Here is a 56137-nt window from a genome sequence, read left to right as displayed (position 1 = left end):
CGGGGGAGCCGCGTCCCGGCTCCTTCGGCTGGGCGAACCTCACCGCGCCGCCGGGGCCCCTCCGCAACCTCCCCACCCGGGGGGACATCGAGGCCAGGCCCGGGGTGGTGGAGGCGCAGTTGTGGGCGAAGGAGGGTGACGTGGTCGACGACATGCGCCAGGCCTCCCACCTCCTGGCCGCCAAGGCCCTCGTCCACGCGCCCACCGAGGAGGCCGCCCGGGCCCGCCTCGTCGAGGTGGCGTCCTGGTTCACCGGCACCCTGCGCGGTGAGGACCAGGGGCGCGGCGATGCGTGAGCCCCGGATCCTGGACCTCGCGCGGGCCGCCGCCCTGCCTTCCTGGGCGGCCCTGTGCGGCCCGGCCGACCTGTTCTGCACGCCCCGGTGGCTGGCGGTGGAACAGGACCGGGTGGGGCCCTGGGTGCCCGCCGCCCACGGGTGCCTCGTCGCCGGCGAGGACGACGACCTCACCGCGGGCCTCACGGTGCTGGCGTTCGACCGCGCGGTCGACGACGACACCTGCCGCCTGGACAAGATGGTGCGGGAACTGCCCGGCGCCCGTCACCTGCCGGCCGGCGAGCTCGAGGACGCCCTCCTGCCCTCCCTGATGTGCGGCGGATGGTTCAACTCCACCGTCCTCACCCGCCCCGGTGCCACCGCCCGGGAGGCCGCCACGGCCCGCCGCGGCCTGATCGACGAGGCCGTGGCCACCGGCCGGCGATGGGGCGGCCGGGCGGTCTTCTTCCCCTTCCTCGACGCCGGCGACACCGCTCTGCGCGCCGACCTGGAGCGGGCGGGCTTCCGCGAACTGCCCGCGCCCGCACGGCACGTCCTCGACTCCGACCACCGGGACCACGGGGCGTACCTCGCCGCGCTCCCGTCCCGCCGGCGCGTCCGGATCCGCAAGGAACTGCGGCTGTTCGCCGAGGCGGGCGTCGTCACCGGCCACACCGCCCTGGACGGCTCCAACGTCGAGCGGATCGCCGCGCTCGCGCACAACCTGGAGCGGAAGTACGAGCAGTCGTCCACGCTCGACCAGATGACCGACTGGTTCGCGGCCATCGCGAAGCACGTGCCCGCCTCGGTGTTCACCGCGGAACTGGAGGGCCGGCTGTTCGCCATGACGCTGTGGCTCCACCACGAGGACCGGCTGTACGGCTTCCACGCCGGGTTCGACTATGAGATCGGCCGCGGGCTGCCCATGTACTCGGTGGTCGGTTACCACCTGCCGATCGCCCACGCCTGCTCCGACCCGGACGTCAAGGTGCTGGAGTACGGCACCAGCGCGGACCACGCCAAGCTGATCAGGGGTACGCGCGCCATGCCGCAGGTCCTCGCCGTGAAGCCGCTGACGCCACGGGCCGAGGCCGTGCTCGACGCGCTGGCGGCCTGGCCCGCCGGGTGAGCGCCCGCGCACCGTTCCGGCCGCCGTCGCGGCCGCCCGCCGACCGTCCCTCCACCGCTCCGGTCTCAGGTGGAGGCGGCGGCGCGGGCGGGCGCGGCGGGCACGTACGCCAGCCCGTGGGCGCCCGGTTCACCGGTCCTGGCCACGGTCAGCGTCGTCACGACGGACTCCGAGACCAGGTCCACCACGGTCACCGTGCTGGACACCACGGCGGAGACGTACGCGTACCGCCCGTCCGGTGAGGACGTGATCGTCAGCGGGAAGGCACCGACGGGGATCCGGGCGTGCCGGCCCGCGTCACCGTGCACGTGCAGCACGCCGGGGGCCTGCGCGCCCAGCGCCGCCCCACCCGGTTCCGACCCGCCCGGCGCCATGCGCAGTTCGCCGGCCAGCAGCAGCCCGGTGGAGGTCATGTGCACCGGGAAGACGACGCCGTCCGTGGGCAGGGTCCGCACGACCTCGCCGGTCGCCGTGTCGATGACCCGCACCCCCGCGTCGCGGACCGGGACGCCGTCGAGCGACCCCTTGGGCGAGGCCGCGTACACGTGCCGCCCGTCCCCGGAGACCGTGATGCCCTCGGTGCCGCCCGGCATGTCCACCCGGCCGGCGAGCGTTCCCCGCCGTACGTCGACGACGGACACGAACGGCGCCTCCTTGTTCGCCGTGTAGGCGTGGCTCCCGTCGGGCGTGAGGGTGAACCAGTGGGGACCGGGCGCGCCCACCGCCACGCGCCGCACCGGGCGCAGTGTGTCCGCGTCCAGTGCCACGAGCGCCCCCTCCTCGTCCCCGTGCGCCTCGACGCTCACCCACAGCAGGGCCCCGGCCGGGTCGAGGGCGATGCCGTGCGGCGCCCATTCCGGCGCGAGGCCGACGACTCCGGTCACCCGCCGTTCATCGGGGTCGATGACGACGATCTCGCGCGCCGGCCCGCTGTTGGCGTGGTAGTAGCCGGAGCGGTAGGTGATCGTGCAGTACAACCGCCGCCGGGCGGTGTCGAAGCACAGTTCGTGCGGTTCGGCGGGGACGGCGACCTCGCCCAGCCGGTCGTACGTCAGGGTGTCGAAGAAGGTCACCGTGGGGCCGCTCTGGCTCACCACGGCCAGGACGTCGTTGTGTGTCGGGTTCATGCGCCCAGCTTCCGGCGGGTCGCGGATTGACTCCAGTGCACTGATGTCAATGAGTATGTGCGTGCGGATCAATCGGGGTGGCCGGGCCGGACGGGCGCGGTCGTCCGTGTGGGGGGAGTCACACCGTTGGAGTCGCTCGACCTGAACCTTCTGGTCGCCCTGGACGCCCTGTTGGAGGAGGAGAGCGTCACCGGCGCCGCCGCCCGGTTGCATGTGTCGGCTCCCGCGATGAGCCGCACGCTGGGCCGCATCCGTACCGCGCTCGGCGACCCCGTCCTCGTACGGGCCGGACGTCATCTGGTGCCCACGCCCCGTGCCGTCGCGCTGCGGCCCCGGGTGCGCGCGGTCGTGCGCCAGGCGCGCGGGCTGCTCGCGCCCGAGCCGGTCAGCGATCCCGCGGCCCTCGTGCGCGAGTTCACCGTCCAGGCGAACGACCTGCTCCTCGCGGGGTTCGCGGCCCGGCTCATCCGTGCCGTCGCACGGGAGGCCCCGGGCGTCACGCTCCGGTTCCTGCCGGAGAGCCTGGAGGGCACCCCCGCGCTGCGCGAGGGGCGGGTCGACCTCGAGGTCGGCGTCATCGGGCACCCGGACCCCGAGACCCGCACCGAACTCCTGGGCGAGGCGCGGCTGCTCGGGGTCGTCCGGCCCGAACATCCCCTGGCCGCCCGGAAACGGGTCACGGTGCGCGGTTTCGCCGCCGCCGAGCACATCGGGGTGTCCCGGCGGGGCCGGGTGCGGGGCCCGGTGGACGAGGCGCTCGCCGCCCTCGGTCTGCGACGCCGGGTCGCCGCCGTCGTCCCGAGCTGGTCCGCCGCGCTGCATCTGTGCCGTCAGGCCGACTTCGTCTGCCTCGCCACCGAGCCGGTCGCCCGGGCATTCGGGCTGTACGGCTTCGAGGTGCCGCTGGACCTGCCCCCGCTGACGCTCGAGATGGCCTGGCACCCGCGCAACGACGCCGATCCGGCGCACGCGTGGCTGCGCGACAGGGTGCTCACGGCCTGGCGGACATGACGGCCGCCCGGGCGCCGGACCGCGGCCTCGTGGTCCGGTGCTCCTGTCGTTCCGTACCTCCGACGGAGCCCCGGCATGGGGATCGAGACAAATGCAGCCGGTCTTTCGGCCGTCTTGGGCGACCAACGTGCTTGGCGCACATGCCAGTTGCGAAAACGCAGGTGGAAATTAAACCGGTTGGTATGTATCTTCGGGGCTGGAGAGCAGCGGACGTCTCGGCCCGCTGTACACCGAGTGCGTCCTGGGGGGAAACATGACTACGAGCACGTTCCGGACGGAGCACTCCCCGAGCGCCCCGCCGCTCGCGGAGGACCGGGGGGCGGGCCCGGCCCACTGCCCGCCGGCCTTCCGCTTCCCCTCCCTGACCACCACCGTGCCCAAGGAGTTCGTGCACCGGGCCGCCGTCGCCGAGGTCATGCTCACCGACTGGCGGCGCCTGGACGACACCCATTTCCATGTGACCGGCCAGTGGCCGCGGGGGCACAGTTTCTTCAGCGCGATAGACGGTCACCACGACCCGCTGCTGGCGGCGGAAACGATCCGTCAGATCGGATCGCTCCTCGCCCACGCGGAGTTCGGCGTCCCGTTCGGCCACCATTTCCTGATGTGGGACCTGGAATACACCGTCGTCCCGGAGCACGTGCTGGTCGGTGACGCCCCGGCCGCGCTGGACATCGACGTGGTGTGCACGGAGGTCAAGCGGCGCGGCGACAACCTGACCGGTCTGCGCTACACGGCGGTGATCAGGCGGGGCGGCCAGGTGGCCGTGACCGGGAGCGCGTCGTACACCTGCACCTCCCCGGCGGTCTACCGACGGCTGCGGGCCGGCCGCGGGGCGGCCGACGGGCGGCCGCCGATCCCCCTGACCGCTCCCGCGTCGCCGCAGAGCGTCGGCCGGACGTCGCCCATGGACGTGGTCCTCTCCCCCATCGGCGAGGAGAGCCGCTGGCAATTGCGCGCGGACAGCCGTCACCATGTGCTGTTCGACCACCCGGTCGACCACGTCCCGGGGATGGTCCTGCTGGAGGCGGCCAGGCAGGCGGCGGCCGCGGCGCTCGGCGACGGCGGTACGTTCCCGCTGGCCATGACCGGCCGTTTCACCCGGTACGCCGAGCTGGACACGCCCTGCATGGTCGGGGCGGAGGTCCTGCCGGAGCCCACCGCGGCGGGGCACCGGCTGGTGCGGGTGACCGGCCACCAGGAGGGCGAGGACGTCTTCTCCGCCACGGTGACGGCGGCCTCCCGACCGCTCTGACCCCGTGGGCGCCGCGTCCCCACCGCCCCCGGCGCGCCCGGCACCCGCCCGCCCCACCCGTCCGGCCACTCCGACGCCCCCCCGGCGGCGACCCCCTCACGGGGACGTACCGCCCGAAGGGGGCTGCGCGCCGTGCGGCTCGGCGGTACCGTGCCGGTCACTCGGTGAGCGCGGGAACGATCAGCGCCGGCCGCCCCTTCGCCCGCGGCCGTCGCGGGACGCCCCCGGTCACCGGGGGACACCGTGATCGTGATCGCGGCGCGAAGAAACCTGTAATATACAGACCCAGCGGTTTGTTATTGGGGAAGAGCCCCAGGCGATGAGCTGGTGGAGGAGGCGAGAGTGGCGAAGCAGGACCGTGCCATCCGTACGCGTCAGACGATTCTGTCCGCGGCGGCCAAGGTGTTCGAGCAGCGTGGTTACCAAGCGGCCACGATCTCCGAGATCCTCACCGAGGCCGGGGTCACCAAGGGTGCCCTGTACTTCCACTTCCAGTCCAAGGACGATCTGGCCCAGGGGGTGCTGGCGGAGCAGGACCAGCGGCTGGTGGCGCCCCGGCGGGCCTGCCGGACGCAGGAGTTGGTGGACGTGGTCATGCTGCACGCCCACCGACTCCAGACCGATCCCATGGTCCGCGCCGGGGTCCGCCTCTCGCTGGACCAGCAGGCGCACGAACTGGACCGCTCGGGGCCGTTCCTGCGCTGGGTCCGCGTGATGGACCAACTGCTCCACGACGCACGGGACCAGGGCGAGCTGCTCCCCCACGTCGTCCCGACCGAGACCGCCGAGGTGCTGGTCGGCAGCTTCGCCGGCATCCAGGCGATGTCCCAGGCCATCAGCGACTACCAGGACCTGCCGGACCGGGTCTGCGCGCTGCTGCGGCACCTGCTGCCCACGGTGGTGCTCTCCTCGGTGCTCGCCTCGATCGACATCACGCGGACCCGGGGGGCCGTGGTCCTGGGCGAGCTGGACGCCTCCCCCGAGGCCGCTCCCGGCGCCTCCTCCGGCCCGGGCCCGTCCTCCGGGGTGCTGGAGCGTCAGCCCGTCGGCTGACCCCGCCCGGCCCGCGCCGCCGGGGCGTCCGCCCGGGCGGTCCGCCCCGCCCCGCCGCCGAAGTACCGGGCGAGCACCTCCCCGAGCGGGCCACCGTCCGGCGCCCACCCGACGTACCCGTCGGGGCGTACGAGCAGGGCCTCGTCCGCCAGGTCCCGTACCGGCGCGCAGCGGACCACGCGGAGCCGGTCCTCGTAGGGACGCGCCGGACCGGCGTGCCGCTCGCCCGCCTCGCCGAAGAGCAGCAACAGTGGCTCGCCGCCGCGCAGCAGGCGGATCACGTCCGTCGGGCCGTCCGCCGTGTCCAGGGCGGTGTTACGGAGGAAGGTGCCCTCCCGGGCGGAGCGCGATCGCGCCGGGAGCACGGTGTCCTGGGCGCTGATCATCGCACCGAAGCAGTCGTCGCCCCCGCCGGCCGCGAACATGCCGGTGAACAAGTCCCGCAGCGGGTCGAGTGCCGGGTCGGTGCGCATCAGGGCCACCTGCGCGCGGGTGTTGTCGATGACGCGCCGGGCGGCGGGACGGCGCTCCGCGTCGTAGCCGTCGAGCAGGTCGTCCCCGGCGTCGCCGGCGGCCGCGAGGGCGAGCATCCACCCGAGGGTGAGGGCGTCGAGGAGCCCGGTGCTCAATCCCTGGCCGCCGACGGGGAAGTGCACGTGCGCCGCGTCACCGGCGAGGAACACCGGACCGGACCGGTAGGCGCGGACCAGCCGGGTGAAGTCGCTGAAGCTGCTGAACCACCGGCCCTCGGTCATGAGGATCTCCCGGCCGGCGATGCGCGACGCCTCCCGGCCCAGCTCCTCCAGGGACGGCGGCCGTCCCCGGTCGGCGAGGGGACCGGCGCCGCTGAGGGTGCGCAGGTGGGTGGTGCCGTCGGGCATCGTCTTGGAGACGAGCCAGCCGCGCGGGGTGCGCTGCCAGCCCGGGGCCAGCGCCTCCGGGTCGGCCAGCCGGACCTGTCCCATGAGTGCGGTGACGGTCGCCGGCCATGTGTCGGCCTCGAACCCCGCCAGGCGCCGTACGGTGCTGCGCGCGCCGTCCGCGCCCACCGCGTACCGCCCGTGGAGGACCACGTCCCCGCGCGGCCCCCGGGCGTCGATCCGCACACCCTCCGGGGTGCGTTCGAGGCCCACCACCTCGTGGCCGCGCAGCACGCGGGCGCCGGCGGCGCGCGCCCGGGACTCGAAGAGGCGCTCCAGTTCGGCCTGCGGCGTCTTGAGGACGGGGACGGGTTCGGTGGGTGGCGCGGTGATGGTGAGGCCGTGGATGCCGGCGAAGTGGAAGGGCATGGCGTTCGGTCCGCCGGTCTCGCCGCCGTCGTCAACGGGCCGTCCGGCGTGGGGAGTTCCCCCTGCCGGCAGGTAGCCCCGTCGGGCCAGGCACTGCACGGTCCGGGCGTGGAGCGTGGTCGCCTTGGGCCGCTCGGACACGGTCGTGCGCTGTTCGAGAAGGACGACATCGGTTCCCCGGAGGGCCAGTTCGGCGGCGACCAGCATGCCGACCGGGCCGCCTCCGGCCACCAGTACCCGCGCCTTCGTCTGAGGGGCCATCGTGGAGCTCTCTCTTCCCGCTTCCCGGCGGGGCCGCCGCAGCGCCCCCGCATACGCCCGTTCGCGTGAGGAATATAGCGACCGGTCGGTTCTCGATGCCCGGCGGCCCCCTCTCGGTGAGTGGCCGGTTCCGCCGTCCGCCCCGCGCCCTGCGGAACCGTCACGCCGGCCCGGAGCGTGATGACCGACGTCATGACGATCACCCGGAGAGGGAAGTGACCTTGCACGACTCCCCCGCACACCGCACACGCCGTACGGCCCTCGGCCTGGGAGCCGGGATCGCCGCCGCCACGGCGGTGTCCGTGGCCACCGGCGGCACCGCCCACGCCACCGCCTTACCCATGGGGCACCACGTCTCCCGGCGGCTGCGCGAGCTCGAACGGCTGCACTCCGCGCGGATCGGCGTGTTCGCCGGCAACGTCCGGACCGGTTCGACGGTCGCGTACCGGGCCGCCGAGCGCTTCCCCCTGTGCTCGCTGTTCAAGACGCTCGCCGCCGCCGCGGTGCTGCGCGACCTCGACCACGACGGCGCGTTCCTGGCCAAGCGCGTCCACTACACCGCCCGGTACGCGAAGGACTCCGGCTACGACGCGATCACCGGAAAGCCGGAGAACGTGGCCCGGGGCATGACCGTCGAGGAACTGTGCTCCGCCGCCGTGTCCCACAGCGACAACGCGGCCGCCAACCTGCTCCTGGAGGAACTCGGCGGTCCCACCGCCATCACCCGGTTCTGCCGCTCCACCGGTGACCGCACCACCCGCCTCGACCGGTGGGAACCGCACCTCAACTCCGCCGAGCCGCACCGGCGAACCGACACCACCACCCCCCTCGCCATCGCCCGGACCTACTCCCGGCTGACCCTCGGTGACGCACTCGACCCCGGGGACCGGCGAAGGCTCACGCGCTGGATGCTGGCCACCAGCACCAGCACCCACCGCTTCCGGGCGGGCCTGCCCGACGGGTGGACCGTCGCGGACAAGACCGGTACCGGTTCCTACGGGACCGCCAACGACGCCGGGACCGCCTGGACGCCCGACGGGACGCCCGTCGTGCTGTCCGTCCTGACGACCAAGCGGGACCGCGAGGCGCCCGCCGACGACGCGCTCGTCGCCGCCGTGGCCCGCCTCGTCTCCGGGGCGCTGGTCGAGAACGTCTGACCGGCGACCGCGCCGGGTGCTCCCGTCCCGCCGTGCGGCGGCCCCGTCCCGTGCCGTCGGGCGGCGGCCCCGGCGCGGGCAGGGGCCCCGGCCCCGCGGCGGGTCCGCCCCGCCCGGCTGGCAGGATGGTGGGCCCCGATCGAGGAGCACGACCATGCCCGCCCGCCCGAGCCTCCTGTACGTGACCGACCTGGCCTACCCGGCCCGCGGGCGGCGCTACTGCGACGAGGACATCCTCCTGTCCTCCCGGCTGCGCGCGGACTTCGACATCGCGTTGTGTCATCCGCTCGACGCGACGGCGCTGATGGACCGCTTCGACGCCGTCGTGGTCCGCAACAGCGGCCCCGTGCTGCACTACCGCGACGCGTACGACGCCTTCCGGGCCCGCGCCCTGGAGCAGCGCACCCTGGTCTACAACCCGCTCACCGGCCGGGCCGACATGGCCGGCAAGCAGTACCTGCTGGACCTGACCGGCGCCGGGTACCCGGTCATCCCGACCGTCGACCGGCCCGAGGATCTCGGCCGCCTGCCCGGCAGCGGCCCGTACGCGGTCAAGCCGAAGGCCGGGGCGGACTCCCTCGGCCTCGCCTTCGTGTCCCGGGAGGAGCTGGACGGCCTCGCCTTCGACGGGATCCTGGTCCAGCCGCGCGTGGACTTCCGCTACGAGGTGTCGTTCTACTACGTCGACGACGCCTTCCAGTACGCCCTGCACGCCCCCGACCCGGCCCGTCGCTGGGTGCTGGAACCGTACGCCCCCACGGAGGCCGACCTCGCCTTCGCCCGGCGCTTCGTCGAGTGGAACGGCCTGGCGCACGGCATCCAGCGGGTGGACGCCTGCCGCACCCGGGAGGGGGACCTCCTGCTGGTCGAGCTGGAGGACCTCAATCCGTACCTCTCGCTCGACCTGGTCGACGACCGGACCCGCGACGCCTTCGTCGCCGCGATGACGGCCTCACTGCACCGGTTCCTGGCGGCGGGGCGGCAGCGGCGGTCCTGAGGTGGCGGAGCGGGCCGTGGCCTACAGCTCGAAGTCGACGTGGTCGATGTCGGTGAACTCCACGAGCAGCCCGGGCGCGCGGCGCCCGTGGTCCGTGAAGTAGACCTCCTGGAGTCCCTCCGCCGCGATGTCGCGGAGCTCCCGCTCGGAGGCGCCCCGCTCCGTGGCCTCGAAGAGGCGGGCGGCGTACCGCGGGGGCAGGGGCTGGGTGAGGTGGCGCAGCCGGGCGTCGTCGGTGGAGCCGGGCGCCGCGGTGTAGCCGAAGCGGGCGCGGGTGTCGATGACGATGCCGTCGGTGGTGGCGGCCCGCCTCTTCGCCCTGGCGCGGACCTGCGGCTGCCACCGCCGCCGCACCTCGCGTTCCAGGCGTACGGCGAGGTCCTGGCGGGGGCGTTTGATCTGGTTCCTGACGTACCGCTCGACGGTGCGCTGCGAGACCCCCAGGAGGTCGGCGACGGCCCTGGTGCCCTTGAGCTGCCGGACGAGGTAGCGCACCTGCGCCCCGGCGGACCGGGGGACGGGACGGGTGAACGCCGCCTCCACCGCCCTGTCGAGGCTCTCGCCGAACCTGTCCATCGTCCTTCTCTCCCTCCCCGTCCGTCCCGGGCGGCGTCCGTCCGCCGCCGCGGACGGCGTTCGGGCCGGCTGGTGCCACACCGTCCCCGACCAGCAGGATAGGCCAGCGCGGCGACGGTCCGGCGGCCGTGGGCACGACGTGCGGGGGACGCGGGGGTCCCAGGGGGCGGGAGGGCCGCGCGGGGGCCGGGTACGCCGTGCACGTGCCCCGGGCGCGGCTCGCGCGCCGTCACCCGTGACGGTGGTTGCCTCGCGCGCCCCGTGTGCGCCACCCCGTGCCCCGGGCACCGTGGAGGGATGCGTCTTCGCCGGATCACCCCGCTCGCCCTCGCCGCGCTCCTGTCCGTGCCATTGCCCCTGTCCGGCTGCACGACCGTGTCGAGCTCGCCGTCGGCCGCGCGCCCGGGCCTCGCGCCCGCCGGTGAGCGCCGCACCGCCCCCGTACCGGAGGCACCGCCGCCGCTCCCGGCGCCCGCCCGCGAGGAACTGGCCGTCGTCGGGCCGGCGTCCGGGCCGCCCGCGCACCGGGCACCGGGCGGGCCGGCGGACAGCGCCAGGGCCGGGGCCGGAGCCGGAGCCGGAGCCGGGGCGCCGGACGGGACAGCGCCCCGGGGCCGGGCGTCGCAGCGGTGGGCGGAGCACCGGCCGGGCGGCGCGCCCCCGACGAACCGGCGGCCCGCGCCCCGCGCGCACCGCCCGGCCGCCCGCGCCGAACGGCCCGTCGAGGCGCCCCGGAAGACCCGCCCCGAGCCCGCCCGCAAGGCGCCCCTCCCCCGCCGTTCGGTCGGGATGCGGGACCTGTGCCGGGCGTCCCACGGCGTCGCGGACCCCTCCATCGTGAGCCTCTGCCATCGGGCGTACGGCTGAGCCCCCGGCGGCCGGGATCAATTCCGTGGCCCCCGCGTCGCCGGTGCCGTACCGTCTGCTCCCCCGGCCGGACACGCCGGTGGCCCACCACGTACGGAGAGCGATTCCCATGACCGGCCGACCGGAGACGACGACCCTGTGGCGCCCGACCGGCCCCGAGGAACTCGATCTGGTCCGCGCGTCGGGGTGGCGGGCCTGGCCGCCCCGGCTGCCCGAGCAGCCGATCTTCTACCCGGTCCTGAACGAGGACTACGCGGTGCGTATCGCGCGCGACTGGAACGTCCCGCACAGTGGCGCGGGCTTCGTCACGCGCTTCGAGGTGGACTCCGTATTCCTCCGCCGTTACCCCGTCCAGCAGGCCGGTGGCAGGACGATCCTGGAGTTGTGGGTCCCGGCCGAGGAGCTCGACGCGTTCAACGCCCATATCGTCGGCCGGATCGAGCTGGTCCACGAGTTCCGCTGACGACGGGCCCCGCCGGCCGTGGGGCGGTGGAGCGTGGTGTCAGGGACGGGACGGCCCCTCGCCCAGCAGGCGGTGGGTCAGTGCCATCAGGCGCCGGCGGGCGTCGGGGTCGTAGGCCTGGTCGTGGGCCCGGGTGTCGGTGAACCGGTCGAAGTAGCGGCCCGTGGTGGACGCCAGGTCCGGGTCGAGCACCAGCCGTACGGTGGGGCGCACGCCCTCGTCGATGCCGACGGCCGGGGTCAGGCCGTACTCCCGCACCCCGTTGGTGTCCATCAGATGGGCCGGGTGCAGGGTGTTGACCGTGACGCCGGTGTCCCGGAGCTCGTCGGCCAGCTCGAAGGTCGCCATGATCATCGCCAGTTTGCTGCGGCAGTAGGCACGCAGGCCCTCGTAGTCGCGCTCCAGCATCACGTCGTCGAAGTCGATGGTCTCCTGGCCGATCGAGGCGACGTTGACCACCCGGGCGGGCGCGGAGGCGGTGAGCAGCGGCAGCAGGCCGCGGACGAGGGCGTAGGGGGCCAGGTGGTTCACGGCGAAGCGCAGCTCGTGCCCCTGGGCGCTGAACTCCCGCCGCAGCGGCTCGGCGCCGCCGCCGGCGACGGCGTTGTTCACCAGGGCGTCGAGCCGGGGTTCGGCGGCCCGGACGTGCTCGGCCAGGGCCCTCACCTGGTCGAGATCGGCCAGATCGGCGAGGTAGGTGCGCGCCACGGCGCCCGGGGCGGCGCGCGTGACCTCGGCGGCCACCGCGTCGAGCCGGCCGCGGTCGCGGCCGTGCAGCAGGACGGTGTGCCCCCGCGCGGCGAGGTCGAGTGCGATGCCACGGCCCAGGCCCTGGGTCGCTCCGGTGATCAGTACGGTACGTCGGCTCATGCGGGCAACCCTGCTGGGGCCGGACGCCGGTACGGGAGAGTGCGGCGCACCTGGTGTCAGCACCACCAGGCTCGGCGGCCACCCCACCGTGGGTCCTCCCCCTGCCGGCGGCCGCACCCGCCACCGTGGTTCCTCCCCCCGCCGGGTCTGCTGTCGGCAGATCCCTCTGGGCTCCGCCGGAGCACGGTGGTTGGGTGGGCGGATGGAGATTCTGGTTCTGGGCGGTACGGCGTGGCTGGGCCGCGAGCTGTCGCGGCAGGCGGTCGCGCGTGGCCACCGGGTGACGTGCCTGGCACGCGGGGAGAGCGGTCAGGTGGCGGACGGGGCACGGCTGGTGGCCGCCGACCGGCAGGACCCGGCGGCGTACGGTCCGCTGCTGGACCGCGCCTGGGACGCGGTGTTCGAGGTGTCGTGGCAGCCGGGTTTCGTCCGGGGCGCGTTGCGTGCCCTCGGGGACCGGGCCCGGCACTGGACGTACGTCTCGTCGGTCAGCGTCTACGCGTCGCACGCCACGCCGGGCGCCGACGAGTCGGCGGGCCTCCTGGCGCCGATCGGGGAGGACGAGGCGGACCGCTCGGTGTACGGGGAGGCGAAGGTCGCGTGCGAGCAGGCCTCGGCCGCCGCCGTGGGCGACCGCCTCCTGGTCGCGCGCGCCGGACTCATCGGCGGTCCGGGCGACCTCAGCGGCCGTTCCGGCTACTGGGTCGCGCGGGCCGCGCGTGCGCCGCGGGAGCCCCTGCTGGTGCCCGACGAGCCCGGCATGCCGACGCAGGTGGTGGACGTCCGCGACCTGAGCGCCTGGTTGCTCGACTCGGCCGTGGCCGGGGGCGTCGGTACGTACGACGCGGTGGGGCCGGTCGTTCCGTTCCGGGAGTGGATCGACCTGTCCCGCGCCGCCGGGGAGCACACCGGGCCAGTGGTCGCGGCCGGCTCGGCGTGGCTGACGGCGAAGGGCGTGGCCCCGTACATGGGGGACGAGTCGCTGCCGTTGTGGGTGCCCGTGCCGGGCTGGGAAGGCTGGTCGGCCCGGAGCGGGGCGGCGGCGCGCCGCGCGGGGCTCGGCCACCGGCCGCGGGCCGGACTGCTGGCCGACACACTGCGCTGGGAACGGGAGCAGGGGCTGGACCGCCCCCGCCGCGCCGGCCTCAGCGCGGCGCGCGAGCGGGCGTTGCTGGACGCGCTCGGCTGAGGGGCCGGGCCCGTCCGGTGCGCCCGTTCCGGCCGCCGGGGCGCCGCCGGGCGTGGCGCACGTCTCGTCCCGCCGGGGCCGGTCCGGCTTGCGTGCACCGGTGGGGGCCGTGATGGGATGAGGTGATGCGACCCCCCACACGCATAGCGACGCATCCCCACAATCCCTACGAGGAGTTGGCCCTGCTCGCCGACCCGGAACCGGCCCCCGGGCAGGCGCCGGCGGCGGTACGCGCGACGACCGGACCGCGTGGTCTCGGCATCCCCTCGGACGACGACGAGGAGGACTGGTCGCCGCCCGACCACCGGGGCAAAAGCCGTTTCGCGGCCGTCCCCGTCGTGGTGAAGCTGACGGTGACCGCCGTCGTCGGCGCCCTGCTGTTCGCCACCGGTGACCGGGTGGCGGTGGCGTACGCGGAGGAGAAGGCGGAGGACAGGATCCAGCGGTCCCTGGGGCTCGCCACCCGGCCACAGGTCGAGATCGGCGGCTTCCCCTTCCTCACCCAGGTCGTGGACAAGCGGATCGGCTCGGTGGACGTCACCGTGCCGGACGTCGCCGCCGACAAGGTGTCGCTGGCCGAGGTGCACGCGACGGCCGGCGACATCCGTATCGTCGGCGACCTGCCCTCGTCGGTGGAGGGCGCGGTCGTCGGCCGGATGGACGGGGACGTCCTGCTCACCTTCGACGACCTGAACCGCGAACTCGGCGCCTCGCACGTCCGGTTCAGCAGTGCCGGGCGTGACGGCATCCACGTCGTGGGCGCGCTCCCGGTCGCCGGCCGTGAGGTGACCCTGCGGGCCGAGGCGCACGTCCGGCAGAACGGTGACCGGGCGGTGTCGACGACCGTCGAGGACATGCGTCTGGACGTGCCCGGCCTGTTCACCTACCGGCCGGGGGACGAGCCGGGCGTCTCCGGCCTGCGGCTGCACCCCGAGGCGGCCCGGCGGCTCGGCCGTGAGGCGGCCGACCTCAAGGCACTGCTCGCCGTGCCGGCCGTCGTCCAGCGGCTGGGGCTGCCCCGGTCGCGGATCGACGACGCCCTGCGCGGTGAGCGGGAACTTCGCCGGCTGACCGGTTCACCCCTGTTCCTCCAGCGGCTGACCCGCGTCAATCTGGTCGATCTGGTGGCCGAGAACCCCTGGTTGCTGGAGAAGGCGGGCATCGATCCCGGTCTGATCGGCGCCCTGCTGGCGCTGCGACCCCCTCAGCTCACCGACCGCTTCTCCCTCTCCTTCGCCCTGCCCGACGCGGCCGGGGACGTACGGCTCCGTCGTGTCGCCGTGGACGGGTCGGGCATCCGGATCGGCCTGACGGGGACCGGCATCGCCCTGGGCGGGGCCGGGAAGGCGTCGGCGTTCCCCGTCCTCCGGCCCACCTCCGCCGTCCCGCGCGCGGCCGGTCCCGCGACCGGCACCGGCCCCCGTCCCGGCGCCTGACGCCCGCCCCACCGCCCGGCCCGTCGCGGCGCCTGACGCCCGGTCCGCGGCCCTCCCCCGGGCGCCGAGGGGCCCGCCCGTACCGCCGGGAGGTGAGGCACCGGGCTCCGTGGCGCTGTCCTACCGGCCTGTTATCTTTACGTGACATCGCGGGAGTCACGCTCCGTCAGGTTCTGGCGTGCACTCGCGCACTGCTTCATCGCGCCGGTAATCGGATGCCGGCCCGGCCCCCACGGCTCGCCGTGGGGGCCGGGCCACGAATCACGGCTGGACGGGGATGACCGAGCACACCGACGACACACGAGTGGCGGACGCCCTGCGTACCGCGGCGAGGTCCCTGACCAGGGCCCGGGGCAGGCGGAGGAAGGCGAAGTCCCGTACGCGGCGCGGATTCCGGCGGCCCGACTACCCGCGGTCCGGCAGGAGCGGCTGGCGCCGCTGGGTGCCGTCCTGGCGGCAGACGCTGTCCTCGATACTGCTGGCGGTGGGGACCCTCGTGGGAGTCGTGGCCATCGCCTACGCCCGCACCGAGATACCGGACGACCTGAACGGCTTCGCCACCCAGCAGGACAACGTCTACTACTGGGCCGACGGTTCGCCGATGGCCCGCACGGGCTGGGTCAGACGCCAGGAGATGCCCCTGGAGAAGATCCCGGAGCACGTCCGGTGGGCCGTACTCGCCGCCGAGAACGCCGGCTTCTACACCGACCCCGGCGTCTCCCCCAGCGGCGTGACCCGCGCGCTGTGGCGGACGGTCGGCGACGGCGACACCCAGGGCGGGTCGACCATCACGCAGCAGTACGTCAAGAACGTCTACCTCAGCCAGGACCAGTCGTTCTCGCGCAAGTTCACCGAGGTGCTCCTCGCCGTCAAACTGGACCGTTCGCACACCAAGGACCAGATACTCGAGGACTACCTCAACACCAGTTGGTTCGGGCGCGGCACGTACGGTCTCCAGCGCGCCGCCCAGGCGTACTACGGCAAGGACGTCACCCAGCTCAACGCCAGCGAGGGGGCGTTCCTCGCGGCCCTGCTCAAGGGCGCCTCGCTGTACGACCCCGCCCTGTCCCGCGCCAACCACGACCGCGCCGTGGAGCGGTGGTCGTGGACGCTGGACCGCATGGTCGAGATCGGCAGGCTCTCCGCCGCCGAACGTGCCCGCTACACCACGTTCCCCGAGCCCAAGGCACCGACCACGCCCAGCACCGTCGGCGGCCAGAACGGCTACCTGGTGGAACTGGCGGAGACGTACGCCAAGCGGGCGGGACGCATCACCGACGCGAAGTTCGACCTGGGCGGCTACCAGGTGTACACGACCTTCGAGAAACCCCGCACGACCGCGCTCACCAAGGCCGTCGACGACGCCCGCGCCGGCCTGGACCCCGAGGGGCGCCCGGCGGACCGGTACGCCCGGTTCGGAGCCGCCTCGGTCGCCCCCGACGGGCGGATACTCGCCGTCCACGGCGGACCCGACTACCAGAAGCAGGCCTTCAACGAGTCCAACGCCGCCACCGTCCCGGCCGGCACCGTCTTCACGCCCTTCGTCTACGCCGCCGCGCTGGAGCACGGAGTGCAGCGCGAGCGCGGCGGTCCCCGCACCCCGGTCACGCCGTCGACCGTGTACGACGCGAACGACGGCGTCCCCCTGAGGACGCCCGAAGGCCCGTACTGGGACCGCGCCGGCAAGATGGCCAGGGCCACCAACCTCGACGGCCGCTCCCACGGCCGCATCGGCCTGGGGCAGGCCATGACGGAGTCGGCCGACGCGCCCTTCCTCCAGCTCGGCATGGACGTCGGCCTGGAGTACGTGCGCCGTACCGCGCAGTCCGCCGGGCTGCTCGCCTCCAGCCTCGGCCCCCCGGTGCCCGAGTTCTCCCTCGGCAACTCCACGCCGAGCGCCATCCGCATGGCGAGCGCCTACAGCATGTTCCCGGGCCGCGGCACGCACACCGAGCCGTACTCGGTGCTCCGCCTCACCCACAAGGGAGAGCCCGTCCCGCTCACCGCACCGCGCAAGAAGCGCGCTGTGAGCCCCACCGTGGCCGGACAGGTCACCGACGCCCTCACCCGCGCCGCCGACGGCGCGGCCGGCACGACCGGCACGGCCCCGGACGGACACGCGGGCAAGGCCGGGGCCACCCGGGACGACACGGCACGCTGGTACGCCGGGTACACGGCCACGGAGGCCACGGCCGTCGTGGTCTACCGCATGGACCTCACCAAGAGCCTGGCCCCGCTGCCCCTCAAGGGTCTCGGCGGCGACTCCGCGGCCTGGTCCGACCGCCCGGCCGGGATCTGGAACCAGTACACGGACGCGGTGCGGGACGCAGCCGGCCGCGCCGCGAACGATCGGGAAAAGACACGATGATCCGGAACAACCCGGCCCTACGGCGCCTGCGGGAGCGCACCACCAGGCGCGGTGTCGCCCTCGGCGGCGCCGCCGTCCTCCTCGCCACCGGCGCGAGCCTGCTCCCCCTGCTGACGGACGGCGGACCGGACGGCGACCCCACGACGGCCGCCGACCGCACCTCCGCACCGGCGCCCCGCCCCCCGGCCGGGCAGCGGGCCACCGGCGGCAAGGGCACCGACGAGACGTGGGACGGCCGGGTGCGCGTCCTGGGCGACGGCTCGACCTCCTACACCGGCCCGCAGCCCGGTCAGTTGAAGCCGCAACGGCTCAAACCGGGGCAGCGGCCGCCCCAGTTCGTGGTCTTCTCCTGGGACGGCGCCCTGGAGGGCGACGACCGGCTCTTCTCCCGCTTCCGCCGTGTGGCGAAGGACAGCGGCGCCCACATGACGTTCTTCCTCACCGGCATATACCTGCTGCCGGAGGAGAAGAAGGGGCTCTACCGGCCGCCCCAGCACGGCCCGGGAGCCGCGGCCATCTCGTACCCCACCCGCGAACACATCCGCACCACCCTCGACCAGCTCGGCAAGGCGTGGAAGGAGGGCCACGAGATCGGCTCGCACTTCAACGGCCACTTCTGCGGGGCCAAGGGCGGCGCCGACTGGAGCGCGAAGGAGTGGACCAGCGAGATCGACCAGTTCTACTCCTTCGTGCAGAACTGGAAGACCAACACGGGCTTCGACGACCTCGACCCGCTGCCGTTCGACCCCACCCGCGAGGTCGTCGGCGGACGCGCGCCCTGCCTGGAGGGGCAGAAGACCCTCATACCGGCGTCCAAGCCCTTCGGATGGCGGTACGACGCCAGTTCGTCCGGCGACTTCCAGATCTGGCCGTCGAAGAAGAACGGCGTGTGGGACCTGCCGCTCCAGATGCTGCCGTTCCCCGGCAAGGACTTCCAAGTCCTGTCCATGGACTTCAACTACCTCTACAACCAGTCCCGGGGACGTACGGACGGGGACCCGGCGATGCACGCCACCTGGCGGGCCCAGACGCGTGACTCCTACCTCGCCGGCTTCGAGCGCGTCTTCCACGGCAGCCGCGCGCCCATGTTCGTGGGCAACCACTTCGAGGAGTGGAACGGCGGCATCTACATGGACGCGGTGGAGGACGTCATGCGGAGCGTCTGCCCGCGCAAGGAGGTCCGCTGCGTCTCCTTCCGCGAGCTCACGGACTGGCTCGACGCCCAGGACCCCGCCGTCCTGGCCCAGTGGCGCACGCTCGACCCGGCCCAGCCCCCCGGGTGGTCGTCGCCGGGCGAGTGACCCGGCCGCACCGCGCCGCCGCCCGGCGGCCCCGGCCTCCTACGATGTCCGCGGACGAGGGGAGGACCCATGGCGGTCGGGTGGCACGCGAGCGAGCGGGCCCATCGGAAGCAGCGGTGGTCGGCCAGGGCGTCGCTGACGTCGGTGACGCTGGCCGCGCTGCTGCCGCTGCTGTACGGGGGCATCGGCGGCGTCCTGCTGCTCCTGGTGGGGGCGGCGGGCGCGGCCGTGACGGTGTCCGGCCTGTGGTGGACGCTGACGCGGCGCGGTCCCGCCCGCGTGGCGGCCACCGTGCTGACGGCCGCCGCGCCGGTCGCGGTCGTGGCGATGTTCGCGGCGGCCAATCTGCTGTGGGTGGTCGGCCTCTCCCTGCTGCTGTGGGGGCTGGCCGTCTGGACCGGACGGTACGCGCTGCGCAGCACGGGGCTGCGGCCGGTACGGATCAAGGAGTACCGCACCCCGCCGCCGCGGCGGCCGTTCCTCGTGATGAACCCGCGCTCCGGCGGTGCCAAGGTGGCACGGTTCGGCCTGGTGGAGAAGGCCGAACGGCTGGGGGCGCGGGTGGTGCTGCTCGACCCGGAGCGGCCCCAGGACGTCTCGGAGCTGGCCCGGCGGGCGGTCGCCGACGGTGCCGACCTGCTGGGTGTGGCCGGCGGCGACGGCACGCAGGCACTGGTGGCCGCGGTCGCCGCCGAGCACGGCCTGCCGTTCCTGGTCGTGTCCGCCGGCACCCGCAACCACTTCGCGATGGACCTGGGGCTCGACCGGGACGACCCGGCCGCCTGTCTGGACGCGCTCACCGACGGCGTCGAGGTGCGTGTGGACCTGGGCTTCGCCGGCGGCCACCCCTTCGTGAACAACGTGTCCTTCGGTGTCTACGGGACGGTCGTGCAGAGCCCCGCCTACCGGGACGACAAGGTCGGCACGGCGCTGGAGCTGCTGCCCGATCTGCTGACCCGGCAGAGCGGTCCGAGGCTCACCGCCCGCGCCGGGGACACCACGCTCACCGACCCGCAGGCGGTGCTGGTGAGCAACAACCCCTACCGGCGGGGCGATGCGACCGGGCTGGGCCGCCGTGAGCGGCTGGACTCCGGTGTCCTCGGCGTCCTGGGCCTCCGGGTGGACAGCGCGGCGGAGGCCGCCGGTCTGCTGCTCGACCCGGAGGCGAGCGGGCTGACGGTGCTGACAGCCCGTGAGGTGGTCGTCGACGCCGACCACCCGGCCGTCGACGCGGGCATCGACGGGGAGGCCTTCGTCCTGCCCGCCCCGGTCCACTGCCGCGTCGCGCCCAGGGCACTGCGGGTCCGGGTACCGCGGGTGCGGCCCGGTGTGCCGCAGGCCCCGCCCCCGCTCGACTGGCGCAGGCTGCGCAAGCTGGCCGCCGCGGTGGGCCGCACCGCGGTCACCCGCCGCCCCACCGCCGGACCCGGCCGCCCCGCCTAGCCGCCCCGCCTAGCCCTCCCACCGCGGGGCTCTGGCAGCGGGCCCCGGGCGACGGTCCGGGGCGCGGGTCCCGGGCGTGGGTCCGGGGCGCGGGTCCCGGTCCGGGCACGGGCCCCGGTCCGGGCACGGGTCCCGGTCCGGGCACGGGCCCCGGTCCGGGCACGGGCCCCGGTCCGGGCACGGGCCCCGGTCCGGGCACGGGTTTCTGGCGAGGGAGGCGCCGGGCGGGGTGGTGCCGGTGGTGAATCGGTTCCTCTGGTCCCGCGCGGGCGGGGTCCCCCGTATCGGGCCACGCGGAGCGGGCGCTGCCGGTAGCGTCGGTGGCGTGCGGACGCGGGAAGGGGCGGAGATGCTCACGGTGGTGGGTTTTCGGCTGGGGAACGGCACCCGGCACGCGACGGTGGTGGTGACGGAGTCGGGGCGGCTGCACCGGGCCCACGGCCCGTACGGCGCCGTCGGCCGGGCCTCCCGCCCGGACCGGCCGGTCGGCCAGAACGCCGTCCACCGGCAGATGGGCCAGCTACGGAGCCTGCGCACCCGCTACATGGCCAGGGGGTACGTACACGAGCTGGTCCCCGGCGCGTGCGTACGGCTCGATCTGGAGGAACCGGCGTCGCAGCCCGCCCCCGGCAAGCGCCACGACCGGGAACCTCCCTGGCCGGCGCTGTTCCGGGCGTTCGACGGCGCCGCGCCCGCCGCGTCGCGCGACGGCCTGGAGCGGGCCATCGACGACTTCTACACCACCATCGGCGCGCCGTTCCTGCCCCGGCGCCCCGACCGCCCGGCCATCGCCCGCCCCGCGGCGCGGCTGCCGCTGCGGGTGGCGGCCCTGCGGCGCGTCCTGGCCGGCGGCTCGGCCGTCAGCTCCTCGCCCCGCCTGGCCGTCGGCTACACCGTCACCGCCGACCACGTCCGACTGCACGTGGGCCGGGCCGGCGAGAGCCTTCCCCGCCAGGACGTGGTGGAACTGCACGCGGCGCTCAGCGCCTGGCTGCATCTGAACACCGCCAACTGACGCCCCGCGCGTCACCTTTCCCCCATGTCGTGTTCGCCGAGGTACGCGTGCAGTGCGGCGGCCCCCGCCAGCATGGCGCGCCCACGGGCGGACAGCCGGGCGCGCCAGTCGCCCAGCGCGGCCTCCAGCGGCTCCAGTCCGCCGGCCGTCCGCACCTGGGCGATCAAGGGGGCGATCCGCTCCAGCGGGTGACCGCCCCGCCGGAGCTGGTGGGCCAGCCGGGCGTCCCGTACGTCGGCCTCGTCGTAGACGCGGTAGCCGGTCACGGGGTCGCGGCGCGGGCGCACCAGCCCCGCCCGCTCCCATTTCCGCAGCGTCGCCGGGCGGATGCCGAGCTCGGCGGCCAGCGGGCCGATGAAGGTGCCACCCGGCACCCGCGCCACCGGGCGGCGCGCGGGCGTCCCGGGGGACGCCAGGTCACGGAGGGCCTGCTCCACGGCCTGGAGGGTGCGCCGGTCCTCCAGCAGCAGCGCGTGGCTCTCGTCGATCAGGCGCAACGCCTCCTCGTCGGCGCCCTCGTTGACCGCCCGCATGACGGCCGCCGCCGTCCGGTGGCCGTGGCCGGGCACCAGGGCGAGGAACGCGCGCAGGGCCCGCGCGTGCAGCGCGGTGTAGGTGCGGTAGCCGTTCGGGGTCCGGTCGGCGGGCGGAAGGATGCCGGCCTCCTCGTAGTTGCGCACCGCCTGGGTGGACAGACCGTGCCGACGTGCCAGGTCTACCGGCCTGAGCCGACCCTCTGTTTGAGACTTTTCCCCCATGCCCGCCCCGCTTTTCCGCCCTCGTACGGCCAAAGTTTCCACCGAAGGTTCAACGATACCGTTGAAGGCATGGCTACCGACCTCACGAACGCCGTCCATGCCGTCGACGCCGCGTCCGTCATGAAGCTGCTCCCCGCCCGGCCACGGCTGCTGGCCTTGGGAGAACCCACCCACGGAGAGGAGACCCTGCTGGAGGTGCGCAACGAACTCTTCCTGCAACTGGTCGAGGAGGAGGGCTACCGGACCGTCGCGATCGAGACCGACTGTCTGCGGGGGCTGGTCGTGGACGACCACCTCACCCGGGGCACGGGCACCCTCGACGACGTCATGGAGCACGGATTCAGCCACGGCTGGGGCGCCTACGCGGGCAACCGCGAGCTGGTACGCCGCCTGCGGGCCCACAACGAGGGCCGGCCCCCGTCCGAGCGGGTCCGCTTCGCCGGCTTCGACGGCCCCCTGGAGATCGCCGCCGCCGCCGGCCCCCGCCGCGCGCTCACCGCGCTGCACCACTATCTGGCGGCATGGGTGGAGCCGGACCTGCTGCCCTGCACCATGCCGACGCTGGACCGGCTGCTCGGCCCCGACGACCGGTGGACCGAGCCGGCCGCGATGAGGGACCCGGCCCGGTCGGTGGGACGGTCGGCCGAGGCCGGGGAACTGCGCCTCCTCGCCGACGACCTGGTGGCGCTGCTCGACGCGCAGACGCCGCACCTGATCGCGGCGACCTCGCGGGACGACTGGGACCGGGCACGTCTGCACGGTCGCACCGCCACCGGGCTGCTGGGCTACCACCACTGGATGGCCGACCCCTCGCCGAGCCGTCCGACCCGGCTGGTCGCCCAGCGGGACCGGATGATGGCCCACAATCTCCTCGCCCTCGCGGAACGCGGGCCCACCCTGGTGCACGCCCACAACTCCCACCTCCAGCGCCGGAAGAGCTCGATGCGGATGGGCGGCGCGCCCCTGGAGTGGTGGGGCGCCGGCGCCCTGGCCGGCGCGCGGCTCGGCGCGGAGTACGCCTTCGTGGCAACGGCCCTCGGCACGATCCGGCACCAGGGTGTGGACGCTCCGCCGCCGGACACCGTCGAGGGACTGCTGTACGGGCTGCCGGGCGACCGTTGCGTCGTCGACACCGCACAACTAACCACCGCCCTCGGGGACACGCCTCCCGCGCCCCGCGTGTCACCGTGGTTCGGTTACGCCCCCCTCGACCCGGCACACGTGTCCGACCCGGACGCGCTCGTGTTCGTGAAGGACATGGCACGGAGGTAGGACGAGCACCGCGCACGCGTCGTGAGCCCGGCATGATCGGCCGGACACGACCTAGGCCAGCAGGACGATCGCCACCGCGCCCAGCACGTCGACCACACAGCACCATTCCGACCAGGCGCGGGGGACGACCCGGCCGGTCCGGTGGTGCGCGAAGTCCCAGACGCCGTGGGCCAGCCAGCCGGCGGCGACGACGTACAGACCGAGGGTGCCGTCGACGGCGAGCGCGGCCGCGCTCACGGCCGTGAAGCCGGCCAGGCCGGTGAGCTGGAGGGCCAGGACGCCCGACGGCCGGCGCAACTCCCCACGCACCACGCCGAAGACCAGGTAGCACGGGACCATGACGGCGAGGAGGCCCGCCAGCACTTCCCGGGGCGGTACACCGTCGCCGAAGGTGGCCACCACCACGGCGACCGCCAGGAGGGTGGGCCACCGGTGGCCGAGGGCCCGCAGCGCACCGGACGCACCGCCCCCACGCCGGACGCCCGTCGTGCCCGGCGTGTCCGTGGCGCGCCGGGAGATCGGCGCCGGGCCGGCGCGTCCGGCCGGCGTGGGGCCCGTGCCGTGGTCACGGCCGGGCCGCGTGGAGCGGATCGTCATGGCGTCTCCCGGGAGCGAAGGGGCGGTCCGTCCACTGTCCGGCACGCTCCGGCCGGATCGCACCGCGCGGCGGCACCGATGTCCGTGGCCTTGGGGTACCGGTCCTTCCGGCATAGGGTCGGCCCATGGGGGAACGGCTCACGGGGCGCCGCCCCGCGACGGAACGGCTGATGGTGGTCGTCGGCTACGAGGCGACCGAGCTGCTGGACATCGCGTGCGTGACCACCGGGCTGGCCATGGCCAACCGGGTCGGTGCGCCGGACCCGCCGTACCGGGTGCGGGTGGCCGGCCCGGGCGGCGGGCCGGTCGTCTGCGACTCGGGGCTGAGCCTCAGTTGCCAGGAGTCGCTCGAACGGCTCGTGGGACCGCTGGACACCCTGATCGTGTCGGGCGGTTCGGGTTTCGAGCGGGCGGCCGCCGATCCCCGGCTCGTGGGGCACGTCCGCCGGCTGGCGGAGGTGAGCCGGCGGGTGGCGTCGGTGTGCACCGGAGCGGGCGTCCTGGCCGCGGCCGGGCTGCTGGACGGCCGGCGCGCCACCACCCACTGGCGGTTCGCGTCCCGGATCGCCGCCCGGCACCCCGAGGTCACGGTGGACCCCACGCCCATCTACGTACGCGACGGGAACGTGTACACCGCGGCGGGCGTCACCAGCGCGCTGGACCTGACGCTGGCCTTCATCGAGGAGGACCACGGCCCCGAACTGGCCCGCCAGGTCGCCCGCGATCTGGTGGTGTATCTGCAACGGCCCGGCAACCAGGCGCAGATGAGCCTGTTCACCGCCGCTCCCCCGCCCCGCAACGCGCTGGTGCGCACCCTCGTCGAGTACGTCACCGCCCACCCGGGCGGCGACCTGCGCACGGTGACACTGGCCCGCCGCGCCGGGGTGACGCCACGTCACCTCACGCGGCTGTTCACGGACCACCTCGGGCAGGCACCAGGGCGGTACGTCCGGCTGGCCCGCGTCGAGGCCGCCGCCCATCTGCTGGCGTCGACCACCCTGCCGATGGCGGGCGTGGCGGCCCGGTGCGGCTTCGGCACCGCCGAAGCGCTCCGCCAGGCGTTCACCGGCCGGTACGGGATCTCGCCCTCGCGCTACCGGGCCACCCGGAACCCGCGCTCGTCCGCCCCGTAGGATCGTCCGGTCATCACCGCGACGGGAGACAGGAAGCCGGTGCGAATCCGGCACGGTCCCGCCACTGTGACCGGGGAGTGGACCCCTCGAGGAGGCCACGCACACCGCGCGGGAAGGCCGGGGGAACGTCGATCCGGGAGTCAGGACACTGGCCTGTCGCGGGCCCGATCCAAAGGAGCGCGGACTCCTCAGGAGGCTTCACGTGGACGACGGCACGCACCGTCCCTTTTCTCCCTTCCCGTCCCTGCCGCCCACCCGTCGGCCCGTGCCGCGGCCCCGCGTCCCGGAGCCCCGCCGCGCCCCGCGGTGGCGGGCGGCGGCCGTGGCCCTCTCCACCGTCCTGACCGCCGCCCTGCTGAACGGGTGCGGCGCCGGCGCACAGGGCGGCGACGGCGGCCGGCGCACCACGGCCACCTCCGTGCGGGGCTTCCCCGTCACGGTCGACAACTGCGGCGTCAGCACCACGTACGACGAACCACCCTCCCGGGTGGTCACCATCCACCAGCACCCCGCCGAACTGATGCTCGCCCTCGGGCTGAAGGACCGGATGGCCGGCACCGCCTTCCCCGACTCGGCCGTCCTGCCCGCGTACCGGAAGGACTTCGAGGCCGTCCCGCGACTGGCCGACAAGGAGCCGTCCTTCGAGACCGTCCTGGAGGCCGAGCCCGACTTCGTGTACGGCGGCTACGGCAGCGCGTTCGCCGAGAACGAGGGGCGGTCCCGCAAGGCGTTCGCCGACGCCGGCATCGACACGTACCTCAACCGCGAGTACTGCGGCAAGGACCGGGTGTCGATGGACGACACCTACGACGAGATCCGCACCATCGGCACCATCTTCGGAGTGCCGGAACGGGCCGACGCCCTGATCGCGGGGCTGAAGCGGCGCATCCGTGCCACCGGCGAGGCGGTCGAGGGCGCGCCGGCGGTGCCGGTGTTCGTCTACGACAGCGGGGACAAGTCCGCGTTCACCGCGGGCGGCAAGGGCCTGGGCAGCGAGATCATCCGCCTGGCCGGCGGACGCAACGTGTTCGCGGATCTGGACGCCGTGTTCGGTGACGTGTCCTGGGAGCAGGTGGTCGCCCGCCGGCCCGAGGTGATCGCGATCTACGACTACCGCGGCTCGGGGAGCGTGGAGCAGAAGAAGCGGTACCTGCTCTCGCAGCCGGCGCTGGCCGATGTGCCCGCCGTCAAGAACCGGCGGTTCGTGGTCCTGCCGCTCACCGCGACCCTCGTCGGTGTGCGTCCTCCGTACGCCGTCGAGGACCTGGCCCGCGCCCTGCACCCCGAGCGCTTCCGGTGACGGCCGCCGCGCCGGCCCGTGCCGTGACGGGCGCGCCGGCCCGCGCGCCGAGGGGACGGAGGGCGTTCGCGAGTTCGCTGGTGGTGCTCGGTGTGCTCCTGCTGCTGTCGGTGACGGCGGGGCTGGCCATCGGTTCGGTGCGCGTACCGCCCGGGGAGGTGTGGGGCATCGTGGCGCACGCCCTGGGGGCCGGACCCGAGGAGCCGGCGTGGTCCCGTGCGCGCGAGACGATCGTGCTGGACGTACGGGCACCCCGCGTCCTCCTCGGGGCGGTGACCGGCGCCGGGCTGTCGGTGGTGGGCACGGCCATGCAGGCCCTGGTGCGCAATCCGCTGGCGGAGCCGTACCTGCTGGGCGTGTCCTCCGGGGCGTCCCTCGGCGCGGTGGCCGTGATCGTGTCGGGCGCCGGTCTCTTCGGGGCGGTGTCGCTGTCGGTGTCGGCGTTCGCCGGGGCCCTGGTGACCTTGCTGCTCGTGTACACCACGGCCCGCGCCGGGGGGCGGATCACATCGGTCCGGCTGGTGCTGGCGGGCGTGGCGGTCGCCTCGGTCCTCACCGCGGTGACGGATCTGCTGCTGCTGACCGCCGACCGGGGCAACCAGGCGCGGGAGGTCCTCGCCTGGACGCTCGGGGGGCTCGGTGGGGTCCGCTGGGCGACGTTGTGGTTGCCGGCGGCGGCGTTGCTGCTGGGTATCGGGGTGCTGCTGGTGCAGGCGCGTTCGCTGAACCTGCTGCTGGCGGGCGAGGAGGCCGCCACCACCATGGGGCTGGACGTGCCGCGTTTCCGGGTCCGGATGTTCGTCCTGTTGTCCCTCGTCACCGGTGTCCTGGTCGCGGCGACCGGACCGATCGGTTTCGTGGGGCTGATGCTGCCGCACGTGGTGCGTCTGTTCGTCGGGGGCGACCACCGGCGGGTGCTGCCGACCGCGGCGCTGGCGGGAGCGGTGTTCCTCGTCTGGGCCGACGTCGCGGCCCGGACGGTCGCCGCGCCCATGGAGATCCCCGTCGGCGTCCTGACCGCACTGTGCGGTGGACCGTTCTTCCTGTGGCTGATGCGCCGGGACGCCCGGCGGACCACCGATCGAGGAGTGGCATGAGCACCGACCGTCTTTCCGTGGAGGGCCTCACGCTGACCGCCGGCGCCCGCCGGCTGGTGCGGGACGTCACGCTGAGCGCCGGGCCCGGTGAGGTGATCGGGCTCGTGGGTCCCAACGGCAGTGGGAAGTCCAGCCTGTTGCGCGCGGTGTACCGGGTGCTGCGGCCCGGCACCGGCAGCGTGCGTGTGGACGGGACCGACGTCCGGTCCCTGTCCGCGCGGCGGCTGGCCCGCACCATGGCCGTGGTGGTGCAGGAACCGGGCGCCGACTTCGACCTGACGGTGCGCGAGGTGGTGGCCATGGGCCGCACCCCCCACAAGCGGCTGTTCGACGGAGACACGGCGGAGGACGCACTGCTGGTCGCGTCGTCGCTGGCGTCGGTCGACGCGGCGGAGCTTGCGGACCGCCCCTTCGACCGGCTCTCCGGCGGCGAGCGGCAGCGCGTGCTGATCGCCCGGGCGCTGGCACAACAGCCGTCCCTGATCGTCCTGGACGAGCCGACCAACCACCTCGACGTGCGTCACCAGCTCGACGTACTGGGGGTGCTCCGCCGGCTGCCGGCCACGGTCCTGGTCGCCCTGCACGACCTCAACCTGGCCGCCTACTACTGCGACCGCCTCCATGTGCTGCGGGACGGCGAGGTGGTGGCCTGGGGTCCGCCGGGCGAGGTGCTCACACCGCGCCTGCTCGCCGAGGTGTACGGAGTGACGGGTGAGGTGGTCGTGCATCCCCGGACGGGGGCCCCGCACGTCACCTTCCTGCCCGGGGACGTACCACCGGCGGCGGGCGAACCACCGGCGGGCGAGCCGGCCGCGAGCGGTGTCCTCATCCCAACGGAACCGCCGGACACAACAGTTGCTCCGGCAAGCCCGAAAGAGGGGTGACGGCATGGCGGTTGGAGGGCCGGCCCGGGAAACCGCGCTTGTTTGCTTGACACAACGCGACGGCCGTACCCTTCGGCACAGTCCCCACTCTTCGCAAACGCCATGAACCAGCAGGAGGACACGTGCCCATTCCGGCCACCGCATCGGACAGCATCGAAGCGACCACCGCCCTGCTGAGGGATGAACTCCCCCAGTTGGAGCAGCACCAGCAGGCACTGGAGAAGGACCTCGCCGCCGTCACCGAGCGGCTGGAGTCCGTGCGCAGCGCGCTGACCGCGCTGGAGGCACTGTCCACCGCGGCGGTCCCGGCACCGCGCACCGAAGCACCGGCCGGTACGGAGGAGGAGGCAGCCACCACCGAGGCCACCCCGGCGGCCGAGGAGACCCCGGCGTCCGAGGAGGCCCCGGCGGCCACCGCCACGGAGCAGGAGTCCGACGAGGAGCGGGTTCAGGAGCCGCAGCAGGCTCCGCAGCAGGCGGAGGCGGAGGAGGCCGGCGCACCCGAAACCGGCGCACCGGCGCCCGAGGCGCAGGAGAATGAGGCACCGGAGACCGCGGAGGAGGCGCCGGCGCGGGAGCCCGCTCCCGAGCCGGTGGCGGTCGCGGCGGAGACCGTTCCGGCACAGCGCACGCCGCGCACCTCCGCCGCCGGACGCAAGAGCCCGGCCAAGAAGCCGGCCAAGCCCTCCGCCGCGTCCCGCCCGGCCAGGAAGGCCGCCACGGCCAAGCGTTCCGCTCCGGCGAAGAAGGCCGCCACGGAGAAGGCCTCCACCGCCAAGCCGACCGCCGAGAAGACCACCACCGCCATGACCACCACCGCCAAGACCACCACGGCCAAGTCGACCGCGGAGAAGGCCACCACGGCCAAGACCGCCCCGGCGAAGACCGCCAAGGCCGCCAGGACCGCCAAGGCGCCGAAGACCACGAAGGCCACGAAGCCGGCGACGGCCACCAAGCCGGCCGCGGCCGCGAAGCCCGCGGCGGCCAAGGAGTCCCCCGCCACCGACGGGAGCGGTCTGACCGAACAGGTCGCCGCCGTCCTCGCCCGCAACAGCGACAAGCCCCTCCGTGCCCGTGACGTCGCGAAGGAGCTCGGCCGCGACGTCAGCACCGGTGCCATCAACACCGTGCGCAGCACCCTCGACCGGCTCGTCGCGACCTCCCGCGCCCGTCGCGCCGGTCGCGGCCTGTACCAGGCACCGGCCAACTGACCGTCGGTACCCGCACCATGTGGCCCCGTCCCGGCGGCCCCCACCTGCCGCCGGGACGCCCGCTCCCCCACTCTCGCCCCCCGGGTCCCGTCATCCCGCCCCCGGATTCAACGGTCACACGAGCACACGGTCATGCGCCTCCGGGCCGGCCCGCCGGCGGTACGAGGCCGTCGGCGACCAGCCCGTCCAGCACCGCCTCCCCCAGCGCCTGCACGGCGGACTGCGGGCGGACCATCACCGTGAACTCCTTGATCCGGCCCGCACCGTCGAGGTGCAGCAGGTCGATGCCGTGGATCTCCCTGCCCCGCACCGTGGCGCGGAACGGCATCACCACCGCGGGATCCTCGTCACCGTCGGTGCCGGATGCCGCCCCCTCGAAGTGCCCGACGTAACGGAAGTCCTCGAAGGTGCGCACCAGGACGCCGAAGAGTCCCAGGACCATGGGCTTGCCCTCGAAGGGGGTGAACTTGACCGGGCTGTTGAGGCGGATGTCGTCGGTGAACAGCTCTCCCAGCGCGTCGAGGTCGCGCTCCTCCACCGCGGTGCGGAAGTCGTCGGCGGTCTTGTCCATGGACCTCTCCTTCGTACTCAACAATGTGACTAGTCACTTTTTTGAGTATGATGCCGGGACGGACGACGAAGGGGAAGGGGGTACGCCCGCCATGGCCTTGCGACACGCCGTACTGGCGGCGCTGCTGGACGGCGAGTTCAGCGGCTACCAGCTCGCGAAGGCGTTCGACATCGGTGTGGCCAACTTCTGGCACGCCCTGCCCCAGCAGCTCTACGCCGAACTGGCCCGGCTGGAGAAGGAGGGCTTCGTCGCCGGCCGGCAGGTGGTCCAGGAATCCCGGCCCAACAAGCGCGTCTTCCGGGTGACCGACGCGGGCCGCGCCGAGCTGGAACGGTTCGCCGCCGCCGCGTCGAAGCCCTCGTTCATCCGCGACGATCTGCTCGTCAAGGTCCAGGCCGCCGACCGCATCGGCACCGCGCCGGTGATCGGGCAGCTCGAGGAGAGGGCCGCCGCGGCCGAGGCCAAGATCGATCTCCTGGACGGGCTGCTGCGCCGGATGCGCGGCGACGCCGACGAGGACGAGTTCCTGCTCCGGGGCGAACGGATCGGGCCGTACCTCACCTGTCTGCGCGGTCTCGCCTTCGAGCGGGAGCACCGGGACTGGTGCCTGCGGATCGCGGCCGTCCTGCGGGAGAGGCGGAGCACGGCTCATGCCGAACGGTGAGTACCTGCGGTACGTCGCCCTGGGCGACAGCATGACGGAGGGGGTGGGCGACGGGGACGACACGGTGGGCCTGCGCGGCTGGGCCGACCGGCTCGCCGAACGGCTCACGGCCGTCGACCCCGCGCTCCGGTACGCCAACCTGGCGGTACGGGGACGCCTCGCCGGCCAGGTCCGCGACGAGCAACTGGCGCCCGCCCTGGCCCTCCGCCCCGACCTGGTCACCGTCGTGGCCGGGGCCAACGACCTGCTGCGCCCGCGGTTCGACGCGCAGGAGGTGGCCGGCACCCTGGAGGACGTGTTCGCCGCGCTGTCCGCCACCGGGGCCCGCGTGGCGACCCTGACCTTCCCCGACCTGGGCCGCATCGCGCCGATCGCCCGGCCGTTGCGGTCCCGGATCCTCGACCTCAACGCCCGTGTCCGCGTCGCGGCCGCCCGGCACGGCGTCACGGTCGCCGACACCGGTGGGCAGCCGGTGTGCACCGACCCCCGGTTCTGGACCGGGGACCGTCTCCACGCGAGCCCGCTCGGCCACGAACGCATCGCGGCGGCCGTCGCCCACGCCCTGCGCCTGCCCGGGAGCGACGACGGCTGGGCGCGGCCGCTGCCCCCACGCGCGCTGCCCGGACCCTGGCACGCCGTCGGCGCCGAACTGCGCTGGGCGGCCGAGTTCCTGGGGCCCTGGCTCGGACGGCGGCTGCGCGGGCGCTCGTCCGGCGACGGCCGCGCCGCCAAACGGCCGGAGCTGCTGCCGCTGGAACCCGCCGGGCACCCGCACACGCCCCGGCCCTGAGACGGCCCCCGGCCCACCGGCCCAACCGGCACGGCCCCGTACCCGGCACCCGGCCGGCCACGACCCTCCCGGCCCGCCGCTGCGACCGGGGAAGGTTCACCCGGCTGCCCCGACGGCGGTCGGTGGTCCCCCCGCTCCCGCGTGGTGAGCTGGGAGGGCCACCGGACGCACGCGTACGCGGAGAACGGGACAACGGGGATGACGGGATGACGGGATGACGGGGATGACGGATGAGGGCATGACGGACGGCGACGAGGACATCGACCGCCAGGACATCCGGCTCGCCGTGGTCATGAACGGCGGGGTGAGCCTGGCGGTGTGGATCGGCGGGGTCGCCGTCGAACTGCACCACCTGGCCATGGCCCGCCGCTGGGCGGAGCCCGTCTACCGGCCGTTGCTGGACCTGCTGCACGCCGACGCCCGCGTGGATGTCATCGCCGGCACGTCGGCGGGCGGCCTCAACGGGGCGTTCCTGGCGCTCGGACTCGCCGTGAGCGGGACATCGCGTCCATCGGCGACCTGTGGCGGGACAAGGGCGCGCTGGGGGCGCTGCTCCGGCACCCGCTCCGCCGCGATCCGCCGTCGCTGCTGAAGGGCGACTACTTCCTGGACGAGCTCCGCAAGGCATTGCGGCACGTGCTGGAGACCGCCCGGCCGGCGACGGCCGGCACCGGTGGTGCGACCGTCGCCGGGGGCCCGGGCCGGGACCGGCCGGTGGAACTCGTCCTCACCGGCACCCTGTGGCGCGGGCGGGAGACGTCCTTCAGTGACGACATGGGCGTCCGGCTGACGGAGGTCGACCACGACGCCCGGTTCCTGTTCGGCTCGGGGGACGGCGGCCGGCCCGGCGGGACGGGCGACCTCGACGACGACGCGGTGGTCGACCGGCTCGCGGTGGCGGCGCGCTGCTCGTCCTCGTTCCCGGCGGCATTCGAACCGCAGTGGGTGGACGTGCCCGCGGACCCCGGTCCAGGGGACGGCCCGTGGCCCTCCTCGGCCGGACGGGCCAACTTCCGGACGCCGCAGTACGTCGTGGACGGCGGGGTCCTCCTCAACAAGCCGATCCGCCCGGCCCTGGACGCGGTCTACCGCCAACCCGCCCGGCTCCAGGTACGGCGGCTGCTCACCTACGTGGTCCCCGACCCGGGCGAGGCGGAGCCGGAGGCCCTCGCCGCCGCGCGCCCGGACGGCGCCCCGGAGCCGCTGCCACCGGCCCCGGAGGTCCTGCTGGGCGTCCTCAGCCGGCTGAGGTCCACCGACTCGGTCTCGCGCGAGCTGCGGGAGATCCGGACCCGCAACGAGGACGTGCGCCTCCGGCGCCGGGCCCGGGACAGGTTCGCGGCCGCGCTGGCGACGACGGCCGAACCGCTCTCCCAGGCGGCCTGGCAGGGCTATCTCGAAGTGCGGGTGCAGCACGCGGCGGAGACCATCGGCCGCTGGATGGCCGCGGGGCAGCGGTCGGACGCCCGGTCCCGGTGGAGCGAGACGGAGGTCGTCGGATGCCTGCGCGCCGTGCTGTGGGAGCTGCGCGGACGGCCGGACTCGTTCATCCCGCGCGGGGACTCGCCCGGCGAGGCCGCGGCCCGCACCGGTGACGCCTGGGACTGGGGCCAGTCGACCGTGCGCAGACTGCGTGACCTGACCGTCGACGTCCTCAAGCGGGCCGTGTGGCTGGCACCGCTGGGCTCGCCGGAGCGGCTGGCGGTGGTCCGGAGCCGGGAGCGGGCGGGCCGGCTGTTCGAGACGATCCAGGAGGAGTGGGACGACCTCGGGGCCCACTGGTCCGCCACGACCCTCCCGCTCCGGGAGGACGACGGTCACGGCATGGCGACCGCCGCCGCCGTCCAGCGTCTGGAGGCCGCCGTGCGGGACGCGCTCGTCGCCTGGAACGCACCGCCCGGTCCGGCCGCCCCGTCGCCGGGCGCCGTCTCCCGGCCCGCCCGGCGCTACGCGCAGGCGCGGGGCCTGGCGGACTGTCTGCACCGCTGCGCCGAGGCGCTCCGGTGGATCGCCGCGACGGACAATCCGGTGGTCGACCCCGACGGCACGGAACGGGAACGGCTCGGCGCCATGACCGGCTACCTGCTCGCGGGGGACGACCCGGACGCGGTCCTGTCCCGGATGCTCCGCCTGGACGTCGTCCAGCTCGCGTACGCGGGGGCGCACCGCGAGGTGGAGCAGGAGGTCGAACTGGTCCAGTTCTCCTCGCACAGCCCCGACCTGCTGACGGGCAAGCAGCTCCACCACTTCGGTGCCTTCTACCGTGCGTCGTGGCGGGTCAACGACTGGATCCACGGGCGCCTGGACGGCGCCGCCCATCTGGTACGGACGCTGCTGTCGGGCGAGCGGCTGCGGCAGGTGTGGGCGGCGACCGGTCGGGCGGTGGGGGGCCTCCACCGTGGAGAGCGCCGCGGAGGCGGTCACCGGGATGGTCCGTGCCTGCGCCGTGGACGCCCGCGACGCGGCGGACCGGGCGTGGCTGGAGGGCATCTGGGAGGAGCGGTACGCCGCCCCGTGCGCGGCCTTCGTGAGGGAGCGGATCGTCGCCCCGTCGCCCGGGGCCGGCCGGCCGGAGGACGACCCGGGGTTCCGGCTGTGCGTCGAGGCCGTCACTCGGGCGGCGCAGACGCAGGTGCTCCGGCAGGATCTGCACCGGCTCGCGGACGCGGTGCGGTCGGAGGGCGAGGGCCGGCCCGTGGGCAGTACGCGGTGGCTGGCCGAGTACGACGCCCGGGCCATCAGGGCGGCGCGCGGGAATCTGCCGCCGGAGACGCTGTGGGAGCTGTGGGAGGGCGCCCGGGTGATCGGCGGTCAGCGGATCGCCGACGAGGTGGGCGGCGACCTGCTCGCCGACACGGCGGCCCACACCGCGGCCGTCACGGTGGGTTCCCTCGGGCGGCTGTCACGGGTGAAGGCGCTGGCCACGGTGGCCGGCGCGCTGCGCGGCTACACGCTGACGGTGTGGGCCATGGTGCACTTCCTCACCCGTCCCGGTGTCTTCGGCCACCGGATGGTGCAGCTCGCCCTGGCCACCGGTGGGGTGCTGCTCGCCGTGTCGCTGTTCGTCCCGGGCATGCCGGTGGTGTTCACCCTCGTGGGTGTGCTGGTCCTGCTCGCGGGTGCGTCCGCCGCCGCGTTGCGCACCGGGGAGGCCCGGGGCGTCGGCCGGAGGCTCGCCGGCGCGGCGGTGCTCGCCGCCCTGGCGGTCGCCGGGTACGCCTGGTGGGAGCTGTCCCGGCACGAGGACCCCGGGAAGGTGTTGTGGGGCCTCGCGGCCAAGGTGCTCGTCGGGCTGCTGGTCGTGCTGCTGGGCTGGTGGGTCGCCGGTGCCCGGCGGGCGGGCCGGCGGCGCGGTCGCTCCCGGGGTGCGTGAACGGCGGGTGCGGGAACGGCGGGGTGCGGGAACGGCGGGGCGTGAGCGGCCCGGACGGCGGCGGGGGACGGCCGCCCGGGGTCTGATCGCGTAGGCTCGGCGGATGGCGAAGTATTTCGACGTGCACCCCGAGAATCCCCAGCGGCGCACGATCAGCAGTGTGGTCGACCTCGTCCGTGCCGGCGCGCTCGTCGCGTACCCGACGGACTCGTGTTTCGCCCTGGGGTGCCAGCTCGGCAACCGTGACGGCATCGGCCGGATCCGGTCGATCCGGAACCTCGACGACCGGCACCACTTCACCCTGGTGTGCGAGAACTTCGCGCAGCTGGGGCAGTTCGTGCACGTCGACAACGATGTGTTCCGGGCCATCAAGGCGGCGACGCCCGGCAGTTACACCTTCATCCTCCCCGCGACGAAGGAGGTGCCGCGCCAGTTGATGCATCCGAAGAAGAAGACGGTCGGGGTGCGGATCCCCGACCACGGGGTCACCCAGGCCCTGCTGGCCGAGCTCGGTGAGCCGCTGCTCTCCAGCACCCTGCTCCTGCCGGACGAGGAGGAGCCGCTGACCCAGGGCTGGGAGATCAAGGAGCGCCTCGACCACGTGGTGGACGCCGTGGTCGACTCGGGCGACTGCGGCACCGAGCCGACCACGGTCGTCGACTTCTCCGGCGGCGAGGCGGAGATCGTACGCCGCGGGGCGGGCGACCCGTCGCGCTTCGAGTAGCCCCGCCCTACGCCCCCGGAGGCGCGCCCGCGGGTGTCAGCCCGCGGGCAGCAGCCCCAGCACCGGGGCCACCGGTGCGATGAGCTGCCGCGCCTCGCCGAGGCGCTGGAGCCCGTCGAGCCCGCCGAACTGCTCGGTGATGGTGGGCACCTCGTGACGGTGCTCGGGGGCGACGGCGATCGAGGCCAGGCCGTCGACCCGGTTGAGGAGCGACGGGCCCTGGGGGCCCGGGGCGGGCACGATGACCGCCCCCGCCGTGGGGGCCGACAGCACGGAGGCGCCGGCGGCCACGGCGAGGGCGGCGAGAATACGCTGAGACTTGGTCATAGCCAGACCAACGCCTCACTTCCCCATCAGTCACGCCCCGTACCGCCGGGAGCCCGGCGTTCCCCGGTGGGTGCGCCCTCCGGCGCCCTGAACAGGGCGGTCCAGAGGAAGGCCTCGCCGAACAGGGCCGACTCCGGTGGCTCGTCACGCATCCGGCGCAATTCCACTTCCGTCAGGTCCGAGAAGATGTGGCGCAGCGCCTCGGGCGTGTAGGCCAGGCCGCCGTGGAGGGCCGACTGTGTGTAGAAGGCGGCGTCCGGCTCCTCCGACCCCATCGCGCCGGAGGCGAAGCAGGTGAGGGCGAAGTGGCCGCCGGGGGCCAGGGCCCGGTCGAGGAGCGCAAGGTAGCTGACGCGCCGGTGGGGCGGCAGGTGGTGGAAGCAGCCCGAGTCGTAGACGAGGTCGTAGGTGCCGGTGAGCTCGGTGCCCACGAGGGCGAAGGCGTCCCCGCGGTGGAACCGTACGCCGGCACCCGCCGCCCGGGCGCGCTCCTCGGCCCATTCGATCGCCACCGGGGACAGGTCCACGGCGTCCACCTCGAACCCCAGCGAGGACAGGTGGAGGGCGTTGCGGCCCGGACCGCAGCCGAGGTCGAGGGCCCGGCCGGGGGTGAGCAGGCCCCGCTCCAGGTAGGCGACCAGGTTCTCGTCGGGTTTGTCGGCAAAGAACGGGACCGGCTTGGTCCGGTCGGTGTAGAAGCCGTCCCACCAGGCGGCGCCGTCGGCGGTCCAGCGGTCGGCCTCCCGTGCGAACAGCCCGTCCAGCAGCCCCAGCACGTCGTCGACGGTTCGTATCGTGCGGTCCATCCGCGTCCCCTCTCTCGCTCCCCGCACGGTAGGGCGCGGCGGGGCGGAAGCCCAGCTCGGCGGAGGTGCGCCGACGCCGCGCACGGCTCCGGGAGCCCCCGGCGCGGCACGGCCGGGGCCGCGGGCCCCGGCGGGCGGCGGCACGTTGTTGCGCGCCCGCCCCGAAGGGCGTACGGGGCCCTTTCCGGGCGGCGCCGGGAGGGGTTTTCCGGCGGGTCGGTGGCGGGCCGGTCGGAGAGACGGAGGGCGCGGAGGCGGGCCGGTCGGGGAGGCGGGTGGGCGCGGGGGCGGGTGGGGCGCGGACGCCGGTCACTCGCGGACGCGGGCGACCAGGAGGGCGACGTCGTCCTGGTTGCCGCCGCGGAGCAGTTCGCGGAGGAGGCGGTCGCAGGTGGCCTCCAGGGTGGGGTCGGGCGTGCGGAGCAGGTCGAGCAGCCGGTCCAGGCGGGTGTCGATGTCCTGGCCGCGGGTTTCGACCAGGCCGTCGGTGTAGAGCACCAGGCGGTCGCCCGGGGCGAGTTCGGCCGTGACGTCGTGGAAGGGGACGCCGCCGACGCCCAGGGGCGCGCCGGTGGGGAGGTCGAGCAGCCGGGGGCCGCCGTCGGCGCGGACCAGGACGGGCGGGGGGTGGCCGGCGGTGCACACGCGGCACTGGGACCGGTGGGGGTCGTAGACGGCGTACACGCACGTGGCGAGGGAGGGTTGCAGGCCGGCGGTGATCTCGTCGAGGTGCCGGAGGACCTCGGCGGGTCCGAGGGCGAGGCGGGACAGGGTCTGGGTGGCGGTGCGCAAACGGCCCATGGTGGTGGCGGCGTTGATGCCGCTTCCCATGACGTCGCCCACCACGAGGGCGGTCCGCTCCCCGTCCATCGGGATGATGTCGAACCAGTCGCCGCCGACCTCGCTGCCCGCGCCGGCCGGCTGGTAGCGGGAGGCCACCTCCAGTCCGACGAGGTGGCGCGGCGGTGTCGGCAGCAGGCTGCGCTGGAGGGTCAGCGCGGTCTCCCGCTGGCGGCGGAAGAGGCGGGCGTTGTCGATGCACACCGCCGCCCGGGCGGCCAGCTCGCTCGCGAGGAGGGCGTCGTCCTCGGTGAACGGGAGCGGGTTGCGGGCGCGTTTGAGGTCGAGTGCGCCCAGCACCTCGCCGCGGGCGATCAGCGGCACGGCCAGGTAGGAGTGGACGCCCGCGCGGGACAGGAGGTCCGCCGCCTGGTGGTCCCGGGCGATGCAGGACAGGTCGTCGGCGTGGACCTCGGACACCATGACCGGCCGGGCGGTGCGTACGCAGCGGGTGACGAGCCGGTCGGCGCCGTAGTGGGCCGGTTCGCCCGGGCGGTCGGCGGCCTCGACGGCGACGGTGGGGTAGGCGGCGGCGACGGCCAGGGCGCGGATGACGGCCGGCCCGTCGTCGGCGATGCGGGCGGGGCGCCCTTCCAGCACGGTGTCCAGGAGGTCGACGGCGGCGACGTCCGCGAGTTCGGGGACGGCGATGGCGGCCAGCTCGCGGGCGGTCTGTTCGAGGTCGAGCGTGGTGCCGACGCGTACCGAGGCGTCGGCGACCATGGCCAGGCGGTGGCGTGCCCGCTCGGCCTCCGTGGCCGCCCGGTACCGGTCGGTCACGTCGATCACCGAGATGGCCAGGCCCAGGACCCGGCCCGCCACGTCGTCCAGCCGGTACAGCGAGACCGACCAGGCGCGGTCGGTGTCCGGGTCCGCCGGGGTGCGGCCCACCATCTGACGGTCGAGCAGCGGCTGCCCGCTCGCCAGTACGGTCCGCATCGCCTCCTCGACCGCGGCGGCGTCGACGAACGGGAGCACCTCGGCGACCCGGCGCCCGATGTGGCTGCCGGCGCTCAGGCCGTCGATCCGCTCCAGGGCGGCGTTGACGCCCACGTAGCGCAGGTCGGTGCCGACGACGGCCAGGCCGATGGGCGACTGGTCCACCAGCCGCACCGACAGCGCCAGGTCGCGCTCCACCTTCCGCAGCACGGCCCGGTCGGTGGCCAGGCCCAGGGCGTAGTAGTCGCCCCGGTCGTCCAGGAGCCGCATGTTGCGGAATTCCAGCACCCGGGTGGTCCCGTCCTTGCACCGGACGATGAAGTCCCCCGACCAGGTGTCCCCGCTGCTCATCACCCGTTCGAAGAGGTGGAGGACCCGGTCGAAGTGCTCCTGCGGCACCAGGAGCTGCGCGGCGTACCGGCCCAGGGCCTCCTCGGCCGAGTACCCGAGCAGCGACTCGGCCTGCGGGCTCCACAGCACGATGCGCCCCTCCGCGTCGAGCACCACGGCCGCCACTCCCAGGACGTCGAGCAGCCCCTCCGCCGACGACGGCTGCGCCGCCCCGGGTCCCGCCCCGGGTCCGCCCGCCGTGCCACGGCCGGCCGGGGACCCCTCTGCGCCGCCCATGACCGCTCCTCTCCGTCCTGCCACCGTGCCTCCATACCGGCGCGCACGCACGCCGGTGGGCGGAACGGCTGCTACGCGGGTACCACCGGCTCCCGCGCTCGAACGCCGCCGGAGTGCGGACGGGTGCGGAGGGGACCACCATGGGACGTGGGGAGCCCGGACGGGTGGGCCAGGTCCGGCTCCCGCCGCGGCCGCGAGCCTTCTCCACCGCCCCGGGGGCATCGGAGCACCACATGACCATGCACAGACTCGGTCGCGACATCACCGTCCTCGCGGACTCGCTGGAGGTGCCGGGCATCGGCTTCCTCCCCATCAACGCCTTCGTGCTGCACGCCGCCGAGCCGGTGGTCGTGGACACCGGCGCCAGCCTTCCGGACCGGAACTTCCTGGAGACGCTCGGCTCGGCGATCGACCCCGCCGACGTGCGGTGGATATGGCTCACGCATCCCGACCGGGACCACACGGGCGGACTGTTCGCGCTGCTGGAGGAGGCGCCGCGGGCGCGGGTGATCACCACCTTCCTCGGGGCGGGGATCATGTCCACCGAGCGGCCGCTGCCCCTGGACCGGGTGTTCCTGCTGAACCCGGGGCAGTCCCTGGACGTGGGCGACCGGACGCTGACGGCGTTCCGGCCGCCGCTCTTCGACAATCCGGCGACGGTGGGCTTCTACGACGACCGGGCCCGTGCCTGCTTCAGCTCGGACTGCTTCGGGGCGCCCATGCCGAGCGCGGACCTGGCCGAGTGCGACGACGCGGGCGCGCTGGTGCCGGAGCAGTTGCGGGCGGCGCAACTGCTGTGGGCGACCGTCGACAGCCCGTGGGTGCACACGGTGGACGCCGACAAGTTCCTCGCCACGGTACGGCCGCTGCGGGAGATGGACCCGGAGACCGTCCTGTGCACCCATCTGCCGCCGGCGTCCGGCCTCACGCCCCGGATGGTCGACTCGATCAGCTCCGCGCCGGGGTCCGACCCGTTCGTCGGCCCGGACCAGCAGCAACTGGAACGCATGCTGGCGGGGTTCGAGCCGGGCGGTCCGGAGCCCGGGCCGGTGCGGGTGCCCGAGGACATGCCCGCCGAGACGCCCGCCCCTGGCGTGCCCACCTGAGCGGCGGGCGCCGTCGACCCGTCGAGTTCACGAGAGGCACACCCCGCGTAGGGGAGCCGGTCACCGATCCCCTCCATGATCGGCACCGGTTTGCCATGCTCCCGACAGCAAGGGGTTCCCTCTCGTGTTCAGGCACCGTCCCGTCCGGTCGGCCGCTCTCGTCCTGGGTACGGCCCTGGCGGCGCTCGCCGCCTCCGGCCCCGCCGGCGCGCAGCCGGCCCGGTCCGCCCCGGCCCTGCCCGGCGTCGCGCCCCGCACGGAAACCGCCACGCTGTACGACGACGAGGCGGGCGGCAACGCCAACGCCGACGACCCGGCGATCTGGCGCAACGCCGCCAGTCCGGACCGGAGCCTGGTGATCGCCACCGCCAAGGAGGGCGGGCTGCGCGTCTACGACCTGGACGCCCGCCAGGTGCAGGCGGTCCCCGCTCCCCCGGCCGCCCGGCCCGGTGACGCCCCCGGCCGCTTCAACAACGTGGACCTGGTGCACGGCCTCCGCCTCTCCACCGGCCGGGCGGACGTCACCGTGACGACCGACCGCGGCCACGACCGCCTCCGCGTCCACCGCATCGCGCCCGGCCGCGCCGGCGGGCCGCTCGTCGACGTCACGGACCCGGCCGCGCCGCCGGTCTTCTCCGCCGGTCAGGACGAGGTCAACGACCAGCAGACCGCCTACGGGCTCGCCACCTGGACGGACCGCACGACCGGCCGCTCCTACGCCCTGGTCAGCCGGCGCAACCGCACCACGATCGCCCTGCTGGAGCTCAGGCCCACCGCCACCGGCACGGTCACCTACCGGAAGGTCCGCAGTCTGGACCTGCCGTCGTCCTTCCGGCTGCCCGACGGCACGTCCTGGACGCCGTGCGGCGAGCCGGGCGAGCTGCCGCAGGTCGAGGGCATGGTCGTCGACCCGGCCGACGGGACGCTGTACGCGGGCCAGGAGGACGTCGGCATCTGGCGCGTGCGCGCGGATCTGACGGGCGCCGCCCCGAAGCTGGTCGACCGCGTCCGCGAGTACGGCGTGCCGGGCGTGTACGACGAGGAGACCGAGGAGTGCTCCGCCGGTGCCGACCCGGGCTTCGGCGGCACCCGTCTGGCGGCCGACGTGGAGGGCCTGGCACTGCTCACCGAGGCCGGCGGGGACGGCTACCTGCTGGCCTCCAGCCAGGGTGACGACACCTTCGCCCTGTACGACCGCGAGGTGGCGGACGCCAACGAGTACGAGGGCGGGTTCCGCGTCACCGCCACGGCCGACGGCTCCGTCGACGGGTCCGAGGAGTGTGACGGTGCCGCCGTCCTGAACGCCCCGCTCGGGGCGAAGTACCCGCACGGCCTGCTGGTCGTCCAGGACGGTCACGACACGCCGGTGGACGGCGACCGGGAGGCCACGAACTTCGCGTTCGTCGACCTCGGGGACGTTCTGGAGCGCGTCGACGACTGACGCGGCCGACTCCGTGCGGGTGGTGTGCCTGCACCGTACGGCGCAGGCCTCGGGGCGGAGCGGTTGGCCGCCCGCCCCGGGGTCTACAGCTCTGGGAAAGGCAACCGGCGCGAGGAGTTCGTTGTGCGACGCAGGAGAGCGGGATGGTCGGCGCCCCGTACGGCCGTGGCGGTCGCCGCCGCCACCGGGCTGGCGGCCCTGGCACAGGCCGTCCCGCACGCCGCCGCGGGGCCGGCACGGGCCGGCGCCCCGGCGTCCGGGGCGGTGGTCGCCGAGTGGATGGGCGCCGTCACCGGGACGGTCGATCCGGAGGGCGGGCTGACCACTCCGGAGGAGCTGGTGTGGCACGCGTTCACCGCCACGGCCATGTACAACGCGGTGGTCGGCATCGAGGGGCGGTACGAGCCCTACCGCTGGGCCGCGCGCGGACCCCGTACGGCGTCCTCGGAGGCGGCCGCCGCGGCGGCGGCCCACCGGCTGCTGCGGCTCTCGTTCCCGGCGGCCGCGCCCCGGCTGGGCGCGCTCTACGCGGCGAGCCTGGCCCGTGTCCCGGACGGCCGGGCCGAGGACGAGGGCGTCGCGTTCGGCGAGCGGGCCGCCGATCACCTGCTGGCCCTGCGCGCCGGGGACGGCCGCGGGGCGGCCGTGCCGTTCCCCGCGCGCCCCGCGCCGGGTGTGTGGCGGCCCACGCCCCCGGGCGGCCGGCCGTTCGACAGCGCCTGGCTGGCGCGGCTGCGCCCGATGCTGACCGGCTCCCCCGACCGGTTCCGGCCCGGTCCCCCGCCGCGGCTCGGCTCCGTCCGGTACGCCAGGGACCTGGCCGAGGTGCGGGCGTTCGGCGCCGGGAAGGGTTCGGTGCGCACCCCCCGGCAGACGGAGAACGCCCTGTTCTTCACCGACCTGGAGGTGCAGAAGGCGCTGGGCGACCACGCGGACCGGCACGGTTTCGACATCGTCGAGACGGCCCGTACGTACGCGGCCGCCAACACCGCCATGCTGGACGCGGTCGTCGCCGCCTGGGACGCCAAGCTGCACTACGGCACCTGGCGGCCCATCACCGCCGTCCGCGAGGCCGACCGGGACGGCAACCCGGCGACCCGGGCCGACCCGGACTGGGAGCCGCTGCTGACGACGCCCCCGCACCCCGACTACCTGAGCGGTCACGCCGCGTCCGGCGGCGCCCTGATGCGCACCCTGACCGGCCTGTTCGGCACCCCCGACGTCGACCTCCGGATCAGGTCGCGGGGCACCGGCACGACCCGGCACTACCGGCACGCCCGCGACTACGACCGGGATGTGGTCGACGCCCGCGTCTGGGCCGGTATCCACACCCGGACGGCCGACACCGCGGGCAACGCCGTCGGGCGGCGGCTGGCGGCCTGGGCTCTGGAGAGGTACTTCCGGCCGGTCCGCCGCTGACCCCGGCAAACGGGTGAATGCGGCATACGTCCGTCGGCGCGGGGCCGTTGTGCAGTCCGGGTTCCGGTCGCTCCGGCGACCGTTCGGACCGCATCCACGACCGCATCGACGAGAAGGAACGAACCCATGATCAAGAAGGTGCTGGCCACCGCCGGTGTCGCCGCAGCCGTCCTCGGCGCCTCCGCCACCGCGGCCGGTGCGGTCGGGGACCGCGAACTGCACACGCAGAACGGCAACTTCTCGACGCAGTCGTACGGCAACACCGGGGCCCCGGAGCCGCAGGGAGCCGGGCGCGCCCTGACCGACAGCGACCTCCGCCCCCTGGACGGCCTGCGGCGATAGCCGCCCGTTACGCTGAGGGCCGCGGCGGTGGCGCCCGCCGGCGGTCCCCGCCCGTGCTGGTGCGCGCCCGTCCGCCCGACGCTTGGACCGCGCCCTCGGCCCGCGGGTAGGAGAAGGACGTTCATGACAGCGTGGCGGGCACAGGCGCCGGTGGTGGCGGTCGTGTCGCTGGGCGGGGTGCTGGGCGCCTCGGCCCGCTACGGCGCGATGCTGTTGTGGCCGGTCCCGGTGGGCGGGTTCCCGTGGACGACCTTCGCTATCAACGTCGTCGGCTGCGCGCTGATCGGCGTGCTGATGGCCGTGGTCGGCGAGGCCCGGGCGGCGCACCGGCTGGTCCGGCCCTTCCTCGGCACGGGCGTGCTGGGCGGCTTCACCACGTTCTCGACGTACGCGGTGGACGTCCACGACCTGGTCGAAGGCGGCCGGGCGGGGGCCGGTCTCGTGTATCTGGGCCTGACGCCCGTGGTGGCCCTGGCGGCGGTGGCGACGACGGCGTGGCTGACGCGCCGCGCCCTGGTGAGGAGGCGGGCATGACCGGACCGGCGGGCGGCGCACCGGCGCTGCGGATGACGGTTCTCGTCGGGGAGAACGACGTCTGGCGCCACCGGCCCGTGTACAGCGAGATCGTGCACCGGGCCCATGACGCCGGGCTGGCCGGGGCCTCGGTGTTCCGGGGCGTGGAGGGTTTCGGCAGGTCGTCCCTGATCCACACGGCGCGGCTGCTCTCCCTGGGCGAGGACCTGCCGGTGGCGGTCGTGGTCGTGGACACCGAGGAGCGCGTACGGGCGTTCCTGCCACGGCTGGACGGCCTGATCGGCGACGGGCTGGTGGTCCTCGACCCGTGCGAGGTCGTCCGGTACGCCGGCGGGGAGGCCGTGCGGTGAACTGGCTACTGGTGGCCGCGGGCGCGGCGGTCGGGGCGCCGTTGCGGTACCTGACCGACCGGGCGGTGCAGGCGCGGCACGACTCGGTGTTCCCGTGGGGGACGTTCGCGGTCAACGTGGTGGGCTGCCTGGTCCTGGGCGTGGTGACCGGGGCGGTCACGGCCGGGGCGGCCGGGTCGTCGCTGCGGCTGCTGCTCGGCACGGGGCTGTGCGGCGCGCTCACCACCTACTCGACGTTCTCCTACGAGACGCTGCGGCTGGCGGAGGGCGGGGCGGTCCTCTACGCGGTCCTGAACGTGGCCCTGAGCACGGGCGTCGGCCTGGGGGCGGTCTTCGCGGGCGTGTCGGTGGCCGGGGCACTGTGGGCGTGAACGGCGAGGTGCGGTGCCGGGCGACGCGAGGCCGGCACGATCGGCGAGACGCTAGGTCGTACTCCCCCCGGCGGTGATCCTGGTGAGCAACTGTTTGTCCAGCAGGAGCAGCGCGGTGAGGGCGTGCCGGGAGGCGGCGGCCAGGAGACCGGAGTCGGGCGCGCGTCCGCCGTCCCGGTCGTGCTCGTGGTTCGGGGTGTCGCGCAGGGCCTCTTCCAGCGCGGTGAGCGGCCGGTCGAAGCCGCCGCACATCACGGCGGCCGTGCGGAGTGCCTCGACCAGGTCCGCGTCCAGGTCCTGGCTCTCGCTGGTCTCCAGCAGCGCGGGGATGAGGTGGCTGATGTGGAGCAGGCTGTGCAGCCGGCGCACGAGCTGCGGCCAGTGGTCGTCCGGGGATTCGGGTGCGCTCCAGGCGGCCCGTGCCGCCTGGATGTCCTGGTGCAGTTCCCGTGCGATGCGTATCTCGGCCGTGCGCGGTCGGGGTGCCCGCAGGACCCAGGAGATGCCGGCGTCGGCGGCCGCGTCGTAGGCGGCGAGCCGGAGTCGCACGAAGTGGTCGGGCGGCGTGCACGCGTCGATGCCCGAGGTCAACTCGCAGTCGTCCATGGGCGGACCGTATCGGCAGGGCCGGGGGCGGCGCACCGGTCCTGGCGAAACCCGTTACATACGGTGGCTGTTCACCGCCCCCTCCGTCGCTTTGGGTGTCCATCCGGGTACGGAACAGAACGTTTTGGCCCAGGGTCCGGCGGGTTTCGGCGAAACCCGCGCTCACGCCGTGTGCATGACGACCCGTCCCGGCGCCGTACCGCCGGAAGGGCAGGGCCGGGTTGGGCCATTCCGGGGGGAATGGGCGCCGCCCGCGGACCCGGCGCCGAAGGACGGGAAGGGCGCAGGGTGACACGGGCCCCGATCCGTGCGGAAGGACGTCGAGCGATGCCCCTGAACCATGCGAGCCGGTCCCGGCACGGCGTGCGCCGCAGCCGCGACCTCCAGGTCAACCCGCTGTTCAGCCGGGAGCCCGTCACGGTTCCGCGCTACGCCCTGCCCGAGGGGCCGATGGACCCCGACACCGCGTACCAGCTCGTGCACGACGAGCTGATGCTGGACGGCAACGCCCGGCTGAACCTGGCGACGTTCGTCAGTACGTGGGCGGAGCCCCAGGCACAGCGCCTGATGGCCGAGTGCGCCGACAAGAACATGATCGACAAGGACGAGTACCCGCAGACCGCCGAGCTGGAGACGCGGTGCGTGCACATGCTGGCGGGCCTGTGGCACGCCGAGGACCCCCGGAAGGTGACCGGCTGCTCGACCACCGGTTCGAGCGAGGCGGCGATGCTGGCCGGGCTGGCCCTCAAGCGGCGGTGGCAGCACCGGCGCCGCGCGGCGGGCCGGCCGGCGGAACGGCCCAATCTGGTGATGGGCGTCAACGTGCAGATCTGCTGGGAGAAGTTCGCCGACTACTTCGAGGTCGAGCCGCGGTACGTGCCGATGGACGGCGACCGGTTCCATCTGACGCCCGAGACCGCCGTCGAGCTGTGCGACGAGAACACCATCGGTGTGGTGGCCGTCCTGGGGTCCACGTTCGACGGGAGTTACGAGCCCGTCGCCGCCATCGCGGCCGCGCTGGACGACCTGGAGGCCCGCACGGGGATCGACGTGCCGGTCCATGTGGACGGCGCGTCCGGTGCCATGATCGCGCCGTTCCTCGATCCCGGCCTGGAGTGGGACTTCCGGGTGCCGCGGGTGGCGTCCATCAACACCTCCGGGCACAAATACGGGCTCGTCATGCCCGGGGTCGGCTGGGCGCTGTGGCGGGACGCCGACGCGCTGCCCGACGACCTGGTCTTCCACGTCAACTACCTGGGCGGGGACATGCCGACGTTCGCGCTGAACTTCTCCCGGCCCGGGGCGCAGGTGGTCGCCCAGTACTACACCTTCCTGCGGCTGGGCTTCGACGGCTACCGCCGGGTGCAGCAGACCAGCCGGGACGTCGCGATGCGGCTGGCGGGGCAGATCGCCGGGCTGGGGCCGTTCGTCCTCGTCACCGACGGCGGCGAGACCCCCGTCTTCGCCTTCACCCTCCGGGAGGACGTCCACGCGTACACCGTCTACGACGTGTCGGCGGCGCTGCGGGAGCGTGGCTGGCTGGTGCCCGCGTACACCTTCCCGGCGAACCGCTCCGATCTCGCGGTGCTGCGCGTCGTCGTGCGCAACGGGTTCGGGCACGATCTCGCGGACCTGCTCGTCGAGGACCTTCGCCGGGTCCTGTCACGGCTGGAGCGCCAGCCGGCTCCGCAGCGCGGCGCCGACGACGCGGGTGGCTTCGCCCACGGCACCGAGACCAAGACCCTCCGGCGGCCCGTGACGCCCTAGGCACGCCCCCACGCCCGCGCCGGCCCCGGTCGGGCCCCGGCGGGGCCGTCCGTGGCGCGGGGCCGCGACCCGGGGCGGGCGGCGGCCGGCGGGGCGGGCGGTCCCGGCGCGGGGCGGTGGTTCAGGGGGTGGGGGATCCGCCGGGGCGGGGCTTGTCGTCGCGTACCGATTCCTGGCCGGTCTCGCTGGGCGTGAGGGAGTCCGCCGCCTCGCCGTCGTGCTCGTCCGGACCGCCGTCGTCGAGCCGCAGCTCCGCTTCCTCGAACTCGTCGAGGACCTCTTCGGCCGCGGTTTCGGGCTTGTGGTCGTGGTGCTTCATGTCTCTCCTTCACCCGGCTTCGCTCGTGACTCCCGACTTCCTCGCGTCCCGGGTCTTTACACCCCCCGGTACTCCGGGCGTTGACGGGCCGCTGTCCGCCCGGGGGCGGGATCCGGACACGGCCGGGCGCCGGGCGAACGGGCGTGATCGACGCATAAGGGAGTGACGGAGGCGCCGACGGGGTGCGCGCGCGGCGGTTCCGGTTCCGCCGGCGCGGCGGCGCCGCGTACCGTCGGGCCCCCGCGCTCCCGGCCACCCGCCGACCCTTCCGGTTGCGGGCGCCACTGCAACGGCGGCCCCCGGCCGGCCGGCGGTGGCGCCCACCGAAACGGACGCCACCGGTCCGCCTGCGGGCGCACCGCCACCCCCGTCCGTTGAACGCTGAACAGCACCGACGGGCCCCACGGCGGTCACGGGCGCCCGCCCCTTTCCCGCCGGCCCCCCGGACGGCATCCGGCCCACCGGACGAGCTGATGGATGGTCAGCAAACGCTCCCCGGCCTTTGCTCCATGCCCCTCCGCCCATGCGCGCCCATCGGCCCGGCGGCGAGCCACCCGCACCCGGCGGGCCCGTCCGGCCCGTCATACCGACGGACGCGCGTAGAGCGGCCAAAAGGCGATCTTGCCCGCGCCCCCGGCCGGAGCCCAGGATTCCTACCGCGCCGCTTGACAGGCACATGACGGCAACCCTCCGTCGTGACCCGGCACGCCGGCGCCCTGTAGGGCCCGCCCACCCAGCGGGCCACGGATCCCCCACCGGAGGATGCAGTGAACCTCAAGCGCTTCACCCCCCTCGGCGGCATCGCGAGAGGCGCGCGGCTGACCGCCGTCGCGGCCGCGCTCCTGGCCGCCTCCGCGCTTGCCGCCCCCAGCGCGGGCGCCGCGCCGCTCGACGGCGCGCGGGCCACCGCCGCACAGCTCACCCAGGCGAGCGACGCCGTCCTGGGCGCCGACGTACCCGGGACCGCCTGGTACACGGACGCCAAGTCCGGCAAGCTCGTCGTCACGGCGGACTCCACCGTCTCGGCGGCCGAGCTGGCCCGCATCAAGGAAGCCGCCGGCAGCCGCGCGAACACCCTGGAGATCAAGCGCACCCCGGGTACCTTCAACAAGCTCATCGCGGGCGGCCAGGCGATCTACGCCGGCGGCGGCCGCTGCTCCCTCGGCTTCAACGTCCGCAGCGGAAGCACCTACTACGCGCTGACGGCCGGCCACTGCACCAACATCGGCAGCACCTGGTACACCAACTCGGGCAACACCACCCTGCTCGGCACCCGCACCGGGTCCAGCTTCCCCGGCAACGACTACGGCATCATCCGGCACTCCAACGCCTCGGCGGCGGACGGCCGCGTGTACCTCTACAACGGCAGCTACCGCGACATCACCGCGGCCGGCAACGCCTACGTGGGCCAGTCCGTCCAGCGCAGCGGCAGCACCACGGGGCTCCGGGGCGGCACGGTCACGGGCCTCAACGCGACCGTCAACTACGGCAACGGCGACGTCGTCTACGGCCTCATCCAGACCAACGTCTGCGCCGAGCCCGGCGACAGCGGCGGCGCGATGTTCTCGGGCGGCACCGCGCTCGGCCTGACCTCCGGCGGCAGCGGCAACTGCTCCAGCGGGGGCACCACGTTCTTCCAGCCCGTCACGGAGGCGCTCAGCGCGTACGGCGTGAGCGTCTTCTAGACCGCACGGCCCCGTCCGGGCGCACCACCCGGTCCTGGACCGCACAGCCCCGTCCCACCCGGCGGCCCGCCCTCCCGGCGGGCCGCCGGCCGTCGCCCGGCCGCGGCACCACCGCACCCGGAGGATACCCCGCCCCGGAAATTTCGCATTTCGGGGCATCGCATCGGCCGCTGGGGTCAGACGTATACCTATGGCAGTGGATTCCGAACGTAACCAGGACGTGCTCATCGGCACCAAGGCACGTGCCGAGGTCGAGGCGGCCCGCCGGCGGCTGGAGCACAAGGCGGCGGCGCCCGGTCTGCGGACGCCCTTCTCGCTGGGCGCCCTGGCGGCCTGCGAGTGGGCGCTCGGGCGGGCCGACGCGGCGCCGGTGACCGGGGCGGCCGGTGCCGGCCGCACCCCGTCCAGCCACCTGCTCACGGCCGAGCTGGACGCGGCCGTGGTGCAGCTCGCGGACCCGACGGAGAGCGCCGAGCGCGCGGCCTACGTCCGCGGGGTGCACGACCTGCTGGCATGGGTCTGCGGGCTGGTCGACGAGCAGCCGTGAGCGGACCGCTCCCCGCCCCGGTCATAGGGATGCCGGCGGCGGGAAGCCCATGCCTGGATACCCCGATGAACGGCCCACGGCGCTGAAGTCCAGCGCCCGGGTGAGCTGCCGGATCGTGTCCTCTGCCACCCGGCGCACATCGGCGGGAACGTCGCCGCGCTCCTCTATGAGGCGGTCGTAGATCGGCGCGTCGCCTCGCACGGCGGAGTCCATGTCGAAATACCTTTCCGAAGAAGTCTGTTGATCCCTCACCGCCGCTGCGGGCAGCGGTGGACGAGTGTACGGGGCGCGAGGGGGCCCGGTGCGCGCAACCCGTCCCGTACACCCGCACGGGGCACGCCCGGCCCTTTAGCACGTCCGGGCGCACGGCGCAATCCCCCCGGCTCCGCGCGGAGGCGCCCCGAGTGTGGTGCGGCCTGCCATACCGGGCGGTATCCCCGGGTCCTACGGTGCGGGGACCCGCCCCGGCACGTCCCGAGGAGCCGCCATGCCCCCCTCGTCCTCCCGCCCCCTCCCACGCCCGCTTCCGCCCCCGCTCCCCCGCCGCGGGGCGGCCGGGCGTCCCGCTGCCCGGCTGCGGCGCCTGCTCGCCACGCTGACCGTCCTGGCCCTGGCGGCCATGGCGGTGCTCACCGGTCCCGCCCCCGGCGCCCGGGCGGCCGTGGGCCTGACCCGGGTCACCGCGTTCGGGAGCAATCCCGGGGCGCTCGGCATGTACGTGTACCGCCCCGCGTCCCTGCCCGCCGCCGCGCCGGTGGTGGTCGCCCTGCACGGGTGCACGCAGAACGCGCAGACCTACGCCGACGCCTCCGGGCTCGCGCAGTACGCCGACCGCCACGGCTTCCTGCTGGTCCTGGCCGAGCAGACGGCGGCGAACAACCCCAACAGGTGCTTCAACTGGTTCCAGCCCTCCGACAACCGCCGGGGGCAGGGCGAGGCCGCGTCGATCCGCCAGATGGTGGCGTACGCCCTGTCCGCCCACGGAGCGGACGCGCGGCGGGTGCACGTGACCGGCCTGTCCGCCGGGGGCGCCATGACGTCGGTGCTGCTGGCCGCGTATCCCGACGTCTTCGCCTCCGGCGCGGTAGTCGCGGGACTCCCCTACGGCTGCGCGCGCGACACCGCCTCCGCGTACTCCTGCATGAGCCCGGGCGTGGACCTGACGCCCGCCCAGTGGGCGCAGCGGGTGCGGGACGCCCACCCGTCCTGGACCGGACCCTGGCCGAGGGTGGCGATCTGGCACGGCGACCGGGACACCACCGTCGTCCCGCGCAACGCCGACGAACTGCGCGACCAGTGGACCGCGCTGCACGGCCTGTCGCCCACGCCCACCCGTACGGCCGCCATCGGCCCCAACTCCACCCGGCGGGAGCAGTACGCGGCCGCGGACGGGACGGTCGCCGTGGAGGTGGACCGGGTGCCGGGCATGGGCCACGGCACCCCGGTGGATCCGGGGACGGGCCCCGAGCAGTGCGGGGCCGCGGCCGCGTACTTCCTGGACACGATCTGTTCCAGCCACTGGATCACCGGGTTCTTCGGCCTCGACCGCGCCGGCGAACCGCCCGGCGGGCTGCCCGCGCCGGGTGGCCTGTCCGTCACCGGGGCCACGGAGAGCGCGGTCACCCTCGACTGGTCGCCGGTCGCCGGGGCCGCGGGCTACACGGTCCACCGGGACGGCACGCCGGTCGCGGAGCCCGCCGCACCGCCGTTCACCGACACGGGCCTGGCGGCCGGCTCCGCGCACACGTACGCGGTGGCCGCCCGGGACCGGGACGGCCGGGCGGGTGCCCTGTCCGCACCCGTCACCGCGCGGACCGAAGGCGGGGCCCCGGCCGCCTGCTGGACGTCAAGCAATTACGCGCACGTGGGGGCGGGGCGGGCGACGACCCGTGGCGGCCTCACCTACGCCAAGGGCGCGGACCAGGCCATGGGGCTGTACAACACGTTCGTCACCCACACGCTGAGGGAGTCCCCGGCGGGCCACTACACGCTCGCCGACGACGGCTGCTCCGCGACGGCGGCCGCCCGGACGGCAGTGGCGACCCGGACGGGAGTGGCGACCGGGACGCGGAGGGCCTCTTGTTCCGTCCCGCTCCGGGTGCCCGGGGCCGAGCACCAGCGGGTGGCCTGCCTGGGCGAGCTCACCACCGCGGGGACCGTGGCCTCCGGGCACACCGACCCGGCCGACTGGGCCGGGCTCACGCCCAAGGACCTGCCCACGCCCAGGGGTGTGCCCGGCCTCCAGATCGACGGGTACTTCCCCGACACCTCCACCACCAACACCAACCACGGCTGGAACCATGACGCCCAGTTCGTGATCCGGCTGCCCGACCGCTGGAACGGCGGTCTCGTCGTCTCCGGGACCCCCGGCAACCGCGAGCAGTACGCCAACGACCGGGCCATCGGCGACTGGGCGCTCTCCCGGGGGTACGCGTTCGCCGCCACCGACAAGGGCAACACGGGCACGTCCTTCCAGCAGGACGGGCGCGTTCCGGGCGACGCCGTCGCCGAGTGGAACACCCGTCTGACCCAGCTCACGCGCGCGGCCCGGGCGGTCGTGGCACAGCGCTACCACCGGCCGCCGGCCCGCACCCTCGCGACCGGCATGTCCAACGGCGGTTACCTCGTGCGCTGGCAGCTGGAGAACCGACCGGAGCTGTACGACGGCGGGGTGGACTGGGAGGGCACCCTGTGGCGCGCCGACGGGCCGAACCTGTTCACGTTCCTGCCCCCCGCGCTGCGTCACTACCCGGTGTACGCGGCAGGCGGCCCGGACGCCGGGGCGGCGCGCGACGCGATGCACGCCGCCGGCTACCCGGCCGGGTCGGAGTTCCTGTGGCCCTACCACCACGCGTACTACTGGGGCCTGACCCAGCGCGTCTACCGCGAGGAGCTGGACCCGGCGTACGCCGGGGCGGACGCGGACTACGATTACGCCGCCCGGCCCGCCGGCGTGCGCGAGGCGGTCGGCCGCATCGCCCTGACGGGCCGTATCGGCAAGCCGCTGATCACCGTGCACGGCACGCTCGACGTGCTGCTGCCGATCGGTCAGGACTCGGACGTGTACGCCCGCATGGTGCGGGAAGCGGGGCGGGGCGGTCTGCACCGCTACTACCGGATCGAGGGCGGCACGCACACCGATTCCCTGGTCGACGCCTTCCCCGGCCGCCTGCGGCCGCTGGTGCCGTGCCACCGCTCGGCGTTCACCGCCCTGGAGGACTGGGTCGGCCGGGGCCACCGCCCGCCGCCCGGCCGGACGGTGCCTCTGCCGCCCGGCGCCGATCCGGCCGCCCTGCTGGCCGGTTGCCGGCTCTGACGGCTCTCACGGCTCTGCCGGCTCTGACGGCGGAGGGCGGACGCGCACGGGACCGGGGACGGCGCACGCGCACGGGGCCGGCGCACCGGCCCCCGGCGTGCGGTGCCGGCGCACGGCCCGCGCGCCGGGGCGTCAGAGGAGCCGGCGCATGCAGACCCGGGGCCAGCGGTCCAGACCGTGCGCCGCCTCGCGTCGCCGGACGCGGCGCAGACCGGGCCCGATCTCCCGGTCCGCCATGACGCGGAAGCCGCAGCGGGCGTAGTACGGGGCGTTCCACGGGACCTCGGCGAACGTGGTGAGCGTCAGGGCGGGGATCCCGTCGGCGACGGCCCGCTCCGCCAGGTGTTCCAGCAGCGCCCGCCCGATCCCGCGGCGGGCGCTGCCCGGGTCCACCGACACCTGCTCGACGTGCAGGTCGCCGTCCAGGGGCGCGGCCAGCAGGTAGGCGACCGGTGTCCGTCCCCCGTCCTGTGCGACCCAGGCCAGGCCGGCTTCCTGGTAGCGGGCGAGTTCGGCGTACGGCAGCGGCTCGTCGTCCGCGACGGCGGCCATGCCCACGTCACGGAAGCAGCGTCCCGCCGCCCGCTCGACGTCCCGGAGGACGGGAAGGTCCTCCGGGCGTGCCGCCCGGATGCGCATCCGGGCCGCCTCAGCGGTCGCCCGCGACGGGGAGCGTGACTTCCCAGGTGTCCACGGCGTAGTGCAGCCGCATGCCGTGGGCCTCGTAGAGCCGGAGGGCTCCGCTCTTGTTGAGGGTGTCGACGCCGAGCCCGAGGGTGTCACGGCCGAGTGCGGCGTAGACGCCGAACGCGTGGCGCAGCAGGTGGCCGCCGAGGCCGCGGCCGCGGGCGGCCTCGCGGACGCCGAGGTTGCGCACCCAGCCCATGCCGGCACGGTCGTTGCGGGACAGCAGCACGGCGGCGTCACCGAGGCCCTCGACGGCGGCGATCCAGACCAGGGACCAGTCCAGGTGCTCGGCGTCGATGTCGTCCAGCCACCGCTCGTAGGGGCGCGGCTGGTGGTCGAAGTGCTCGGCGAAGGTCTCCTCGACGAGGGCGTGGGCGCGCCGCCGGTCGGCCTCGTCGGTGCAGGGGCGCAGGGTGACCCCGGCCGGCGGCTCGGGCAGCGGGTCCTGGTGGGGGGTCAGGTCGCGGACCATCACCTGATAGCGCCGTACGGTGTGCCAGCCGCGCCGGGTGAGGATGCCGGTGTCGGTGGTGGGGCGCTGGTTGAGGTGGAGGTGGACCACCGCCCGCGCGGCGCCGTTGGCCCGTGCCTTGGCGCGGGCCCTCTCCTCGGCCGCCGCCAGCAGCGTCTCCCCGGCGGCCTGCTGGTCGGGGAGCACGTAATGGTCCATGTCGATGCGTTCGCCGCCCGAGTCGTCCCACGTCAGCGCGTACGCGAGGAGCCGCCCCGCGTCGTCGAGGGCGAGCCAGGAGTCGTGGGCGAGGTCCACTTCCGGGTGGGTGAGGTCGGCCTCGACCGTGTGCAGATCGGTCTCGGGGGCGCCGATCTCGATCGTGTCGATGGTGTTGAGCAGCTCGCATATCTGCGGCGCGTCCTCGGTCCGGGCGGCCCGGACGGTCAAGGTGGGTCCCGTCTGCATCGGGCCACTGTCGGCGCCCGGCGGACCCGGGGGCAAACGGATTTCCGGCCCGCCGTCGGGTTCGCCGCACGAAATCGCTACCGACCAGTAGAAGGAAGGCCTCATTCCGTCCATCATTGAGCGCGAGCATGCCAATGCCTTCACCCGCCCCTACCCCCACAGGAGTTGAAGCCCCATGCATGCAGCCCGATGGAGAACACGGGTGGCGCTCACCCTGGCCGCCTTCACCGTCACCACGGCCACCGCCACCGCCACCACGGCCACCGCCGCTCCGGCCGGCGCCGCCGCCACCGCCCCCTCGCCGGTCACCCGCGTCACCGCCACCACCACCGCGACCACCACCGCCACCGGCGCCCGGCTCGCCGGGGTCGACTACGCGACCTGGCAGCGCGATGTCTCCGCCGCCCTGGGCCAGGCCCACTCCTACATCGAGCAGCGCACCGCGCCCCCCTCCGACCGGCGGCTCGCCGTGGTCCTCGACATCGACAACACCTCGCTGGAGACGGACTTCCACTACTTCTGGGAGTATCCGACGCCCGCGGTGCGGCCCGTGCTGGACCTGGTCCGGTACGCGGATTCGCGGGGCGTGGACGTCTTCTTCGTCACCGCCCGGCCCGGCATCCTGCACGCCCCCACCGCCTGCAACCTCAGGGCGGTCGGCTACCCCGTCGACGGCCTGTACGTGCGCGACCTGCCCGACCTGTTCGAGGAGGTGAGCGCGTACAAGACGGCCAAGCGCGCCGAGATCGAGGCCAAGGGGTACACGATCATCGCCAACATCGGCAACCGGCCCACCGACCTGGCCGGCGGCCACGCCGAGCGCACCTTCAAGCTGCCGGACTACGACGGCAAGCTGTCCTAGGGATCGCGAGCCCGGCACGATCGGCGAGACACCCCCTAGCGCGCGTCCGCCGGTGCCGGGAGGGGCGGCGGAGGCGTCCATTCGGGGCCTCCCCCGTCCCCACCCGTACCCGCCGGGCCGCCACCGGGTATGCGAGGTGCATGTCCGAGAAGTCTCCCGAGGCCGGGGGCGGCGCCCACACCCGGTGGTTCGGGCGGCTGCACGACGCCTTCCACCGCTCGGCCGCCGGGCGTGGCTGGCGGACGGGTACCGACCTGGAGCTGATGCACCGCTCGATGGGCTTCGCCGCCCTCGGGCTGCTCACGCTCGTCCCGCTGCTGATCGTCGTGGCGGCCGCGGACCCGGCGGGCGGCACGGGATTCGCGCAGTGGCTCTCGGACGGCCTCGGGGTCGCCGTGGCCTCCACCGACGAGGTCGAGCGGCTGTTCGCGCCCCCGGGCGCCGCCCTGGAGTCGACCACCGGGTTCGGCATCGCGGCACTGGCCGTGTTCGGTCTGACGTTCGGCGGCGTGGTGCAGACCGGTTACGAGAAGGTGTGGGAGCTCAGCGCCGCCCGCTGGCACACCATGTGGCGGCACGCGGTCTGGCTGGCCGTGCTCATCGGCTACCTGCTGCTGTCGGCGGACGTGTCCTCCCGGCCGGCGTCCGGCGTGGACCTCGCCTGGCGCGTGGTGCTCGCCTTCGGCAGCGGGGTGCTGTTCTTCTGGTGGTCCCAGCGGTTCCTGCTGGGCGGCCGGCTGCCGTGGCGGGCCCTGCTGCCGGGGGCGGTGTGCACCGTGGTCGGCCTCGCCGGACTGCGGGTCTTCTCCCGGCTGGTCTTCTCCCCGCTGATCGCCTCCAACGCGGTGACCTACGGGCCGGTCGGCACCAT

54 protein-coding genes, 2 pseudogenes and 1 riboswitch (2 of these 57 only partly in view) are annotated in these 56137 nt (G+C 74.6%); of the genes and pseudogenes, 41 read left to right on the top strand and 15 right to left on the bottom strand.

The window, feature by feature from the left end; all coding sequences use genetic code 11:
• Both ACF068_RS10710 and ACF068_RS10705 read left to right on the top strand, forming a co-directional pair.
• Positions 1 to 296: the 3' portion of an acetyl-CoA carboxylase biotin carboxylase subunit family protein gene (locus ACF068_RS10710; protein ID WP_392273820.1), read on the top strand. It extends 997 nt beyond the left edge of the window; 296 of the gene's 1293 nt are visible here — the last part of the coding sequence; the start codon falls outside the window, past its left edge; it ends in the stop codon at positions 294 to 296.
• Positions 289 to 1404 carry a GNAT family N-acetyltransferase gene (locus ACF068_RS10705; protein WP_392273819.1) on the top strand — a complete coding sequence of 372 codons (1116 nt, stop codon included), beginning with the start codon at positions 289 to 291 and terminating at the stop codon, positions 1402 to 1404. Before ACF068_RS10710 ends, ACF068_RS10705 begins: the two co-directional genes overlap by 8 nt.
• A gap of 65 nt (positions 1405 to 1469) precedes the next feature.
• Here ACF068_RS10705 and ACF068_RS10700 read toward each other — a convergent pair whose 3' ends face one another.
• Positions 1470 to 2531, bottom strand: coding sequence for a YncE family protein (locus tag ACF068_RS10700; protein WP_392273818.1), 1062 nt, complete (start codon positions 2529 to 2531; stop codon positions 1470 to 1472).
• Between the two features lie 126 nt (positions 2532 to 2657).
• Here ACF068_RS10700 and ACF068_RS10695 point away from each other — a divergent pair, with 126 nt between their 5' ends.
• The 3 genes from ACF068_RS10695 to ACF068_RS10685 all read left to right on the top strand — a co-directional run bounded on the left by ACF068_RS10695 (position 2658) and on the right by ACF068_RS10685 (position 5850).
• The gene (locus ACF068_RS10695; protein ID WP_392273817.1) at positions 2658 to 3542 is read left to right on the top strand and encodes a LysR family transcriptional regulator; all 885 of its coding nucleotides are present in this window, start codon (positions 2658 to 2660) and stop codon (positions 3540 to 3542) included.
• Positions 3543 to 3795: 253 nt separating this feature from the next.
• The gene (locus tag ACF068_RS10690; protein WP_392273816.1) at positions 3796 to 4797 is read left to right on the top strand and encodes a ScbA/BarX family gamma-butyrolactone biosynthesis protein; all 1002 of its coding nucleotides are present in this window, start codon (positions 3796 to 3798) and stop codon (positions 4795 to 4797) included.
• A gap of 342 nt (positions 4798 to 5139) precedes the next feature.
• Entirely contained in the window at positions 5140 to 5850 is a 711-nt protein-coding gene (locus ACF068_RS10685) for a ScbR family autoregulator-binding transcription factor (protein ID WP_392273815.1), read from the top strand.
• On the opposite strand, the gene ACF068_RS10680 is transcribed toward ACF068_RS10685, so the two are convergent.
• Entirely contained in the window at positions 5835 to 7400 is a 1566-nt protein-coding gene (locus tag ACF068_RS10680; RefSeq protein ID WP_392273814.1) for an FAD-dependent monooxygenase, read from the bottom strand. The two genes, ACF068_RS10685 and ACF068_RS10680, sit on opposite strands and share 16 nt — an antisense overlap.
• 221 nt (positions 7401 to 7621) lie before the next feature.
• Between ACF068_RS10680 and bla the strand changes: the two genes are divergently transcribed.
• Positions 7622 to 8557 (top strand): class A beta-lactamase, encoded by a 936-nt coding sequence (gene bla, locus ACF068_RS10675; RefSeq protein WP_392273813.1) that lies wholly within the window; start codon positions 7622 to 7624, stop codon positions 8555 to 8557.
• A gap of 154 nt (positions 8558 to 8711) precedes the next feature.
• A complete protein-coding gene (locus ACF068_RS10670; RefSeq protein ID WP_392273812.1) occupies positions 8712 to 9554 on the top strand; it encodes a hypothetical protein in 843 nt (280 codons plus the stop codon).
• Positions 9555 to 9575: 21 nt separating this feature from the next.
• Here ACF068_RS10670 and tpg read toward each other — a convergent pair whose 3' ends face one another.
• Entirely contained in the window at positions 9576 to 10130 is a 555-nt protein-coding gene (gene tpg / locus ACF068_RS10665) for a telomere-protecting terminal protein Tpg (RefSeq protein WP_392273811.1), read from the bottom strand.
• A gap of 297 nt (positions 10131 to 10427) precedes the next feature.
• Between tpg and ACF068_RS10660 the strand changes: the two genes are divergently transcribed.
• Positions 10428 to 10997 (top strand): hypothetical protein, encoded by a 570-nt coding sequence (locus ACF068_RS10660; protein ID WP_392273810.1) that lies wholly within the window; start codon positions 10428 to 10430, stop codon positions 10995 to 10997.
• A 109-nt stretch (positions 10998 to 11106) separates the two neighbouring features.
• Entirely contained in the window at positions 11107 to 11460 is a 354-nt protein-coding gene (locus tag ACF068_RS10655; protein ID WP_392273809.1) for a hypothetical protein, read from the top strand.
• A gap of 39 nt (positions 11461 to 11499) precedes the next feature.
• Here the strand turns inward: ACF068_RS10655 and ACF068_RS10650 are convergent, their stop codons facing one another.
• On the bottom strand, positions 11500 to 12330 hold the full coding sequence (locus ACF068_RS10650) for an SDR family NAD(P)-dependent oxidoreductase (protein WP_392273808.1): 831 nt from the start codon (positions 12328 to 12330) through the stop codon (positions 11500 to 11502).
• Positions 12331 to 12532: 202 nt separating this feature from the next.
• On the opposite strand from ACF068_RS10650, the gene ACF068_RS10645 reads away from it, so the two are divergent.
• The 6 genes from ACF068_RS10645 to ACF068_RS10620 all read left to right on the top strand — a co-directional run bounded on the left by ACF068_RS10645 (position 12533) and on the right by ACF068_RS10620 (position 21082).
• Entirely contained in the window at positions 12533 to 13519 is a 987-nt protein-coding gene (locus ACF068_RS10645) for an oxidoreductase (protein ID WP_392273807.1), read from the top strand.
• 125 nt (positions 13520 to 13644) lie between these two features.
• Complete coding sequence (locus ACF068_RS10640) at positions 13645 to 14955, top strand: DUF2993 domain-containing protein (protein WP_392273806.1); 1311 nt, start codon at positions 13645 to 13647, stop codon at positions 14953 to 14955.
• A 277-nt stretch (positions 14956 to 15232) separates the two neighbouring features.
• On the top strand, positions 15233 to 17323 hold the full coding sequence (locus ACF068_RS10635) for a transglycosylase domain-containing protein (protein WP_392273805.1): 2091 nt from the start codon (positions 15233 to 15235) through the stop codon (positions 17321 to 17323).
• Positions 17320 to 18624 (top strand): hypothetical protein, encoded by a 1305-nt coding sequence (locus ACF068_RS10630; protein WP_392273804.1) that lies wholly within the window; start codon positions 17320 to 17322, stop codon positions 18622 to 18624. Before ACF068_RS10635 ends, ACF068_RS10630 begins: the two co-directional genes overlap by 4 nt.
• 69 nt (positions 18625 to 18693) lie before the next feature.
• Positions 18694 to 20067 (top strand): diacylglycerol/lipid kinase family protein, encoded by a 1374-nt coding sequence (locus tag ACF068_RS10625; protein WP_392273803.1) that lies wholly within the window; start codon positions 18694 to 18696, stop codon positions 20065 to 20067.
• 325 nt (positions 20068 to 20392) lie between these two features.
• Positions 20393 to 21082 (top strand): hypothetical protein, encoded by a 690-nt coding sequence (locus tag ACF068_RS10620; RefSeq protein ID WP_392273802.1) that lies wholly within the window; start codon positions 20393 to 20395, stop codon positions 21080 to 21082.
• A gap of 11 nt (positions 21083 to 21093) precedes the next feature.
• On the opposite strand, the gene ACF068_RS10615 is transcribed toward ACF068_RS10620, so the two are convergent.
• Positions 21094 to 21840: a TioE family transcriptional regulator gene (locus ACF068_RS10615; protein WP_392273801.1), complete on the bottom strand. Its 747-nt coding sequence runs from the start codon at positions 21838 to 21840 to the stop codon at positions 21094 to 21096.
• 69 nt (positions 21841 to 21909) lie between these two features.
• On the opposite strand from ACF068_RS10615, the gene ACF068_RS10610 reads away from it, so the two are divergent.
• Complete coding sequence (locus ACF068_RS10610; RefSeq protein WP_392273800.1) at positions 21910 to 23112, top strand: erythromycin esterase family protein; 1203 nt, start codon at positions 21910 to 21912, stop codon at positions 23110 to 23112.
• Positions 23113 to 23163: 51 nt separating this feature from the next.
• Here ACF068_RS10610 and ACF068_RS10605 read toward each other — a convergent pair whose 3' ends face one another.
• A complete protein-coding gene (locus tag ACF068_RS10605) occupies positions 23164 to 23709 on the bottom strand; it encodes a hypothetical protein (protein ID WP_392273799.1) in 546 nt (181 codons plus the stop codon).
• A 125-nt stretch (positions 23710 to 23834) separates the two neighbouring features.
• On the opposite strand from ACF068_RS10605, the gene ACF068_RS10600 reads away from it, so the two are divergent.
• From ACF068_RS10600 to ACF068_RS10580, 5 genes are all read left to right on the top strand, one after another.
• Entirely contained in the window at positions 23835 to 24842 is a 1008-nt protein-coding gene (locus tag ACF068_RS10600) for a GlxA family transcriptional regulator (protein WP_392273798.1), read from the top strand.
• Positions 24839 to 24999: riboswitch (cobalamin riboswitch) on the top strand. Its footprint overlaps the gene before it by 4 nt.
• 45 nt (positions 25000 to 25044) lie before the next feature.
• On the top strand, positions 25045 to 26142 hold the full coding sequence (locus tag ACF068_RS10595; protein WP_392273797.1) for an ABC transporter substrate-binding protein: 1098 nt from the start codon (positions 25045 to 25047) through the stop codon (positions 26140 to 26142).
• A gap of 23 nt (positions 26143 to 26165) precedes the next feature.
• A complete protein-coding gene (locus tag ACF068_RS10590) occupies positions 26166 to 27239 on the top strand; it encodes a FecCD family ABC transporter permease (protein WP_392273872.1) in 1074 nt (357 codons plus the stop codon).
• Positions 27236 to 28123, top strand: a complete 888-nt coding sequence (locus ACF068_RS10585) for an ABC transporter ATP-binding protein (RefSeq protein ID WP_392273796.1) — start codon at positions 27236 to 27238, stop codon at positions 28121 to 28123. Before ACF068_RS10590 ends, ACF068_RS10585 begins: the two co-directional genes overlap by 4 nt.
• 122 nt (positions 28124 to 28245) lie before the next feature.
• Positions 28246 to 29334 (top strand): hypothetical protein, encoded by a 1089-nt coding sequence (locus ACF068_RS10580; protein WP_392273795.1) that lies wholly within the window; start codon positions 28246 to 28248, stop codon positions 29332 to 29334.
• A 130-nt stretch (positions 29335 to 29464) separates the two neighbouring features.
• On the opposite strand, the gene ACF068_RS10575 is transcribed toward ACF068_RS10580, so the two are convergent.
• Positions 29465 to 29905, bottom strand: a complete 441-nt coding sequence (locus ACF068_RS10575; protein ID WP_392273794.1) for a nuclear transport factor 2 family protein — start codon at positions 29903 to 29905, stop codon at positions 29465 to 29467.
• Between the two features lie 91 nt (positions 29906 to 29996).
• On the opposite strand from ACF068_RS10575, the gene ACF068_RS10570 reads away from it, so the two are divergent.
• From ACF068_RS10570 to ACF068_RS10545, 6 genes and pseudogenes are all read left to right on the top strand, one after another.
• Positions 29997 to 30569: a PadR family transcriptional regulator gene (locus ACF068_RS10570; RefSeq protein ID WP_392273793.1), complete on the top strand. Its 573-nt coding sequence runs from the start codon at positions 29997 to 29999 to the stop codon at positions 30567 to 30569.
• Positions 30556 to 31359, top strand: a complete 804-nt coding sequence (locus ACF068_RS10565) for an SGNH/GDSL hydrolase family protein (RefSeq protein ID WP_392273792.1) — start codon at positions 30556 to 30558, stop codon at positions 31357 to 31359. The genes ACF068_RS10570 and ACF068_RS10565 overlap by 14 nt, the downstream gene beginning before the upstream one ends.
• A gap of 223 nt (positions 31360 to 31582) precedes the next feature.
• Positions 31583 to 31951, top strand: a complete 369-nt coding sequence (locus ACF068_RS10560; protein ID WP_392273791.1) for a hypothetical protein — start codon at positions 31583 to 31585, stop codon at positions 31949 to 31951.
• Positions 31861 to 33714, top strand: a pseudogene (locus ACF068_RS10555) (patatin-like protein); the annotation flags it as partial. The gene ACF068_RS10560 and the pseudogene ACF068_RS10555, both read left to right, overlap by 91 nt.
• A 43-nt stretch (positions 33715 to 33757) precedes the next feature.
• On the top strand, positions 33758 to 34732 hold the full coding sequence (locus tag ACF068_RS10550) for a hypothetical protein (RefSeq protein ID WP_392273790.1): 975 nt from the start codon (positions 33758 to 33760) through the stop codon (positions 34730 to 34732).
• Between the two features lie 103 nt (positions 34733 to 34835).
• Positions 34836 to 35456 (top strand): L-threonylcarbamoyladenylate synthase, encoded by a 621-nt coding sequence (locus tag ACF068_RS10545; RefSeq protein WP_392273789.1) that lies wholly within the window; start codon positions 34836 to 34838, stop codon positions 35454 to 35456.
• A 36-nt stretch (positions 35457 to 35492) separates the two neighbouring features.
• On the opposite strand, the gene ACF068_RS10540 is transcribed toward ACF068_RS10545, so the two are convergent.
• The 3 genes from ACF068_RS10540 to ACF068_RS10530 all read right to left on the bottom strand — a co-directional run bounded on the left by ACF068_RS10540 (position 35493) and on the right by ACF068_RS10530 (position 38995).
• Complete coding sequence (locus ACF068_RS10540; RefSeq protein ID WP_392273788.1) at positions 35493 to 35783, bottom strand: hypothetical protein; 291 nt, start codon at positions 35781 to 35783, stop codon at positions 35493 to 35495.
• Positions 35784 to 35809: 26 nt separating this feature from the next.
• Entirely contained in the window at positions 35810 to 36589 is a 780-nt protein-coding gene (locus tag ACF068_RS10535) for a class I SAM-dependent methyltransferase (RefSeq protein WP_392273787.1), read from the bottom strand.
• A gap of 309 nt (positions 36590 to 36898) precedes the next feature.
• Entirely contained in the window at positions 36899 to 38995 is a 2097-nt protein-coding gene (locus tag ACF068_RS10530) for a SpoIIE family protein phosphatase (RefSeq protein ID WP_392273786.1), read from the bottom strand.
• 233 nt (positions 38996 to 39228) lie between these two features.
• Between ACF068_RS10530 and ACF068_RS10525 the strand changes: the two genes are divergently transcribed.
• The 7 genes from ACF068_RS10525 to crcB (ACF068_RS10495) all read left to right on the top strand — a co-directional run bounded on the left by ACF068_RS10525 (position 39229) and on the right by crcB (ACF068_RS10495) (position 44558).
• The gene (locus ACF068_RS10525) at positions 39229 to 40101 is read left to right on the top strand and encodes an MBL fold metallo-hydrolase (RefSeq protein WP_392273785.1); all 873 of its coding nucleotides are present in this window, start codon (positions 39229 to 39231) and stop codon (positions 40099 to 40101) included.
• Positions 40102 to 40225: 124 nt separating this feature from the next.
• Positions 40226 to 41542 (top strand): phytase, encoded by a 1317-nt coding sequence (locus ACF068_RS10520; RefSeq protein ID WP_392273784.1) that lies wholly within the window; start codon positions 40226 to 40228, stop codon positions 41540 to 41542.
• A gap of 123 nt (positions 41543 to 41665) precedes the next feature.
• Entirely contained in the window at positions 41666 to 42961 is a 1296-nt protein-coding gene (locus ACF068_RS10515; protein ID WP_392273783.1) for a vanadium-dependent haloperoxidase, read from the top strand.
• 126 nt (positions 42962 to 43087) lie between these two features.
• Positions 43088 to 43303 (top strand): hypothetical protein, encoded by a 216-nt coding sequence (locus ACF068_RS10510; protein WP_392273782.1) that lies wholly within the window; start codon positions 43088 to 43090, stop codon positions 43301 to 43303.
• A gap of 123 nt (positions 43304 to 43426) precedes the next feature.
• Positions 43427 to 43837: a fluoride efflux transporter CrcB gene (gene crcB / locus ACF068_RS10505; RefSeq protein WP_392273781.1), complete on the top strand. Its 411-nt coding sequence runs from the start codon at positions 43427 to 43429 to the stop codon at positions 43835 to 43837.
• On the top strand, positions 43834 to 44187 hold the full coding sequence (locus ACF068_RS10500) for a DUF190 domain-containing protein (protein WP_392273780.1): 354 nt from the start codon (positions 43834 to 43836) through the stop codon (positions 44185 to 44187). Before crcB (ACF068_RS10505) ends, ACF068_RS10500 begins: the two co-directional genes overlap by 4 nt.
• A complete protein-coding gene (crcB, locus tag ACF068_RS10495; RefSeq protein ID WP_392273779.1) occupies positions 44184 to 44558 on the top strand; it encodes a fluoride efflux transporter CrcB in 375 nt (124 codons plus the stop codon). The genes ACF068_RS10500 and crcB (ACF068_RS10495) overlap by 4 nt, the downstream gene beginning before the upstream one ends.
• Positions 44559 to 44609: 51 nt before the next feature.
• On the opposite strand, the gene ACF068_RS10490 is transcribed toward crcB (ACF068_RS10495), so the two are convergent.
• Positions 44610 to 45164, bottom strand: coding sequence for a hypothetical protein (locus tag ACF068_RS10490; protein WP_392273778.1), 555 nt, complete (start codon positions 45162 to 45164; stop codon positions 44610 to 44612).
• A gap of 327 nt (positions 45165 to 45491) precedes the next feature.
• Here ACF068_RS10490 and ACF068_RS10485 point away from each other — a divergent pair, with 327 nt between their 5' ends.
• Positions 45492 to 46931, top strand: coding sequence for a glutamate decarboxylase (locus ACF068_RS10485; protein WP_392273777.1), 1440 nt, complete (start codon positions 45492 to 45494; stop codon positions 46929 to 46931).
• A gap of 121 nt (positions 46932 to 47052) precedes the next feature.
• On the opposite strand, the gene ACF068_RS10480 is transcribed toward ACF068_RS10485, so the two are convergent.
• Positions 47053 to 47250 (bottom strand): hypothetical protein, encoded by a 198-nt coding sequence (locus ACF068_RS10480; RefSeq protein ID WP_392273776.1) that lies wholly within the window; start codon positions 47248 to 47250, stop codon positions 47053 to 47055.
• Between the two features lie 767 nt (positions 47251 to 48017).
• On the opposite strand from ACF068_RS10480, the gene ACF068_RS10475 reads away from it, so the two are divergent.
• Together ACF068_RS10475 and ACF068_RS10470 are read left to right on the top strand one after the other, a co-directional pair.
• Positions 48018 to 48935, top strand: a complete 918-nt coding sequence (locus ACF068_RS10475; protein WP_392273775.1) for a S1 family peptidase — start codon at positions 48018 to 48020, stop codon at positions 48933 to 48935.
• Positions 48936 to 49131: 196 nt separating this feature from the next.
• A complete protein-coding gene (locus tag ACF068_RS10470) occupies positions 49132 to 49482 on the top strand; it encodes a hypothetical protein (protein WP_392273774.1) in 351 nt (116 codons plus the stop codon).
• Between the two features lie 21 nt (positions 49483 to 49503).
• Here ACF068_RS10470 and ACF068_RS10465 read toward each other — a convergent pair whose 3' ends face one another.
• Complete coding sequence (locus ACF068_RS10465) at positions 49504 to 49695, bottom strand: hypothetical protein (RefSeq protein ID WP_392273773.1); 192 nt, start codon at positions 49693 to 49695, stop codon at positions 49504 to 49506.
• A gap of 406 nt (positions 49696 to 50101) precedes the next feature.
• Here ACF068_RS10465 and ACF068_RS10460 point away from each other — a divergent pair.
• Both ACF068_RS10460 and ACF068_RS10455 read left to right on the top strand, forming a co-directional pair.
• A pseudogene (locus ACF068_RS10460) lies at positions 50102 to 51490 on the top strand (PHB depolymerase family esterase); the annotation flags it as partial.
• A 27-nt stretch (positions 51491 to 51517) separates the two neighbouring features.
• A complete protein-coding gene (locus tag ACF068_RS10455) occupies positions 51518 to 52798 on the top strand; it encodes a tannase/feruloyl esterase family alpha/beta hydrolase (protein WP_392273871.1) in 1281 nt (426 codons plus the stop codon).
• A gap of 132 nt (positions 52799 to 52930) precedes the next feature.
• On the opposite strand, the gene ACF068_RS10450 is transcribed toward ACF068_RS10455, so the two are convergent.
• Positions 52931 to 53437, bottom strand: a complete 507-nt coding sequence (locus ACF068_RS10450) for a GNAT family N-acetyltransferase (protein ID WP_392273772.1) — start codon at positions 53435 to 53437, stop codon at positions 52931 to 52933.
• Between the two features lie 10 nt (positions 53438 to 53447).
• A complete protein-coding gene (locus ACF068_RS10445) occupies positions 53448 to 54404 on the bottom strand; it encodes a GNAT family N-acetyltransferase (RefSeq protein WP_392273771.1) in 957 nt (318 codons plus the stop codon).
• Between the two features lie 175 nt (positions 54405 to 54579).
• Between ACF068_RS10445 and ACF068_RS10440 the strand changes: the two genes are divergently transcribed.
• Entirely contained in the window at positions 54580 to 55266 is a 687-nt protein-coding gene (locus ACF068_RS10440) for an HAD family acid phosphatase (RefSeq protein ID WP_392273770.1), read from the top strand.
• Between the two features lie 140 nt (positions 55267 to 55406).
• A protein-coding gene (locus tag ACF068_RS10435; RefSeq protein WP_392273769.1) for a ribonuclease BN crosses the window boundary here: on the top strand, positions 55407 to 56137 show its 5' portion. The gene runs 151 nt beyond the window's last position; 731 of the gene's 882 nt are visible here — the first part of the coding sequence; its start codon is at positions 55407 to 55409; its stop codon lies off the right edge, out of view.

Origin of the sequence: Streptomyces sp. NPDC016309, assembly GCF_043077235.1 — a bacterium.
In the GTDB taxonomy this organism is placed as follows: Bacteria; Actinomycetota; Actinomycetes; order Streptomycetales; family Streptomycetaceae; genus Streptomyces.
Note: the sequence above shows the minus strand (reverse complement) of the source record. Positions and strands in the feature narration are given on the sequence as shown.

Coding starts and splice junctions, on each gene's coding strand:
- ACF068_RS10705 (WP_392273819.1), top strand. CDS start 289: ATGCGTGAGCCCCGGATCCTGGACCTCGCGCGGGCCGCCGCCCTGCCT.
- ACF068_RS10700 (WP_392273818.1), bottom strand. CDS start 2,531: ATGAACCCGACACACAACGACGTCCTGGCCGTGGTGAGCCAGAGCGGC.
- ACF068_RS10690 (WP_392273816.1), top strand. CDS start 3,796: ATGACTACGAGCACGTTCCGGACGGAGCACTCCCCGAGCGCCCCGCCG.
- ACF068_RS10680 (WP_392273814.1), bottom strand. CDS start 7,400: ATGGCCCCTCAGACGAAGGCGCGGGTACTGGTGGCCGGAGGCGGCCCG.
- ACF068_RS10670 (WP_392273812.1), top strand. CDS start 8,712: ATGCCCGCCCGCCCGAGCCTCCTGTACGTGACCGACCTGGCCTACCCG.
- tpg (WP_392273811.1), bottom strand. CDS start 10,130: ATGGACAGGTTCGGCGAGAGCCTCGACAGGGCGGTGGAGGCGGCGTTC.
- ACF068_RS10660 (WP_392273810.1), top strand. CDS start 10,428: ATGCGTCTTCGCCGGATCACCCCGCTCGCCCTCGCCGCGCTCCTGTCC.
- ACF068_RS10655 (WP_392273809.1), top strand. CDS start 11,107: ATGACCGGCCGACCGGAGACGACGACCCTGTGGCGCCCGACCGGCCCC.
- ACF068_RS10650 (WP_392273808.1), bottom strand. CDS start 12,330: ATGAGCCGACGTACCGTACTGATCACCGGAGCGACCCAGGGCCTGGGC.
- ACF068_RS10645 (WP_392273807.1), top strand. CDS start 12,533: ATGGAGATTCTGGTTCTGGGCGGTACGGCGTGGCTGGGCCGCGAGCTG.
- ACF068_RS10640 (WP_392273806.1), top strand. CDS start 13,645: ATGCGACCCCCCACACGCATAGCGACGCATCCCCACAATCCCTACGAG.
- ACF068_RS10635 (WP_392273805.1), top strand. CDS start 15,233: ATGACCGAGCACACCGACGACACACGAGTGGCGGACGCCCTGCGTACC.
- ACF068_RS10630 (WP_392273804.1), top strand. CDS start 17,320: ATGATCCGGAACAACCCGGCCCTACGGCGCCTGCGGGAGCGCACCACC.
- ACF068_RS10625 (WP_392273803.1), top strand. CDS start 18,694: ATGGCGGTCGGGTGGCACGCGAGCGAGCGGGCCCATCGGAAGCAGCGG.
- ACF068_RS10615 (WP_392273801.1), bottom strand. CDS start 21,840: ATGGGGGAAAAGTCTCAAACAGAGGGTCGGCTCAGGCCGGTAGACCTG.
- ACF068_RS10610 (WP_392273800.1), top strand. CDS start 21,910: ATGGCTACCGACCTCACGAACGCCGTCCATGCCGTCGACGCCGCGTCC.
- ACF068_RS10605 (WP_392273799.1), bottom strand. CDS start 23,709: ATGACGATCCGCTCCACGCGGCCCGGCCGTGACCACGGCACGGGCCCC.
- ACF068_RS10600 (WP_392273798.1), top strand. CDS start 23,835: ATGGGGGAACGGCTCACGGGGCGCCGCCCCGCGACGGAACGGCTGATG.
- ACF068_RS10585 (WP_392273796.1), top strand. CDS start 27,236: ATGAGCACCGACCGTCTTTCCGTGGAGGGCCTCACGCTGACCGCCGGC.
- ACF068_RS10575 (WP_392273794.1), bottom strand. CDS start 29,905: ATGGACAAGACCGCCGACGACTTCCGCACCGCGGTGGAGGAGCGCGAC.
- ACF068_RS10570 (WP_392273793.1), top strand. CDS start 29,997: ATGGCCTTGCGACACGCCGTACTGGCGGCGCTGCTGGACGGCGAGTTC.
- ACF068_RS10565 (WP_392273792.1), top strand. CDS start 30,556: ATGCCGAACGGTGAGTACCTGCGGTACGTCGCCCTGGGCGACAGCATG.
- ACF068_RS10560 (WP_392273791.1), top strand. CDS start 31,583: ATGACGGATGAGGGCATGACGGACGGCGACGAGGACATCGACCGCCAG.
- ACF068_RS10545 (WP_392273789.1), top strand. CDS start 34,836: ATGGCGAAGTATTTCGACGTGCACCCCGAGAATCCCCAGCGGCGCACG.
- ACF068_RS10540 (WP_392273788.1), bottom strand. CDS start 35,783: ATGACCAAGTCTCAGCGTATTCTCGCCGCCCTCGCCGTGGCCGCCGGC.
- ACF068_RS10535 (WP_392273787.1), bottom strand. CDS start 36,589: ATGGACCGCACGATACGAACCGTCGACGACGTGCTGGGGCTGCTGGAC.
- ACF068_RS10530 (WP_392273786.1), bottom strand. CDS start 38,995: ATGGGCGGCGCAGAGGGGTCCCCGGCCGGCCGTGGCACGGCGGGCGGA.
- ACF068_RS10525 (WP_392273785.1), top strand. CDS start 39,229: ATGACCATGCACAGACTCGGTCGCGACATCACCGTCCTCGCGGACTCG.
- ACF068_RS10510 (WP_392273782.1), top strand. CDS start 43,088: ATGATCAAGAAGGTGCTGGCCACCGCCGGTGTCGCCGCAGCCGTCCTC.
- crcB (WP_392273781.1), top strand. CDS start 43,427: ATGACAGCGTGGCGGGCACAGGCGCCGGTGGTGGCGGTCGTGTCGCTG.
- ACF068_RS10500 (WP_392273780.1), top strand. CDS start 43,834: ATGACCGGACCGGCGGGCGGCGCACCGGCGCTGCGGATGACGGTTCTC.
- ACF068_RS10490 (WP_392273778.1), bottom strand. CDS start 45,164: ATGGACGACTGCGAGTTGACCTCGGGCATCGACGCGTGCACGCCGCCC.
- ACF068_RS10485 (WP_392273777.1), top strand. CDS start 45,492: ATGCCCCTGAACCATGCGAGCCGGTCCCGGCACGGCGTGCGCCGCAGC.
- ACF068_RS10480 (WP_392273776.1), bottom strand. CDS start 47,250: ATGAAGCACCACGACCACAAGCCCGAAACCGCGGCCGAAGAGGTCCTC.
- ACF068_RS10465 (WP_392273773.1), bottom strand. CDS start 49,695: ATGGACTCCGCCGTGCGAGGCGACGCGCCGATCTACGACCGCCTCATA.
- ACF068_RS10450 (WP_392273772.1), bottom strand. CDS start 53,437: ATGCGCATCCGGGCGGCACGCCCGGAGGACCTTCCCGTCCTCCGGGAC.
- ACF068_RS10445 (WP_392273771.1), bottom strand. CDS start 54,404: ATGCAGACGGGACCCACCTTGACCGTCCGGGCCGCCCGGACCGAGGAC.
- ACF068_RS10440 (WP_392273770.1), top strand. CDS start 54,580: ATGCATGCAGCCCGATGGAGAACACGGGTGGCGCTCACCCTGGCCGCC.